A 55,157-nucleotide genomic window follows, 5' to 3' on the forward strand; every position below is an offset into this window, starting at 1 on the left:
TGCGGGGGCCCCCCCCCGGGGTGGGGGGGGGGGGGGGGGGGGGGGGTTGGGGGGGTTGGGGGCCAACACCCCCCCCCCCACCCCCCCACCCCCCACCCGCAACCGTGCAAACCACCCAAGTCGGACAGCCTTCTTCGGGAAGGTGTCCCTTGAGGACACTGGGGCGCGGCCCGGCTTCCGTCAGTCGGCCCGGTCCCGCGCGTACGCCGTGATCACCGAAGCACCCCGAACAGCGACACCCCGATCTTGCGGCCACGCACCATTCGCTGACTGCTCGTCCGTGTCATCGGAATGTCATGTGCCCCGCGCGAAGCTTTCGGTACACAGGAACGAAAGCGAGGGATTTCATGCTCGGCAACAAGGTGTACATGATCGCCGGGGCCGTGTTCAGCGTCCTCTTCGTCGCGCTCGCGATGATCGAGTTCTCGACCGGTTACCCCGAGGACGGTCTGCAGGACCTGTTCTTCGCCGCCCTGAGCGCCGGCGCCGGCACGCTGCTGTACGTCCTCGACCGTCGTCAGCGTGAGCGCCGCGCGGCCGCCGAAGCGCAGCGTGATGCCCGATGAGGAACATCGACGGCGGTTTTCTCGCCGCCCCGGACCAGGCCGCGCTCGAACAGCGGGAGCGCGACATCCGCAAGGGCAAGCTCGCACTGGCCTTGACCGTCGTCGGCGGCTTCGTCACGCTGATCGCCGGTTACCAGCTCTTCGTGGACTTCTCCCCGGGTGCGCTGGTGGTGACGATGCTCGCGCTTGCCGTCGCCGTCGGCGGCGGGATGCTCACCAAACAGCTGAACCGCAACGTGCGGTTCCGGGTGCACAAGCCGAACGCGGGGCTGGTCGCCGCCGCGAAGCTCACCGGGATCCTGGTGGTCTTCTTCGCGATCGCCGCCCTGCTCGGCTCGATCGACGCCCCTGGTCCGCTGCGCGTCATCCTGATCGCCGGTGTCTGCGGTGTCCTCGCCTACGTGCGGTCGCTGCACGACCAGCAGTGGGTGCTCTTCGAACTGGACGCGGTGGGCGTCCGGGTCGAGCGGACGGTCGTGCCGTGGCGTGACGTCACCCGGCTCACCATCGATCCGGTCGGCCCCGGCATGACCCGGCTCGGCGCCGTCCCGGTCAACGCGGAGCCGCTGTACGTCGCGGTGCAGGACAGTGAGCTGGACTCACGGTTCCTGACCGAGGCCGTCGCCCGGTTCGCGCCGACGGGTGTCCTGCTGACCGGCGTTCAAAATCCCGCCAGTTGAGCGGCGTTTCGCAGGCCGAGTCCCCGGCGGTAGGCCCGGTCGAAGTCGGCACCGAGCCGCTCCCGAACGGTCGTCCGGAGCAGGGCGGCGTCCAGATCGACGGCGAACGGGGTGCCCCTGACGGTCACCGCGGCGCCGATCAGGACCGCCGCCTGCTCGGGATCGTCCCGGAGCAGCGCGACCCCGGCGAGGCCTTCGACGGCGCAGGCAAGGGCGGTGCTGTCGTGCCACCGGTCCGCCGAGACGAGCGCCGCCCGGTGCAGTTCCTCGGCACCGTCCGCGTCGCCCTCGGCGGCCATGACCCAGCCCAGCGAGATCCTCGCCGCGGTGCGGACCCCTTCGGCAGCGAACGAGCCGCCAGGGCACTCCGAAAGAGCGAGTTCACTCAGCGCGCGAGCCGTCGCCAGGTCGCCTTCGTGCCGGGCGAGGAACGCGAGCCCGATGTACCCGGCCGCCCGGCTTTCCGGCATCCCGGAGCGACGCGCGATTTCGATGGCGAGTTCGAAATCCGCCCGCGCCCCCGCCGCGTCGCCGTACCGCAGTTTGCTGCCGCCGCGGCGGCACAGCAGATCCGCGTTGTCGTCCGCGGCCCCGAGTTCCCGCATCAGCCGGAGCGCTTCGTTCATCGTTTCGAGTGCTTCCGCCTGCCTGTCCGTCCAGATCAGGATCTGTGACAGGTGATCGAGCGCCATCGAGAGACCCCAGCGTTCCCCGAGCCGTCGGAACGCCGCGGCCCCTTGGCGCAGGAACTCTTCCGCCGGTTCGAGATCGCCCCGCATCAGCGCGCGGAGGCCGTATCCCGTCGGCGCGAGGGCGAGACTCCAGGCGTCGCTGTGCGCCAGCAGGGCCTGGCCGCGTTTGATCAGCGAGTCGTCGTCACCGGGCGGACCGGTCACGACCCCCATCAACAGCAGCAGCGCCGGATTCCTGGGCGCCTTGGCCATGGTGTGCACGAGGCCGTCCACCGCCGCTAAATGGTGGTCGAGGGCTTCGTGACCGCGGAGACCGGCGGCGGCGTTGAGCACGCACAGCTGGTACTCCTCTTCGAGCCCCTCCGGCGGTCGTGTGCCGAGCCGTTTGACCACTTCCAGGCACAGCGTCGAGCCTTCGAACCGGCGCCCGCGCATCCACCAGTACGTCACCATCGAGGCCGAAAGCCGCAGCGCGATCCGCGTGTCCGCCTCGGCCGACCACCGCAACGCGGCCAAGAGGTCGTCGTAGGCGTCGTCGAGGCGCTCCAGCCAGATCAGCTGATCACCGGTGCGGAGGAGCGGATCGGCCTTTTCGGCAAGGGCGAGGAAGTGCTCGGCGTGTGCGCGTCGCATCCGCTCGGTCTCGCCGGATTCGGTGAGCTTCTCCGCGAAAAAGGCTCGGATGGTTTCGAGCATCCGGTACCGGTTCCCGGCGCGCTCGACGAGTGATCTGTCCACAAGGGACGGAAGCAGCTCCTCGACGTCCGGCACCGCGCAGACCGCCTCGGCGTCGGCGAGGGTGGTGCCGCCCGCGAAAACGGTCAGCCGCCTGCCGAGCCGCCGTTCGTCCTCGCCGAGCAGATCCCAGCTCCACTCGACGACGCCGCGCAGCGTGCGATGCCGGGTCTCGGCGACGCGGCTCCCGCGGGAGAGCAGGGCGAAGCGGTCATCCAACCGGGTGGCGATCTCGCCGACCGGCAGGGCCCGGACGCGAGCCGCGGCGAGTTCGATGGCCAGTGGCAGCCCGTCGAGGGCGGCGCAGACGCGCTGGACATCGCCCGCGGTGGTGTCGTCGACGGCGAAGCCCGGGTCGCCGGCCCGCGCGCGATCGGCGAACAACCGGACGGCGGCGAACCCCAGCGAGCGCGCGGGTGGCGTCCCCGGCGGCGGTACGGCGAGCCGGGGCACGGGGGAGACGACTTCGCCGGTGATCCCGAGCGGTTCGCGGCTGGTGGCGAGCACGCGCAGTGCCGCGGCCGCGCCGAGCAGCCGCGCGATCAGTTTCGCGGCCGCGTCGACCAGATGCTCGCAGTTGTCGAACACCACCAGCAGTGCCCGGTCGGCCAAGGCGTCGATCAGCCGCTCGACGGGGTCGTTGTCCACCGGGGTGGTCGCCGCGCCGAGCGGGGTGGTCCGCAGGCCGAGCGCGGTCAGCACGGCATGGGCGACGTCGGCGTCCTCGGTGTAGGGAGCGAGCCCGACGAACACCACGGGCAGGTCCGCGACGGCCGCGACCTCGACGGCCAGCCGGGTTTTGCCGGTTCCGCCAGGGCCCGTCAGCGTCACCAGCCGGGAGCGGTCCAGCCGGCCGAGTACCTGCCGGAGGTCGTCTTCGCGTCCGATGAAGCTGGTGAGCTGTGCCGGGAGCGTCGTCGTGGCTTCTTTGACGGGAGGCGCCTCGCCACGCAGCACGGCCAGATGCGCGGCCGCGAGGTCCGGCCCCGGATCCGTGCCGAGTTCGTCGGCGAGGACACGGCGGGCGTCCTCGAACGCGGTGAGTGCGTCGGCATGGCGTCCGGCGGCGTGCAGCGCGCGGATCAGCAGCGCGCGTGGCCGTTCACGCAGCGGCTGGGCGGTGACGAGTTCGCGAAGGCCGGTGAGGACGTCTTCGTGTCGTCCCAGCTTCAGATCCGCTTCGGCGCGGTCCTCGATCGCCGACGTCTTCAGCTCGTCGAGCCGCGTGACCTGCGGCTCCCGGAACGGCGCGTCGGTGATGTCTGCGAAGGCCGGGCCACGCCAGAGACCGAGAGCGTCGCGAAGCAGTTCGGCCGCCTTCGTGGCGTCTCCCGCCGCGAGAGCGCGACGTCCTTCCGTGGCGAGCCGTTCGAAGCGGTGGACGTCGACGTCGGCGGGGTCCACGGCCAGCCGGTAACCCGCCGGAGTGAATTCGACCGGCGCGAGATCCTTCAGCGCGCCGCGCAGCCGGGAGACCTGCGATTGCAGTGCGTTCGCCACCCCTTCGGGTGGCTGTTCGCCGTAGAGACCGTCGATGAGCCGCTCGGCCGGGACGACCCGCCCGGCCTCCAGCGCGAGCAACGCGAACAACGTCCGCACCCGGGGGCCACCGACCGGGACGGCGGTGCCGTCGTCGCGGCGCACCTCCGTCGCCCCCAGAACGCCGAATCGCATGGTGTGCAGAGTAGGACGTCGTTGACCTGGGCGGATCCAGCCCGCCCGAACTACGCCGATCGGCGTCTATACACTTCGCCGGGTCCCCACGCAATGGGAGAGATATGTCTACGCAGGAACCTGTGGTCCTCGGTCAGCCGACCGTCGGCGACGAAGAGCTCGCCGCGGTGGCGGAGGTGTTCCGGTCCGGCTGGCTGGCCGGCGCCGGTCCCGCGTGCCGCCGTTTCGAGGAACGCTTCGCGAAGACCGTCGGCACCGCGCACGCACTGACCACCAGTAACTGTGGCTCGGCACTCTTCCTCGGGTTGCGTGTGCTCGGCGTGAAGCCGGGCGACGAGGTCATCGTCGGCGACTACACGTTCCCCGCCACCGGCCACGCCGTGCTCCAGGCGGGCGCGACGCCGGTGTTCGCGGACATCCGCCCGGACGTCTGGAGCGCCGACCCGGCGTCGATCGAAGCCCTGATCACCCCGCGCACCGTCGGCATCCTCGCCGTCGACGTCGCCGGGCAGCCGGGTGATTTCGACGAGTACCGCGCGATCGCCGACAAGCACGGCCTGTGGCTCTTCGAAGACGCCGCCTGTGCCGCGGGCGCGACCTACAAGACCCGTCCGGCCGGCAGCCTCGCCGACCTGGCCGCGTTCTCCTTCCACGGCCGCAAAGGCATCACCGCGGGCGAGGGCGGCGCGCTGGTCTCGGACCGCGAAGACCTCATCGCGCACGCGCGCAAGCTGCACACTTACGGCATCGAGCCCGCCATCACCCGCGAGGGTTCCGGCGCGCTGCCGATTCCGGAGTTCCACGAACTGGGCTACAACTTCCGGCTTTCCGACGTGCAGGCCGCGATCATGAACGTCCAGCTCGACCGGCTCCCGGAGCTGCTCTCGGCCCGCCGATCGGTGGCCAAGCGGTACCACGAGGCCTTCGAGAACCTGCCCGGCCTGGCCGTCCCGGTGGAACTGCCGGATCGCGAACACCCGTGGCAGGCCTACATCCTCACCGTGGCCCCGGAGATCGACCGCGACGCGCTCGCGCTGCGGATCCGCGAACAGGGCGTGCAGTGCAACTTCGGCACCTACGCCTCGCACCTCCAGCCCATCTACGGCAAGAAGCAGACCTTGCCGGTCTCTGCGGACCTCTTCGCCCGTCATCTCGCCATCCCGATGCACGCCAACCTCACCGATGACCAGGTCGACCGGGTCATCGGGACCGTCAGCGCCGCACTGCCGAGCTAGGAGAGAAATGCCCGACAAGAAGGTCCTCTTCACCGGGGGCGGCGGTTTCATCGCCGCGCACGTGATCCCGATGCTGATCGAAGGCGGCTACACCGTCCGCATCTTCGACAACATGACGCGCGGCGACCGCGCCAGGGTGAACGAGTTCATCGCCACCGGCAAGGTCGAACTCGTCGAGAAGGACGTGCGTTACGGCGGCGCCGTGCGCGAGGCCATGCGCGGCTGCACGCACGTGATCCACTTCGCCACCGTGTCGATCAACAAGTCGGTCGCGGACCCGCACGAGTCCATCGACATCAACATGGTCGGCAACCACAACGTCTTCGCGGCCGCGGCGGACGAAGGCGTCGAGCGTGTGGTGTTCGCTTCGACCGCGTCCGTCTACGGCGACCCGAAGCGGCTGCCGATGCACGAGGACGACGAGCTCAAGCCGCTCACGCCGTACTGCATCTCCAAGCGCGCGGGCGAAGACATGCTCGGCTTCTACGAGCGCACCAAGGGCCTGTCCTGGAACGCGCTGCGGTTCTTCAACGTGTACGGCCCCGGCCAGAAGATCGAGGCCTACTACACGTCGGTGATCAACCACTTCATCCAGCGCCTGCGCGCCGGTCAGCCGCCGGTCATCGACGGCCGCGGCGACCAGTCGATGGACTTCGTGCACGTCACCGACCTCGCCCGCGCCGTCGTCGCCGCGCTCGAATCGGAGCAGGCCAACCTGCCGATCAACATCGGCACCGGGATCGACACCTCGATCGCGACGCTGGCGAAGATCCTCATCGACGCCGTCGGCGTCAACGTCGAGCCGCTGTTCAACGAGCGCGACGTGCTGGTTTCGCGGCGTGCCGCCGACATCACGCGTGCCCGCGAAGTCCTCGGCTGGGAGCCGAAGATCTCGGTGGAAGAGGGCATGCACGAACTGGTGAAGGCTTCGGAGTGAGCGCCGGGCCAGGGGAGAGCCGTGCCATGCGCATCGCTGTCGTCAACAACTTCTTCCCGCCGAGGGTGGGCGGAAGCGCGCACATGGCGGCGTCCCTGGCCGAGCAGTACGCGGCACGCGGGCACGAGGTGCTCGCGATCACCGCGGCCTACGCCGACGCCCCGGCCGACGAGACGAAGGACGGCTACCGCGTCGTCCGCCTGCCCGCGGTGAAGATGCCGCAGCTGGGCCTGTCGATCGACTTCGACATGAGCTTCGCCTCGTTGCGGCCGGGGAACTGGCGGCGGCTGTGGAAGCTGCTGGACGAGTTCAAACCGGACGCGATCCACCTGCACGGGCAGTTCTTCGACCTGTCGTGGCTGGCCGGGTTGTACGCGCGGCGGCACAAGCTGCCGATGCTGCTGACCATCCACACCCTGCTGATCAGCGACAACAAGCTGTACGGCGGCGTGTTCCGGTTCCTGGACACCGTGCTGGTGAACCCGATCCTGCGTTACCTCAAGCCGCGGTACGTCATCCTCGACAAGCTCGGGGTCGACTACTGCGTCGAGCGCTACGGAACCAGCGACGCGAACTCGGACTACTTCCCGATCGCCGTCGACACCGGGAACTTCGAGAAGCCGCTCACACTCGACGTGCGTGCGGAGCACAAGCTGGGCGACGGTCCGGTGATCGTTTCGCTCGGGCACGTGATCCCGCTGCGGAACCGCCTGCCGCTCGTCGAGGCGCTTCCGTCCATTTTGGACAAGCACCCCGACGTGAAGGTCGTCGTCGTCGGCCGGGTCTACCACGACGTCTTCCTGAAGCGGGCCGAAGAACTCGGCGTCGCCGACGCCATCATCGTCACCGGTGCCGTGCCGAAGGCGGACGTGCCCGCGTACTTCGCCGCCGCCGACATCGTCACGCACGACCTCAACGGCGGCTGCGGCACCGCGTCGCTGGAGGCGATGCTTTCGGGCACCGCGACCATCGCGTCGGTCACCGAGGACAACTACCCCGGCATCGAGCTGCGCAACGGCGAGAACATCCTGCTGGTGCGGCCGGACGACAGCGAGGCGGTCGCGAACACCGTCATCGAACTGCTCGACGACCCGGAGAAGCGGGCTTTGGTGGCACAGCGGGAAAGCGCGATGGTGCGGGCCAACTTCGGCCTCGACGTCGTCGCCGAGGAACACCTGCGCACCTTCGAGAAACTGGTGACCGAGGCCGATGTTCTTCGATGACGAGCGCAGCAACCGGCTGCGTCCGCAGATCCTGACCGAACTCGTTTCGCAGTACATGAACGACGCCGAGCGCGCGAAGTTCTATGGGCTGCCCGAGACGACCCGGGTGCGTGAGCGGGTCAAGATCATCAGCCCGGAGAACCTGAAGATCGGCGAACACTGCTGGATCGGCGAAGGCGCCGCGCTCGACGCGAGCGGCGGGCTGGAGATCGGCGAGCACACCAGCATCGGCCTGAACACGCTGATCTTCACGCATTCCAGCTGGCTCGCGAACATGACGCTGCAGAACCACTCCGGCAGCGACCTCATCGAACGCAAGCCGGTGAAGATCGGCAAAGGCTGTTTCATCGGCGGCCTTGTCGTGATCATGGCGGGCGTCACGATCGGCGACTTCGCCACCGTGCAGCCGAATTCCGTGGTCGCCAAGGACGTCCCGCCGCGGACGCTCGTCGCGGGCAACCCCGCGCGCGTGTTCCAGAAGTACGACGACGAGTACATCCAGTCCGAAGTGGAGCGTGTGCGCGGCGAGAACGCGCGGCGGCGGGCGCTGGCGGAGGAACGCGGTGACACGCCGGGGTCTTGGGGCGCCCCGGCAGGCGACTTCACGGAGTGATCAGAGGCGCTGCGCGAGGAGTTTCGCGATCGTTTCGTAGGCGTCGGGCCGGATCTTGACGATGTCGAGGACGGCGAGCCGGACTTCTCCTCGACTGAGCTTGCCGACGAGCAGGACGGCCTTGGCCGGGTCCTTGCCCGATTCGCAGTACATCGTCTTGTCTCCGACACCGCCGACAAGGGTGACCGGTTCGCGGCAGCTCGCCTTCGCCGTTTCGTCCACGAACGCGACGCTGGTCGAATCGGGCTTCAGCGGAATGACGATCTGCAGATGTGGTGCGAGGGCGGCCGATTGATCGGCGTTTTCGTACAGGCAGCCGTACCGCTTCTCCACACGCCCACCCACGTGGGCCTCTTGTTCCAGCGGCTTGATCTCGGCGGAGATGCCAGTGAGCTGAGCGACCTCGGCGGCCGCTAGGAACGGGCAGGCGTCGAGAACGAGGGCGGGCGACGCGGGCAGCGGGGTCGTGGGAACGGTGGTCTCGTACGGGGCCGGCGACGGTGAACGGGCGGGCAACCTGATCGTGACGGTGCAGGCGGTGACCGAAAAGAGCAGGCCGATGGCCAGGAACCCCCAGGTTCTCTTCATCGCCACAATGTATCCGACCTGCGAAAACTTGCGTAGCCGCAACTTGACCCGACGGCCTTTCACTACCGTGTGTAGCGCTACCGTTTCGACGAAACCGTGGGAAGATGGTCTGGTGATCACCGGCGAAGGAGGAGTTCGATGAGTGTCGTGCAGTGGCCTCACCGCCTCCTGACCCTCGACGACTGGGCCGCGTTGCCGGAAGACCCGGAACACCGCGCAGAAGTCGTCGAAGGAGTCTTGGTCGTGGCCCCTCGGCCGATGTCGTTCCATCAGCTCGCGGTCACCCGCTTGGGATACCTGCTCAACGAGCAACTGCCTGAGTCGCTCATGGCTCTCTCGGAAGCCGAGCTCGTCGTCGCAGAACTCCCGTTGACGGTTCGCGTCCCGGATGTCCTCGTCGCGGCGACCGAGCTCGTGGAAGAGAATCCGGCTCGTTACGCCGCTCAAGATGTGCGGCTGGTGGTCGAGGTCCTTTCCGAGGGCACGGTTCGCACCGACCGGGTCACGAAATTCTCCGAGTACGCCGAAGCCGGAATCGAGCACTACTGGATCGTCGACCTCGACGACCCGCCGAGCATGATCACCTACCGTTTGGTCGACGGCGAGTACGAGAACTTCGGCGAGCACACCGGCAAGGTGTCACTCGACTTCGACGGCACCCCGATCACCCTCGACCTCGACGCCCTCACCACCCGCCACGCGCAGCGCCCCTGAGCACAGCCGTTCGCGCGGGGCGACTGAGAGCAAGGAAGGTCATCGCCCGTTCTTCAACAGAGAACGGGCCGGTGCCGCTGTGGTGCGTGTGGCCACATGTCCACTTGGCTCGCTGATGTTCGATTTCGTCAAGCCGTGAAGGACTTCTTCCCTACTCTCACGGCAGGGTCCAGGCAAAGTCGCGATCTTGCAGGTCAGTCGACTATTCCTGCACTGCGGCGGGGCCGCATGCACCGGTGGCGGAGCTTCAGTGTCCACAAGAACCTCATCGAGCGATTGAGCGCCCGATTGATGTCGCTATGTGCGGTTCTGCGTGGGGTCGTGAGTGGCAATGAGGGTTCTAACCCTATTCGCCACTCACGACCCCTTCGCGAAACCGTGCAACTTGCCCAAACCGGGCACATGTGTCCCGCAAAGTGTCCCTTATGGACAGTCAAGAGCCGGGTGAGGCCCCTTGCGCGAGCCCACTTCCTCCGGGGCCACACGACACGTTCGCCTTGTCCCGCTCTAGCGGCGGAGTCGACCAGCAGTTATACGACATTGCCGGGCCCCTGACTCTCACGGTAGGGAACCGCGAAGCGCGGGTGGCCGACTACTGTCGTGCCAGGCGACAGTAGAAGGGTGTCTGATGAGGTTCAAGCGGTTCGGCGCGTCCCTGCTGGTCGCCGGGGTGGCCCTGCTGGGTGCCGCGGCACCGGCGATGGCCCACTCGGAGCTGAAGAGCAGTGATCCGGAGAGGGGCGCTTCGCTCGCGACGCCGCCGACGCAGATCAAGCTGACGTTCTCCGGCCCGGTCACCCTCGCCGAGAACCCGATCCAGATCACCGGACCCGAGAACGCGTCATGGACGGTCGGCCGGGCGGAGGTCGCCGGAACCGTCGTCACCGCGCCGGTGCAGGCCGTCGGGCCCGCGGGCGAGTACACCTTGCGCTACAAGGTGACCTTCGAGGACACGCACGCCGCGAGCGGTTCGGTGAAGTTCAACCTCAGTGCCCCGGTCACGCCGCCGTCCTCCAGCAGTGCGGCGGCTCCGGCGAGCAGCGCGGCCCCCGCCACCAGCGCCACTCCGGCCCCGCAGGCGGATGAGACCACTCCCGAAGGCCTGTTGCCGGTCTGGGTGTGGATCGTGCTCGCGGCCGCCGTGGTGGTCGCCGGTCTCGTCGTCGCGTTGCGCCTCACCCGCCGCAAGAACTGAGATCAGCCGTGGCCGACGTCGGGGTTGCCCACGGGCAGCTTCTTGCCGGAGGCGTCGAAGGCCGCCAGCTTCAGCGGGTCGGTGGCGGAGTCGAACCAGAACACGACGATGTTCGGGTCCACGCTCCAGGCGGCTTGGTGTGCGGTGACGGTCTTGCCGTTCACCTTTGCGGTGATCTTCGCGGCCGGGCCCGCGTAGTAGCCGAAGGCCGGGATGCCGTTCAATCCGCCGGACACCGCGTGGAAACCAGGGGATTTGTCGGGGCCGGAGAACTCGTTGGTGACGGTGCCGGCGGTCACCTTGCCGTCGGCCGACCGGTGCCCGGCCATGATCCCGAAGGTCGTCTGCGGAAGCTGTTCGAGGTCGATCTTCACACCGTAGAACACCAGCTCACCGCCATCGCCCTGGACGCCGGTGCCGATGACGTCGCCCCATGGCGTGTTGTCCGGCTCTTCGGCCGTCCGCACCGGGGCGGCCACCTGCACGGCCTCCGCCGCGACGGGCGCGGGTGCCGGAGCGGGGGTCGCGTTCGCGGTCAAGGTGCTCGAAAGGACGACAGCGAGACCGGCGGCCGCGATCCCGCCGCCTGCGAGCATCGTCCGCTTCCCGGGTGATTTCATGTGCAGTGCCTCCCAGTGGTCGAAGATCGTGCGAAGACCTCTACGGGGGAGCGGCCGAAAAGGTTGAGGCAACCTTTCGGGTGGCCAACCGTCGAACGGAGATGAGGACCAGCGTGGCTCGCGGCGATGACGAGTTCGTCGAGTTCGTGCGGAACTCGTCGACGCGTCTGCAGCATGCCGCCTACCTGCTGACCAGCGATCGGCATCAGGCCGAGGACGCCGCGCAGACGGCGCTCGCCAAGACGTACGCGGCCTGGTCACGGGTACGCCGCAAGGACGCCTACGCCTACGCGAGGCAGGTCCTGGTCAACCACATCATCGACGGCTGGCGGCGCCCGATGCGCGAGAACGCCACCGAGGAGGTCCCCGAACGGCCGAGCGGCGCGGACGTCGCCGGGGCCGTTGTCCAGCGGAAATGGCTGCTTGACGCGTTGCGTACGCTCACAGATCGGGAAAGAGCGGTTGTGGTGCTCCGGCACTTCTTCGATTTGAAGGAGTCCGACGTGGCCGGCGAGCTGGGGGTCTCGGTGGGCACGGTGAAGAGCACCAACTCCCGCGCACTGACGAAGCTGCGGATCACCGCGGAGGACGGCACGGAACTGATCGGGGGGCTGGGACGATGACCGACCTCGAGACGCTGCGTTCGGCTCTTCGGGAACCGCCGGACGAGGAGTTCGCCGCACCCGACCTCGCCGCCATCATGACCAAGGGCAGGCGTATCCGCCGCCGTCGCCGTCTCGCGACCGGCGCGGGCGGGGTCGCCGCCGCCATGGTGACGGTGCTGGTCATCGTCGGCGCGGTGGCGCTGAAGGAACCGCCGTCCGACCGGCGGCCGATCCCACCCGCCGCGAGCGCGCCCGCCCCGCCGTCGCCGCAGCCGATTCCGGCGCCGATGTCACCGGCACCGTCGGCCCCCACCTCCACGGCGGCGGCGGACCTGCCCATGGGTGACGTGATCCCGCTCGGCATCCGCGGTGAGGGCGGCCGGGAGCTGGTGATCTACGCGGCCGCGCTCGACGAGCCGGTCCTGGGGGACATCCACTTCAGTCTCCAGGTCGCCTACCGGAACGACAACGGCACCTTCGAGACGCTCCAGAGCACCAACGAGTACAAGGGATCCGACCGGTCCTTCGGTTTCCACGCCACGGACGGCGGCGAGCTGGTCCAGAACACGTTCGTCCCGGTGTTCGGCTACTTCTCCGGTCCGGCGGCGCGGATCACCGGCACCGTGCGGGGAACGCCCGTCGAAGCGAAGACGGCCGTCTGGTCCGAAGACCCGGCGGTGGTGATCTTCTGGTTCGACCCGGCCGACGTGGAGTCGGCGAGCGTCCTGAGCCCGCTCGTCGCCTACAACGCGAAGGGCCAGCGCCTCACCAAATAACGCGAGAGAATCAGGCGGCGGCCTGGGTGAGCACCTGGTCGACGACGGCGTGCGACGGCAGGATCAGGTCACGCTCGGTGTCGGCGTCGACCTTGCCTTCGAGCAGTTCGAGGAAGCGGTCCAGCTGGGTCGCCAGCGGCTCGCGCGCGGTGACCAGCTCCGGGATCTCGATGACGGTCTGCTGCCGGTAGCCGAGGCCGTCCGGGGTGACCGAGTCGTGCGAGACGTGCCGGTAGATGGTGACGTCGCGGCGGAGCAGGTCGATCTCGATCATGCGGTCCAGTTCGGACACCCAGAGCGAGCGGACCTTGCGCTGGCCGAGGCGGGACGCGGAAACCGTGGCCAGCCCGGACTCGAACGACAGCACCGTCTCGATGGTGTCCTCGGCGCCCTCGACCGAATTCGGGTGGAAGTAGCCGGCACCGGAGGCGACCCGCGCCGGGGTCGCGCCGCCGAAGAACTGGATCGCCAGGTCGACGTCGTGCACCAGCAGATCCCACGCGACACCGGTCTTGATCCGCGGCGCGTACGGGCCGTGGCGGCGGGCCATCAGGTGGATCGGCTCGTTGATCAGCGCCCGCGCGGTCATCACGGCGGGGTTGTAGCGCTCCAGGAGCCCGCACATCAGCGGGACGTCCTTCTTCGCCGACAGCGCGACGATCTCCTGGGAGAATTCGAGGCTGTTGCAGACCGGCTTCTCGACCAGCAGCGGCTTGCCCTGGCCCAGGATCTCCTGCGCCAGCTCGTAATGCGCCTCGGTCGCGGAAGCGAGCACCACGGCGTCCACATCGGACAGTGAGCCGATTTCGGGCGTCCACTGGGTTTCGTAGCGTTCGGCGACCTTGCGGCCGGCCTCTTCGCGCGGGTCGATCACGCGGACGAGGTCCACGCGTTCGTTCGCGGCGAGCACACGGGCGTGCAGCGAACCCATGTTCCCGGTGCCGATGAGGGCGATCTTGTGGGTGGTCATGCGCCGAGTACCTCGCGAACCGTTTCGATGATGGTGTCCAGGTCGGACTCGGAAAGGTGCGGGTGCACCGGCAGGGAAAGCGCCTGCGCGGCGACGGAGGCGGCCACCGGGAAGTCCTCGACCTTGGCATCGGGGATCAGCGGGTTGTTCCGGTAGCAGTCGTAGTCGAAGACGATCTTCGGGTAGTAGATCCCGTTGCCGATGCCCCGCTCGGTGAGCGCGGCGGCGAGTTCGTCGCGGGAGAGGAAGGCGTGCGGGCCGACCAGCACGGTGTACTGGTGCCACACGTGTTCGCGGCCCGCCAGGACCTGCGGGAGGTCGAGCCCCGGGGTGCCGGCGAGGCCTTCGGTGAGGCGCTTCGCGTTGGCCTGCCGGGCGGCGGTGAGCTGGTCCAGCTTCTCCAGCTGCGGGATGCCGACCGCGGCGTGCAGATCGGTCATCCGGTAGTTGTGCCCGGCGACCTCGTACTGGTACCGGGCGCGCATGCCCTGGTTGCGCAGCACACGGAGCGCGTCCGCCAGCTTGTCGTCGTCCGTGGTGATGACGCCGCCCTCGGCGGTGGTGACGTTCTTGGTGGCGTACAAGGAGAAGCAGCCGATCCCGAAGGATCCCGACGGCTTGCCCTCGAACGACGCGCCGACGGCCTGCGCGGAGTCCTCGATGACCTGGAGACCGTGCTCGGCGGCCAGCGGCGCGAGCTTGCCCATGTCCGCGGTCTGCCCGTACAGGTGCACCGGCATGAGGACCTTGGTGCGGTCGGTGATCGCGGCGCCGACGGCGTCCGGGTCGATCGCGAAGTCGTCGCGCCGGATGTCGGCGAAGCGGACGGTCGCGCCGGCCTCCAGGATCGCGTTCAGCGTCGCCACGAAGGTGAACGGCGAGGTGATGACCTCGTCACCCGGCTGGAGGTCGAGCGCCTGGATGGCGGCGACCAGCGCGGTGGTGCCGTTGTTGACGGCGATCGCGTGCTTCGTGCCGGAAACGTTCGCGAACGCGTCCTCGAAGCGCTTGACCATCGGTCCCTGTGCGATGGCGCCGGATCGCAGCACCTCGACGACGAGGTCCTCCGCGTCACGGACGTCGACCACGGTAATGGGGATCATCAGCAAGTCTCTCTCGACTGGGCGTTCTGGTGCGTCCGGTACAGTGAGCCGCCGGTTCTGCGTCCGGCCGCCCTCTCTGGCGCGGGCCACACGTTACCGGGACCGCCGAAGCGCCCAATACCCCAGGCTGCCTCCCAGCCACAACGAACGGATCTCACGTGGTGAACCGCATCCACCCGACAGCAGTCATCGGCGAGGGTGTCGAGCTCGGTGACGACAACGTCATCGGACCGTTCACCGTCATCGTGGGCCCCACGCGGATCGGCGACGGCAACTGGATCGGCCCGCACGTGACCATCGGCACCCCGGGTGAGGATCGCGGCCGCGAGCACCCCGCCGCCTGGGAATCCGCGCCGAACGGTGATCCCGATCACGACGGTCATGGGGTCGTCATCGGCAGCCGCAACCGGATCCGCGAGTACGTCAGCGTCCACCAGGGCACCTGGCGCACGACCACCATCGGCGACGGCGGCTATTTCCTGCGCGGCTCCCACATCGCGCACGACTGCCTGGTCGAGGACGCCGTCACGGTCGCGTCGAACGTCATCACCGGTGGCCACTGCCACATCTGGTCCGGCGCGAATCTCGGCATGGGTGCGATCCTGCACCAGCGGGTCGTGGTCGGCCCCGGCGCGATGGTCGGGATGAGCTCCGCGGTCCGCAAGGAGGTGGGCGCGTTCACCATCGCGGTCGGCAACCCCGCCCGGGTGACCGGCGTCAACACCGTGGGCCTGTCGCGCCGAGGGCTGGACGAGGCCACCATCGAGGCGCTGGGGCCGTGGCTGAAGGGTAAGGCCGGTCTCCCTGAGGACGGGCTGGCCGACCGGCTGCCCGGCGACCTCTCTACCTTGGTGAAGGCGTGGGACGCCCGTCCGCGCGAGTGAGTACTAGGAGTCGAACGATGGCGGATGTCGCCGGCAAGCTGCGTGAGGTCTTCGTCGAGGCGCTGGACCTCGACGGCGAGGTCGACGTCGAAAACCTGAAGTACCGCGACATCGAGGCGTGGGACTCGGTCGGTCACATGGCGCTGGTCGCGGCCATCGAGGACGAGTTCGACGTCGAGTTCGACACCGACCAGGTGATCGACATGTCCAGCTTCAAGGTCGCCGTCGACATGGTCACGGACCTTCAGAACAAGTGATGCTCGAAGGCAGGATCGCCCTGGTCACCGGCGGAACGCGCGGGATCGGGCTCGCCACCGCGCGGGCGCTCGCCGAGGCGGGTGCCACCGTCGTGCTGACCGGCCGTGACGAGGCCAAGGCCAAGGAAGCGGCGGCCGCGGCGGGGGCCGCGAACGGGCTCGCGCTGGACGTCACCGACGCCAAGGCCGTGTCGACGCTGGTCCGCGGCGTGGCCAAGGAGCACGGCAAGCTCGACATCGTGGTCGCCAACGCCGGCATCATGGAGGACGCGCTCCTCGGCATGATCCGCGAGGAACTGGTCGACACCACGCTGAGCACGAACGTCGCCGGCACGCTGCACACCGTCCAGGCCGCGGCCAGGGCGATGATGCGCAAGAAGACTGGCGCCATCGTGGTGCTGGCTTCGATCGTCGGCGAGCACGGAAGCGCCGGTCAGACGGTGTACGCGGCCTCGAAGGCGGCGGTGGCGAACATCGCGCGTTCGGCCGCGAAGGAACTCGGCCGGTCCGGGATCCGGGTCAACGCGGTGGCGCCCGGCGTCATCGACACCGACCTGACCTCGGGCCTGAGCGAGGACGCGAAGGCCGAGAACATCGGCAAGACCCCGCTCGGGCGGCTCGGAACGCCCGAAGACGTGGCGAACGCGATCCGGTTCCTCGTCAGTGATGACGCTTCGTTCATCACCGGGCAGGTGCTGGGCATCGACGGAGGCTTGGTTCTCTGATGACCCTCTTGGGTGTGGGTGCACGACTCATCGACGTCACGAGCGGCAAGACGCTCGCGGGCGAGGAACTCGACGCCGAAGTCACCCGCGTGGGGACCGCGTTGTCGCTGCTGCCGCCGGGCGCGCTGTTCGCCCGGATGTCGGTGGACCTCGGCAGCGTGCTGAACTACCTCGGCGCCTTCGAGGCGGGCCGCGCGATCGCGCTGATCGACCCGGCGCTGGACGCCGACGTCCTGGCGGGGCTCATCGAGCGTTTCCGCCCGGCGGCCGTGCTGTCCGCGCCGGACGCGCCCGCACCCGAGGGTTACGGCGTCTCCGACGGACACTGGGTCCGCGAGGCAGGCGAGGGGGTCGAGCCGCATCCGCATCTCGCGGTCCTGCTGCCGACCAGCGGTTCCACCGGGAATCCCAAGCTGGTCCGGCTTTCGCGCGGCGCGGTGCTGTCCAACGCCGACGCGATCGCGCAGGTACTCGGCATCGACCGCGACGAGGTCGCGCCGACCAGTCTCCCGCTGCACTACAGCTACGGCCTGTCCGTGCTGAACTCCCACCTCGTCCGCGGGGCGACCGTGGTCATCGAACCGTCCGGCGTACTCGGGCGCGGGTTCTGGGACGCGGTCAACGAGCACAAGGTCACCTCGCTCGCGGGGGTCCCGTACCACTACGAGATGCTGCGGCGCCTCAAATTCGACCCGGCGAAATACCCGACGCTGCGCACGCTGACCCAGGCGGGCGGCAAGCTCCGCGACGATCTCGTCGCCCAGTTCAACGACAAGATCCGCGCGGTCGGCGGCCGGATGTTCGTGATGTACGGGCAGACCGAGGCCGCGCCGCGGATGACCACCGTCCCGGCGGAGCGGCTCGCGGAGAAGCTCGGTTCCGCCGGGCCCGCGCTGCCCGGCGGCTCGTTCGCCGTCCGGCGCGAGGACGGCTCCGAGACCCAGCATCCGAAGATCGTCGGCGAGGTCGTCTACCGGGGGCCCAACGTGATGATGGGCTACGCCGACGACGAGGCCGGGCTGGCCGCGGGCGACGAATGCGGCGGCGTGCTGCCCACCGGCGACCTCGGCTACCTCGACGAGGACGGGTTCCTCTACATCACCGGACGGCTCAAGCGGATCGGCAAGGTCTTCGGCAACCGGGTCAGCCTGGATGATCTCGAGCACGCCGTGCGTTCAGCCTCGGTGGGGATCGACGTCGTGGCCGCCGTCGCGGCCGGGGACAAGGTCGTCCTGTTCGCCGAGGCGGCCGACAAGGAGATCTGCAAGGACGCCGCCAAGGCGCTGTCCGAGCGGCTGCACCTGCACACCAGCGGGTTCGACGTCCGCCCCATCGACACCGTGCCGCTGCTGGCCAGCGGCAAGATCGACTACCGGTCGCTGGAGGCCCAGGTATGAGCGTCTTTACGTTGTCTCAGGCCGAGCGTGAGGCTTCTTTGTTGCCTCAGCTCGCCGAGCTGACCGCGCACCACCGCGAGAACTCCGAGGGCTACGAGCGCATCCTCTCCTCGCTCGGCATCGCGCGGGACGCGGAGTTCGCCTCGATCGCGGACCTGCCGTGGCTGCCGGTGCGGATGTTCAAGACCCACGACCTGCGCAGCATCCCCGAGTCCGAGATCTTCAAAACGCTGACGTCCTCGGGCACCACCGGCGCGGGCGCGTCGCGGATCTACCTGGACAAGGCCGCCGCGGGCGCGCAGACGAAGCAGCTTGGCGCGACGCTGCAGGAGGTCCTCGGCGGTGAGCGGCTGCCGATGCTGATGGTCGACACCATCGGCATCATCAAGAACCGCCGGTCCTTCTCCGCGCGCGGCGCGGGTGTGCTGGGTATGGCGAACTTCGGCCGCAAACACACCTACGTGCTCGACGAGAACGACCAGCCGGACGTCGAGGCGGTCAAGACCTTCCTCGCCACCTACGGCGACAAGCCGTTCCTGATCTTCGGCTTCACCTTCATGGTGTGGCAGTACCTCTACGAAGTCGCGCGTGAGCACAAGCTGGACCTGTCCAACGGGATCCTCATCCACTCCGGCGGCTGGAAGAAGCTGATCGACCGCGCGGTGGACAACACCGAGTTCCGCCGCCGGTTCAAAGAGGACACCGGCCTCACCCGGATCCACAACTACTACGGGATGATCGAGCAGATCGGCACCGTGTTCCTCGAAGGACCCTCCGGGAACTCCTTGTACTGCCCTGACTTCGCGGACGTCGTGATCCGGGACCCGGAGACCTGGGAAGAGCAGCCGGTCGGTGTCCCCGGGGTGATCGAGGTCGTGAGCACGCTGCCGCATTCGTATCCGGGTCACGTCCTGCTCACCGAGGATCTGGGCGTCTACAACGGGATCGACGACGGCGACTGGCCGGGCAAGCACTTCTCCGTGCACGGCAGGCTGCCCAAGGCCGAGGCCCGCGGCTGCTCGGACACCTTCCAGGGGGCGGCGGCATGAGCACACTGAACCAGCGTTTCCCGCTCGGCGACGGCATCGAGGTCTCCTCGTTGGTCGAAGAGCTGCGGGCCGAGCCCGTCGGCGGACGGCTTCGCGTCGGCGACCCGCGTGTCGTCGAGTTCCTGACGAAGTTCGCGCGCAAGCTCCTCTCGCCGGCCACCGCGCGCCGGTTCCCGGAACTGGCGTCACTCGGTTTCTTCTTGCGCAAGGGAGAGATCGCCAAAGCTCTGTCCACTTTGGATACCTCCGGGGAGACGCTGCGCTTCCCGCGCGGGCTGGTCTTCCACGTCCCGCCCGCCAACGTCGACACGATCTTCGTGTACTCGTGGGCGCTTTCCGCGCTGGCGGGCAACCACAACGTCGTCCGCGTGTCGTCGCGTTCGGCCGGTGCCGCGGAAACGGTGCTGGAGGCGCTGAACGCCGCACTGTCCGAAGTGGACGCCGACACGGCTGCCGCGATCACCGCGACGCAGCGTATGGTCACCTATGACCGCAGCGACGAGATCAGCGGCGCGCTTTCGGTCGCCGCCGACCTGCGGGTCATCTGGGGCGGCGACGCCTCGGTGGCGGCGCTGCGCAAGTACCCGCTGGCGCCGCACGCGCGCGACCTGACCTTCCCGGACCGGTCGTCGTTCGCGGTCGCGTCGGTGCGCGGCTGGCAGAACGCCTCCGAAGCCGAACGCCGCGGCGCGGCCGAAGGCTTCTACAACGACTCGTACTGGTTCGACCAGGCCGCCTGCTCGTCACCGCGCGCGGTGTTCTGGGTCGGCGACGAGGACGGCGCCCGCGAAGCAGGGCAGGAGTTCCGGAAGCTGCTCGCCGAGGTCCTGGCGACGAAACAGCACGTCACCGAGCCCGCCATGGCCGTCCAGAAGCGGGTTTCGGCCTACGGCGCGGCCGTCGACGGGCTCGTCAACGGCATCGAGTTCCAGGGCAACGGCATCGCGACGCTGGAGCTGGCCGATCCCGCGATCCTGCCACGCGAGTGGCTCGGCGCGGGCACCTTCGCCAACGCGCGGGTCGACACGCTTTCCGACCTCGTCCCGATCGTCCTCCGCAAAGATCAAACCGTCGGTCAATTCGGCTTCAGCAAAGAAGAATTGACGGAATTCGTGACGGAATTGGCGGGCCGCGGTGTCGACCGGGTCGTTCCCTTCGGATCGGCCCTGACGTTCTCCGCGATTTGGGACGGCTACGATCTGCTGACCGAGTTCAGCCGCTTGGTGACCGTACAGGTCTGACCTGCGGTGACGAGGTAGCAGCAGAGGAGGTTCAGTGACGACCGTCGAAACGCCCGAAGAGGAGTCTTCGGTTGCTGTAAAACAACCGAAATCCACGAAGGCGAAGATCCTCGACGTCGTCCGCTGGATCGCCATCCTCCTGGTCGTCACTTTCGCGGCGAAGACACTTGTCACCAATTGGGGTGAATTCTGGCGGACCTTGTCCGAGGTCGCCTGGGAATCCTCCACGTTGAGTCTGCTCGCGCTCGTCGCCGCCATCATGGTGTCGACCTACGGCTGGCAGGTCATGGTCGACGACCTCGGCAAGCCGATCGGCTACGCCCGCGGCGCGCAGATCTGCCTCGTCGGCTCGCTCGGCAAGTACGTGCCGGGGTCGGTGTGGGCGTACCTGCTGCAGATGGAACTGGGCCGCAAGGCCGGGCTCGCCAGGGCCCGGATCTTCACCGGTTCGCTGATCCAGCTCGGCGTCGGCGTGGTGTCGGCGCTGGTCGTCTCGCTGCTCGCGGCCCCCGCGGTGTTCAGCAACAGCCCGCGGGCGCTGTGGCTGTTCGTGCTGATCCCGGTCGGGCTGGCGATGCTGCATCCGCGCGTGCTCACCTGGGGCACGTCGCTCGTGCTGCGGATCCTGCGCCGCCCGCCGCTGGACCACCGGCTGAGCTGGTCGGTCGTCGGCAAGGTCTTCGGCTCGTCGACAGCGGCATGGGCGCTGCAAGGTGTGCACCTGTGGCTGCTGGCGAACTCGGTCGGCACGCCCGGCTTCAGCGGCTTCGTGTTGTGCGTCGGCGCGATGGCCGTCGCGATGACCGTGGGGACGTTCGCGTTCATCCTGCCCAGCGGGGTCGGCGTCCGCGAGGTCGCCCAGGTCGCCGTGCTCACCGCGTCGGGTCTCACCGTCGGCCAGGCGACGGCGTTCGCCATCGCTTCGCGCGTGATGTTCACCGTCGCCGACTTGATCACCGCCGGCGCCGCCGCGCTCTCCGCCCGCCTCGCCTCAGCCCGCGTTTAGTCCGCTGAATGCGGTACTTGCACGCGCAACTACCGCATTCCCGAGGGGTAAGGCGAACATGGCGTGCCCCGGCGCGGGACTGGGCTGACTGACGGACGCCGGGCCGCGTCCCAGTGTCCACAAGGGACATTTTTGGTCAAGCAAGTGTCCGACTTGGGCAGTATGCGCGTTTTCTCAAGGGGGTCGTGAGTGGCAATGAGGGTTCTAACCCTATTCGCCACTCACGACCCCCTGCGAAACCGTGCATAGCGTCATCAATCGGACACCGAGTCCCGAAAAGTATCCCTTGTGGACAGTCTCACGGCAACGAGCCGATCACGCCATATTTGCCTTACCCCTCAACACCTCTCAAGAGAGGACTAAACGCGTCAGGGGGTCAGGCGGTAGATGACGGCGTCGGCGTTGCGGTAGACCTCGGTCAGGAAGTTCAGGCCGTCCAGATCGCGCAGCCCGGCCTGGCGTGGAGCGCCCGGCGGGTAGCCGTACTGCCCGAGGATCACCCAGCGCACGTTCAGCCGCTGGACGGCCGCCCGCACGTCCGGGTTCGCCGGGTACTCGCGGAAGTGCCACTCCAGCAGCCGCGCGTCCGACGGCGACAGCGTCTCGTCGAAATGCCCGGAAGTGGTGCGGACGCCTGACAGCGCGTAGGTCCACACCGTCCCGTCCAGCCGGTCGTTCAACGCGCGCTCGCCGGGCTTCACGAACTCGGCGAGCTTCTCCATCGCCACGACCTCGTCCGGGCTCACCGGCAGCTTGTGCTGGTTGATGCCGGGGGTGTTCGCGTAGCCGGGGGCGACCATCGCCGCGTTTGACCGCGCGTAAAAGCCGTTGCTCAAGAACGCGAAGCCGGCGAAGACCACCACCGCGACGACGAACGCGGGCACCTTCCGGTGCACCACGGTGTCCCGCAGCCACGCCTGTGTCTCGGCGAGCCCGTGCGCCGCGATGATGGACAAGGGGATCGCCGCCATCGCCATGAACCGGTACGGGTCGTTCCACCATGGCCGGGACAGCGTCAGCACGATCGGCTGCTCCGACGACGTCACCACGATGTAGGCGAACCCGGTGAGCAACGCCGTCACGCCGATCCAGCGCAGCGCGCCCGCCCGCGCGAAGAAGATGAAGCCCAGCAGCAGGGCCGCCGAAAGCCAGATCTGCGGGTAAGGCGCTTGGTGCTGGAAGCCCAGCAACGCGCCGAGCGCCGTCGTCGCCCGCCATTCGACCGGCCAGCTGCGGTAGGGCACCTCCCCGTTCGCCAGCCCGAGCGCCCCGAACAGCTGCAGCCAGGCCACGACGATCGCGAGGACACCGACGATCGCCAGTGCGCGCAGGTCCCGCCCGATCCGCCGCCACCGCTCACCGGGCGCGATCCAGCGTTGCAGCAGCAGCGGACCGGCGAACAGGATCGCGCCGAACAGCGTCGACGAGTGCACGCACAGCAGCCCGACCGCGCCGGCCACCAGCACGAAACCGGTGTCGGGCGCGGGACGGTCGAGGTACCGCTTCACCGCGACGGCGGCCAACGGGGTCAGCGCGAGCCCGAGCAGGAACGGCAGCAGCGGTCCCCGGTTCATCGATTCGTACAGCCCCATCGACGGCGCGATGGAGACGAGCGCGACCGCGCCGGCGAAGACCGCCCGCCCTCGGAACATCCGCACCATCGTGACCAGCGACAACGCCAGCAACGCCGGGAGCAGCGCGGTGTTCACGTCCAGCGTCAGCGGGATGGTCGCCGGGCTGAGCAGGTACACCACGGACGCGAGCAGGTGGTAGGCGTTGGGGTAGAACACCGGCGCCGCGTCGCCGTACCAGTTGACCTCGCCGGTGCCGAACAGGCTGCCGTCCCCGGTTTCGGCGATCTCCCGGACGCCGTTCGCGTGATAGACCGCGTCGAAGCCCTGCGGAATGGCGTCCAACCTGCCCATCCCGCGTACCACCGCGTACATCCCGATGGCGGCCGCGAGCAGCAGGCAAGCCCCGACGGCGAGGTGTCCCGCCCGCCCCCACAGCGGCTCCTCCGGCGTGGGCGGCCATCGGCGCAGGGTGAGCCGTCGCAGACCGTAGGCGACGCCGGCGAACAAGGCCGTCGCCACCGCGTACGTCACCGGGTTGAACGGGATCCCGAGTGCGGCCGCCCACGGTCCGGCGAGACCACCGACGGCGTAGCTCAGCAGGGGCGCCATCCCGGCCAGCACCCAGCCGCGCAGTCCGGCGGCGAGGCCGGTGAGCACGCCGGGAAGGCCGATGACGAGCAAGGCGACGCAGATCGTGACGACGTCGGTCAGCGCGGAGGTCTGGGTGGGCACGAGCTTCCTCGGGGCTGGGGGGAATCCGCACAGAACCCCCGAGGTGCGGAACGGAATGGACAGCCAGATTAACCCGCGGGGACCGTTACTCGAACGGGTCACATCACCACGGGGAAATCGCCGCGCCAATCCCTACTCTTGGCAAACTCCGCTCGCCCATTCGTGTCAACTCACTGCGCCGAAAGAAACACCTTGGCGCGGTGATCGATACTTGACCGTAGTCTTTTCGTCAGGGGAGAGGCTCGGCCCGGGAGGGTGGGGATCAAGTGGTGGTCGCGGTCGTCGGCGCGTGGCTCGTGGTCGCCGCCTTCGTCCTCGTGGCCTGGCCCAAGATCAGTACCGACGAGAACTGGCGAGCCGCCGCGCTCGCGTTGACGCTCGGTTTCTCACTGGTGCACCAGCTGGCCTACTCGACCATCGGGGAAGACGCGTACATCACCTTCCGTTACGCGCAGAACATCGCCGACGGCAACGGTCCGGTGTTCAACACCGGCGAACGGATCGAGGGTTACGCGAATTTCCTCTGGATGATCGCGATCGCGTTGCCGAAGGCCGCTTTCGGGGCCGATATCGAGACGTCGGCGATCGTGCTCGGAATCCTCGCCACGCTCGGCGCCGTCCTGCTGGCGTACGTGACGGTGAACCGGGTGGTCGCGCGGGCGGCGGGCGAGCCGCGTCCGGCCTGTGGCGTGGCCGCCGCGGTGCTCGTCGCGGCCGCCGGAGGGCTCGCCGCGTACGGCGGATCCGGCACCGAGACGCCGTTGTTCGTCCTGCTCGTGCTCGGCGTCTTCGCGTCGCTCGCGGCACGGCGCCCGGTAGTCGCGGGCGTGCTCGTCGCCTTCGCGATGATGACGCGTCCGTCGGGAACGCTGCTCGCGGTGCTCGTCGGCTGCTGGCTGGTCATCGCCGCACTGCGCGGCCGGTACACCTGGTGGTCTCCGGTGGGCTGGCTGCTCGGCGGACTCGTCTTCGTCGCGCCGTGGACGGCGTGGCGGGCCACCTACTACGACCACGTCCTGCCGACCTCGATCCTCATCCCCTTCGACCTCGAAATCCCGGCGCGAATCGACAGCGGCTGGCAGTACCTGTCGGGATTCTCGGTGGTCCACCAGGGATTCCTGTTGCTCGGCCTGGTCGCGGCGGTGGCGCTGCCGCTGCGTCGCAACGGTCGTACGCCCCACGAAGCCGAGGCCAGAGCACTGATCTGGCTGATGCTCGCCACCGCCGTCGTGCTCACCGGGTTCGTGGTCTTCTTCGGCGGTGACGCCGCCCCGGCGTGGCGCCTGCTGGCGCCGATCCCGCCGCTGCTGGCGGTGGCCGCGGTGTCGGTCTACGGCGTGCTCACCGCGGCCCCGAAACCGAGCCCTCGGCCGAGGACGGCCGGCAGGCGGCTGCTGCCCGCCGCCGCGGTGACGTTGTCCGGGCTCGCGGTACTGGCTTCGGTGTTCAGCCCGGACATGCTGGCCGGCGTGCGCGCCTGGCACGACCACGGCGCGCAGATGGAGGAGATCGGCCGCTGGCTCGGCGTCTACCTGCCACCCGGTTCGGTCGTGAGCACGTCCGCGCCGGGGGCGCTGTCGTATCACGCCGGGACGCAGCTGCAGATCGTCGGTGTCCGCGGGCAGACCGAGGAAGCGGGCGAGGCCGTCGTCTCCCGGCGGCATCCGACGGTCGCCGTCATCACCGACAGCGGCTATTCGGCGACGCAGTCCTGCGCGATCGACCCGGCGTACGCGGCTAGGTACCGCGTCGTGACCTTCGTGCGTGAAGGCACCTCGTCGTGGATCGCCGTGTTCTTGCGGGCCGATGTCGAGCGGTCGGTCACGCCCGCCCTCGACTTCTCGCCCGAATTCCGCCACGTACCGTGCCCTTCGTGAGTGTCGACGAACGCGTTTCCCCCGGCCGTCCAGCAGCGCTCGAAGCGTCCTCGCGGCTGTTCGGCTTCGGCGTGTTCGCCGCGGCGCTCACCGTGCTGCTCGTCCGTTTCCTCGTGCCGAGGCCGGTCGCGATGTCCGACAACGGTGACGGTTTCCGTGTGCTGTGCGGCGCGGGCATCCCGTGGAAGGGGAAACCGGAGCCGTTCGTGCGGCTCGAGTACACCGTTCCGGCGGGCGAATGCGACGCGACGTACCTGCTGAGCCAAAGCTGGTTCGCGAGGATCGCCCGTTCACTCGGTGGCCTGCTCGGGCTGGATTCGACGCTCAGCCTGGTCGTGCTCGGCGTGCTCATGAGTGTCCTCGCCGCGGCGGCGGTCGCGCTGATCGTCGTCGGCCTGCCGTATTCGCGGCGCGTCCGCGTCTTCGCGACCGTGGGACTTCTGCTGGTCGTCGCGGACTCCGCGTTCTTCGGCTACTTCGCTTCCGTACTGGGCGAAGGCGCCGCGTTCCTCGGCCTTTTGCTCGCCGTCGGTGGCTTGCTGGTGGCCGCGCGGCCGGGTTGGTGGCGCTACGCGGGACTGGCCGTACTGCTGTTCGGCGGCGTCATCGCGGTCAACGCCAAGGTGCAGACGCTGATGATCCTGCCGTTGCTGGCGCTCGCCGTCCTGCTCGTCCGCCCGGCGGGCGTACGAGGTTTGAAGCGGTGGCTGCCCGTGGTCTTCGTCATCGGCGCGCTCGCCGGAGGAACGGCCTACGCGCAGCAGACCGTCGAACCGGCGAAGCTGCCCGACGGCTCGATCGCCGAACGCCCCGGCGACGATTCCCGCGAGATCAACATGTTCAACACGATCTTTCTGACCATTGTGGACGGTCAGCACGACACCGAGGCCGACCTCGCCGCGTTGGGGCTGCCCGCTTCGTTCGGTCAGTACGCGGGCAATGGCTGGTGGCATCCGCGGCCGGCCACGCTCGATCCCGAGTATCCGAAATACCGCGAGCAGATCAGCAGGCGCAACGTCGTCGAGTACTTCGCGACGCATCCCCTGCGCACCATCGGCGTCCTGCACCGTGCGGCGGGTGACCTGCTCACCGCGCGACCGCCCTACCTCGGCAGCTTCGACCGCTCGGCCGGATTCGCCCCCGAAGCACAGGAATACCGGGTCCCGGTGGCGTCGACCCTCACGAAACTCTTGGCGCCCTTGGGTTTCTTCGCGCTACTGCCGATCTGGTTCCTGCTCGCCGCGCGCGGCTGGAAGACCCGGCGCGACGCGGTGGGCGTCGCGCTCGGGTTCCTGCTCGCCGTCGCCGCCGGGCAGTTCGCGCTGGCGGCGCTGGCCGACGGCCTGGAGAACGTCAAGCACCAGGTGATCGCGCTGTACTGCACGCTGCTCGGCGTCGTCCTGGCACTGGTGACTTTCGCGCGTCAGACGGACTTGCCGTCCCCGACGTCCAAAGTCCCTTGATGCGGCCGGAAGCCGGTGAAGCCCTTGCCTCCCGCCCAGCGCGGCGTTGCCGGGAACGACACCAGCGCGGCGAAGATCAGTAGTGCGACGGCGTCGACCCAGAACACCGCGGCACCCGTGACGAGCCGCAGGTTCACCGCGACGTAGAGGAAGAACAGCGCGCCGACCCAGAGCCGCCGTCCTTCACCGCGCTGCTGGTCGAGCACGAGGGCGGTGAGCGCGACGATCAAGGGCGCCATCATCACGAACACCCGCGGGGTATCGGTCGCGACGAGCCGTCCGGCCAGACAGCAGGCGAACAGCCAGACACTGGAGATCAGCAGTTCCGCGCGCAGGCCATGGCGACGGTACTGCTGGTAGAGGCCGTAGCCGAAGATCAGCCAGAAGAAGTGGAACGTGGTGAACAGTTCGACCTGACCGGTGCCCTTGCTCGCGTTGAGCGCGAAGCGGATGTTGTCGAGCAGGCCGCTGTTGGACTGGCCCGCGCCGAAGCCGTAGTCGCCGCCGATGAGGTTCTGTGCCCAGATCCGGTAACCGACGTAGATGCCGGTGGCGACCACGAACACGCCGATACCCCCGAGGACGTCGCGATCCCGGAGGGAACGGCCGCGCGTCCACGCGATCAGCGGGTACAGCGGCGCCAGCAGGAGCGTCGTCTCCTTGTTGATCGCGCCGAGCACGATGACGATCGCGAACGGGATCAGCTTGCGCTTGAGGACGAACCAGATCGCGAGCAGGTAGAGCAGGTTGTTGAGCGGGTCCACCAGCCACGGGTTGCTGAAGGCGTACGGCGCGTACCAGAACGTGCAGGCCAGCGCGACGGCGGCGAGTACGGCGGTGAACAGCTGCAGCTTCAGGTATGAGCGCAGGAATTCGAAGAAGACGATGACCGCGGCGAGCGTGAGCACGAAGGTGAAGCCGACCCAGAGGACATCGAGGGAGAGCCCGGTCAGCAGGTTGCCGCGGTGGACGACCCAGGGGCTCAGCATCCGCAACGCGAACGGGTTCTCCACGGCCGCGCCGGTCTGTTCCGACATGCGGTAGTAGTTCACCGCGTCACCCCAGGCCTGTTCGTGCGGCTTGGGGAACTTGGGCATGAACGAGATCAGATTGATCAGGGAAATCGTGCCCAGCGCGAGATACGCCCAGAGGCGCTGGGCGCTGGTTCTGCCTCGCGGCAGGAGGGTGAGCTCAGTGGTCTCGTGCGTCACCGGGCTCAGTTTAGGGGCAGTGACCTGGGGTGATGACGAGAGTGCGGGCGTGTGACCTACGCGACCGTAGGTTGGTTACCCTACGGTAGCGTAACCTGAACGAATGGCTGAGCTCGTTTACCCGCCCGTCATCATGGCGGCGAAGTTGATGTTCCGGGTGCTGGACAACCGCATCCGGGTGGAGGGGACCGAGCACATCCCGGCCACCGGTGGGGCGGTCATCGCCTGCAACCACGTGAGCTACCTCGATTTCATCTTCTGCGGTCTCGGCGCGCAGCCGGCGAAACGCCTGGTCAGGTTCATGGCGAAGAAGGAGATCTTCAGCAACCGGATCGCCGGGCCGCTCATGCGCGGGATGCACCACATCTCCGTCGACCGCGGCGCGGGTCTCGCGTCGTACCGCGAAGCCGTCGAGCGGCTGAAGGCCGGAGAGGTCGTCGGGGTGTTCCCCGAGGCCACGATCAGCCGGTCGTTCACCGTGAAGGACATCAAATCCGGCGCCGTCCGGATGGCGGCCGAAGCCGGTGTCCCGGTCGTCCCGATGGCGCTGTGGGGCACGCAGCGGCTGTGGACCAAGGGACGGCCGAAGGACCTCACCAAACGCCACGTCCCGATCTCGATCCTGGTCGGCGAGCCGATCCATCCGAAGGCCGACGAAGACGCCGAGGTTCTCTCGAAGGACCTTCGCGTGCGGATGTCCGCGCTCGTCGACCGGGTCCAGGCGGACTACCCGGAGAAGCCGGGTTCCGACGACGAGCGCTGGTGGCTCCCCGCGCACCTCGGCGGCACCGCGCCGACGCCGGAAGAGGCCGCGAAGCTCGACCGCGAAGGCCGCTAAAACCAGCGTTCGAGTACCTGCGCCACACCGTCTTCGGAGTTCGGCGCGGTCACCTCGTCGGCGATGGCCAGCACTTGGCGATGTCCGTTGGCCATCGCCACGCCGTGCCCGGCCCAGCCGAGCATCTCGAGGTCGTTGGGCATGTCGCCGAACGCGATCACCCGCTCGGCCGGGACGCCCAGCCGGGCGGCGACCTCGGCCAGCCCGGTCGCCTTGGTGATGCCGTGCGCGGCGACCTCGATCAGACCGGAGTTCGTCGAGTAGGTGATGTCGACCGAACCGTCGAGCACCTCGCGGGCCGCCCGCGCCATCTCGTCGGAGCTCATCCCGCGCCTGCTGATCATCAGCTTGATCGCCGGATGCCCGAGCACCTCGGCACGCGGCGCCTCCGTGCCCTCGTGATTGCCCCAGGGATTGTGATAGTCCGGTTCGATCACGAAGTTGCGCATCTCCGGATCCCGCGCGGACTCGCCGATCCGCTCCGCGGCGAACCGGCAGCCGGGAAGAGCGTGATCAAGAGCACTCACCGTGTCGTGCAGCACCTGGGGTTCGAGCAGGCCGTGCACCGCCACGATCCGGTCCGTGCCGATCTCGTACAGCACCGCGCCGTTCGCGCAGACCGCGTAACCGGTCAGGTCGAGCGGCTCCGCGATCGGGGCGATCCAGCGCGGCGGACGGCCGCTGACCAGCACGAACGGAACCCCGGCCGCGGTGACGCGCCGGACGATGTCCACCGTGCGTTCGGTCAGGACCTCCATCGGGCCGAGCAGGGTGCCGTCGACGTCGGACGCGATCAAGAGCGGTTTCTCCACCGGCACATTGTCCCCGAAGATCCGCCCATCGGGCGAAGTGTCGGCGGAGACCGCTACCTTCCCGGGTGTGCGCGTAGGCATCGTGATCCTTCCGGAAGATCGTTGGTGGGCGGCCGAGCCGAAATGGCGGGCCGCCGAGGAGTACGGCTTCGACCACGCTTGGACGTACGACCACCTGGGCTGGCGATCCCTCGTCGACGGCCCCTGGTTCAGTGCGATGCCAACGTTGACGGCGGCCGCCATGGTCACGTCGCGGATCAGACTGGGCACCTTCGTCGCCTCGCCGGTCGCCCGGCACCCCGTGCCGTTCTCCCGTGAGCTGATCACCCTCGACGACGTCTCCGACGGCCGCTTCATCCTCGGGGTCGGCGCCGGTGTGCCGCACACCCACTACGACGCCACCGTCCTCGACGGCCCGGAACTGTCGGTGAAAGAGCGAACGAACCGCTTCACCGAGTTCGTCGAGGCGCTCGACGGGCTGCTCATGACCGACGGCTTCGACTTCGAGGGCGAGCACTACCGGGCCAAGGGCGCGCGGAACCTGCCCGGTTGCGTGCAGCGGCCGCGACTGCCGTTCCTGGTCGCCGCGAACGGGCCACGCACGATGACCCTCGCCGCACGGTTCGGCGCGGGCTGGGCCACCACCGGCATCAAGGCGGAGACCCAGGACGAATGGTGGAAGGGCATCGCGGAACTCGTGAAGACCTTCGACGAACGGGTCGAGGCCGTCGGCCGGGACAAGGCGAGCGTGCAACGGTTCCTGAGCCTCGACGCGGCCCCGGTCTTCTCGCTCTCCAGCGTCGGCGCGTTCACCGACGCGGCAGGGCGGGCCGAGGAACTCGGGTTCACCGACATCGTCACGCACTGGCCACGCTCCGGCGACTACTACGTCGGCCGCGAGTCGACACTCGAAGAGGTCGCCAGCGACGTACTCCCGGTACTCCAAGGAAGAAATTCTTAGGCCGAACGGGTGACGTTGACGGGCTGGGTAAACCGGTTCCGCCTAGTGATCGTCTGACAGAGGAGTACAGCGAGTGGGCGCGGCCGACGACGGCTGCCCCTCACGGGTCACCCCGGGGGTGAATGGGGGACGAAGGCTCGCGTGGTCGCGGCGGGGGCAGTCCGCGACCACGCGAGCCCTTTTCGTACCGGGGGCTCTCCCGCCTCGCCCGGCTCGCCGGCACCCGAGGCGGTTCGCGGTGCAGCCCGCCGCAATTAGTCGACTACTTGCGAGGTCAGGCCCCTCAGGACCCGTGGGGCAGGGGCTGAAGGACGCTTTCCCCGCATGCGATGCGAGGAAAGCGTCCTTCACCGCATGAGACGAGAGGAAAGGCCCCTTCGCTCAGCGCGTCAGGGTGTAGATCGAGGCGCCAGCGTTGGAGAAGTCCTTCCGCAGGAAGTCCAGCCCGTCCAGATCCCGCAGTCCCGGCGCCGGCGGCTCACCGATCTTGATCGGCGTGCTCCCGATCAGCACATGCTTGACGTTCAGCCGCCTGACCGCCGCCCGCACCTCGGGATCGGTGTCGTAGTCACGGAAGTGCAGCGCCAGGTACTTCGCGTCCGGCGGCGGCACGCCCGGGTCGTAATGCCCAGCCACCGGATGGATGCCGGTGATCGCGTACAGCCAGGCCGTCCCGTCGAAGCGCTCGTTGAGCACCTTCTCGTCCGGTCCGATGTTCATCTTGGCCAGCTGGTCCATCGCGGCGAGCTCGTCGGCGCTGACCGGCGGGGTGACCTCACCCTCGGGGCCGTTGTAGTACAGGAACGACACCGCGTGCGCGTTCGACTCGGTGTAGAAACCCTTGGTCAGCACCGCCGAGGCGGCCACCACGAAGACCGCGGTCGCCAGTCCGAGCCGGGCGGGCAAGGCGGGCCTGCTCTTCACCCAGGACCGGCCGCTCGCCCACTTCGCGAACCAGCGCTGCAGCTCCGCCATCCCGTGCCCGGCGAGCAGGCAGAGCGGGATCGCGGCGAGCGCCATCAGGCGGTAGCGGTCGTTCCACCACGGCCGCGACAGCGAGATCACCCACGGTTCGGCGCCGAACGAGGCGACCAGCACGAACAGCGCGGAGAAGCCCAGCGCCGAGAGCCCGATCCAGCGCATCCTGCCGAGCTTGAACAGACTCAGCACGCCGATGACCAGCAGCACCGTCAGCCACACTTGCGGGGCGCTCAGCACCTGCCGGAACGTCACCAGCAGCGCGAGCGACTTCTCCACCGGCAGCTGCGAGCCCCACGCGTAATAAGGGTATGAACCCGAAGTGAATTTCAGGGCGCCCAGGATGTGCGGCGCCGCCAGCAGCCCGCTGGCCACCATCACCGGCACCATCTTGACTGCGTCGCCGCCGATCACCCGCCAACCGCCGCGGCCCTCCGGCACGCCGTCGAGCGCTTTGTGCCGCAGCGCGCGGTACCAGCGCTGCACCACCACCGGGAAGGCGAACAGCAGCGCCCCGAACAACGCCGACGAGTGCGCCGCCAGCAGTCCGACAGCGGTCAGCGCGAGCACATAGCCGGTGTCGATGCCCGGTCGCGCGAGGAAACGGGCCAGCGCGACGACGGCCAGCGGGGTCAGCACGATGCCCAGCGCGAACGGCAGCAGCCCGCTGGACACCGACTCGTACGCGCCGGTCGTCGCGGCCGCGGCCACCAGAGCCGTGCAGCCCGCGAACACCGCCCGCCCGCCGAGCTGGCGGATCAGGGCGACCATCGACAGCGCGAAGATCCCGGCGACCGGCATCGTGATGGCGTTCAGCGTGACCGGGATCGTCGTACCCGAAATCGAGTACACGAGCGAGCCGACCAGGTGATACGCGTTCGGGTAGAACGAGCCGTCCGGGTACCAGTTGATGGTGCCCATGCCGGTCAGCGAGCCGTCGCCGGTCTCGGCGATGTAGCGGATGCCGTTCGCGTGGAACACGGTGTCCCAGCGCTGGAACACCGCCGTCGTCCCGCCGCGGGCCGAGAGCACCACGAGGATCGAGATCCCGACGGCCAGCACCACACAGGCCGCGACGGCGTAGTGCGCGCGCGGATGCCACTTCGTCGGCGGCTCCTCGGCGCCCGGCTTGATCCAGCCGCGGCTGGAGCCCAGCCGTCGCAGGCCGAACCCGGCACCGGCGAGCACGACCGTGACGGCCGCCACGGTCAGCGGGTTGTACGACACGCCAGCGAGTGCCAGCCACGGGCCGGCCAGTCCGGTTACCGTGTAGGACAGCAGCGGGGCCAGCCCCGCCAGGGCCCAGCCGCGCAGGCCGGCGGCCCGGCCGACGAGGCCACCGGGGATCGCCAGCACGGCCAGGTAGGTGACGGTCGCGCCGAAGTACGACCAGAAGGTGTCCGGAGTAGGCACTGCTTCCTAAGTGTGTGTGTCGAAGGTGAAAACCGGTGGCTCGGTGCAGGGCGCGGAGGTGACCTGCGTACCCTCGACGCCCGTGAGCGCGCACACGAACCCCGACAAGATTACTGAAGCCGATTTCACCGGCTACGACCTCATCGTGGTCGGGTCCGGTTTCTTCGGGCTGACCGTGGCCGAACGGGCCGCGGCCGAGCTCGGCAAGAAGGTCCTCGTGCTGGAGCGGCGCCACCATCTCGGTGGAAACGCCTACTCCGAGGCCGAGCCGGAGACCGGAATCGAGGTGCACCGCTACGGTGCGCACCTGTTCCACACGTCGAACAAGCGGGTGTGGGAGTACGTCAACCGCTTCACCGAGTTCACGAACTACCAGCACCGCGTGTTCGCACGGGTCAAGGACCAGGTCTACTCGTTCCCGATGAACCTGGCGCTCATCAACCAGTTCTTCGGCAAGTCGCACACGCCGGACGAGGCCCGCGAGCTGATCGCGAAGCAGGCGTCGGAGTTCGACACCGCGGACGCGCAGAACCTCGAAGAGAAGGCGATCTCGCTGGTCGGCCGTCCGCTGTACGAGGCGTTCATCCGCGGTTACACGGCCAAGCAGTGGGAGAACGACCCGAAGAACCTCGGCGCCGACATCATCACCCGGCTCCCGGTCCGCTACACCTTCGACAACCGGTACTTCAACGACACCTACGAGGGTCTGCCGGTCAACGGCTACACCGCGTGGCTCGAGAAGATGGCCGAGCACGAGAACATCGAGGTGCGGCTGAACGTCGACTACTTCGACGTCCGTGAGCACATCCCGGCAGGCACCCCGACCGTCTACACCGGACCGCTGGACCGCTACTTCGACTACTCCGCGGGCCGGTTCACCTGGCGCACGGTGGACTTCGAGTCCGAGGTCGTCGAGACGGGCGACTTCCAGGGCACCTCGGTGGTCAACTACAACGACGAAGAAGTGCCCTACACCCGGATCATCGAGTTCCGGCACTTCCACCCGGAGCGCAAGCACTACCCGAACGACAAGACCGTCGTGTTCCGCGAGTACTCCCGGTTCGCGGGCGAGGCCGACGAGCCGTACTACCCGATCAACACCCCGGACAACCGCGAGAAGCTCGAGGCCTACCGCGAGCTGGCCAAGAACGAGGCCAAGGAGCGCAACGTCCTGTTCGGCGGCCGTCTCGGTACCTACAAGTACCTCGACATGCACATGGCGATCGGCTCCGCGCTGACCGCGTTCGAGAACAAGATCGCGCCGCACCTCACCGATGGCGCGCCTATCGATGGGTCCCTCGATGCTTGAGAAGGGCGCTCCCACCGGCGAGGTGGCGGTCCTCGCGAAGGCGCAAGGCGTCCTTAAGAGTGACGTCACCGTCAAGGCGGCACGAGGTCTTTCGCACTTCGGCGAGCACAGCGCGGGATGGTTCGCGCTGGGGCTCGTCGGGGCGGCGGTGGACAAGAAGCGGCGCAAGGATTGGCTGGTCGCGGCGGTCGGCGTCGTCGGCGCGCACGCCGCGTCCATCGCGGTGAAACGCGTGGTCAGGCGGCCGCGGCCGGATCACCCGAGCGTCGAGGTCCTGGTCGGGACGCCGAGCAAGCTGAGCTTCCCGTCCTCGCACGCCACCTCCACTACGGCGGCGGCGGTGCTCTACTCCGGACTGACCGGGCGTAACCTGGTTCCGGCCCTGGTACCGCCGATGCTCGCCTCGCGGCTGGTGCTCGGCGTCCATTACCCGACCGACGTTCTGGCCGGAGCAGCCCTGGGGGGCCTCGTCGGTGGTCTCATACGACGAAAGCTGAAGAAACGACAATGAGCGAAACGACCGAGAAGGCCGATTCCAAGCCTGAAGACGTAGGACCCGTGGCCGAGGCCGCCGAACCGAAGAAGGTCGCCGGCGGTCTCGTCGGCGGCATCATCAAGACGGCACGCCCGCGCCAGTGGGTGAAGAACGTGCTCGTGTTCGCCGCACCGTTCTTCGCTTTCTCCAAGTCGACGGACCGGACCGGCCTGCTGATCGCCGCGCTGATCGCCTTCGCGGCGTTCTCGCTGGTGGCCTCCTCGGTCTATCTCATCAACGACGCGATCGACGTCGAGGCGGACAAGGCCCACCCGACCAAGCGGAACCGGCCGATCGCGGCCGGGATCGTGCCGGTCCCGGTGGCCTTCGTCGCGGCGGGCTTCTTCTTCGCCGCCGGCCTCGGCATCTCGTTCCTCGCCAGCTGGCAGCTCGCGGTCGTGCTCGCGGTCTACGAGGCCGTTCAGCTCGGCTACTGCTTCGGGCTCAAGCACCAGCCGGTGGTCGACCTCGCCATCGTCGGTTCGGGCTTCCTGATGCGGTCGATCGCCGGTGGTGTCGCCGCCGGTATCGCGCTTTCGCAGTGGTTCTTGCTGGTCACCGCGTTCGGCTCGCTGTTCATGGTGGCCGGTAAGCGCTACGCCGAGATCATGCTCTTCGAGCGGACAGGGGCGAAGATCCGGTCTTCGCTGAAGAAGTACTCCGCGAGTTACCTGCGGTTCGTGTGGGCGACGTCCGCGGCGATCCTGATCATGTCGTACTGCCTGTGGGCGTTCGAGATCCGCCAGGTCGAGCACAACTCGGTCTGGGCCGTCGTCTCGATGGTCCCGTTCGTGGTGGCCGTCCTGCGCTACGCCGTCGACGTCGACGGCGGCAACGCGGGCGAGCCGGAGGAGATCGCGCTCAAGGACCGGGTGCTGCAGGTCCTCGGCGCGGGCTGGGTCGTCACGCTGTTCCTGTCGTTCTATCTCTGATTCGACAGCCGGTACACAGCGCATCCACAGGATGCGCACGCATCCTCGGTGATGGGAGCGGGTGACACGCCCGCTCCCATCGACCAAGGAGCGAAAGATGAGCGACCCGCAGCGGCCGTCCGATGACGACGACAAGACCGTCGAGCAGCCCGAGGTAAGGGCGGACGAGACCGCGAAGAAGCCCGCCGAACCCGAGACCCCGGCCGCTGCCCACACCGGGCCGCCGCCGGTACCGCCGGTTCCTCCCGTACCGCAGGCTCCGCCCGCGAAGGGCGGTTTCCGCCGCTTCGCCGGGCACCGCGCGACGCAACTGGTGGCGGTCGGCGTCCTCGGATTCATCATCGGCGGTGGAGTCATCGGAACCGCCGTCGGCCTGGCCTCCCACCACGGCGACCGGCCCGGTTTCTCTCGTGAACACCGTGGTTCGGCCGGTCCCGGCGGGCACCGCGACTTCCGCGACGGCCACGGTGACCGTGGTTGGCGTGACGAGTACCACGGACGGTAGATAACGGAATCATCACGACACCGTGTACGGTGTTCGTGATGCGAAGCGCCCCCGCTGAATTGCCCAAGGTCCCCGGTGCGCTGCCGGTAGCCGCCGTCCTCGCTCGTCCCTGGGTGCTGCCCGCCGGGGCGGCGGTGGCATCGTCACTGGTGTTCGTCCTGGTCAGCGGGCATTTGATCGACGACACGTACATCACGCTGTCGTACGCGAAGAACCTCGCCTTCCACGGTCATTGGGGCCTGATCGAGGACGGCACCGCCAACACCGCGACGTCGCCGCTGAACGTCCTCGTGCTGGCGCTCCTCACGTTCATCGTCCGGGACGCCGTCTTCGCCGCCGGGATCGTCTTCGTCGCGAGCCAGGTGGTCCTCGTACTCGGCCTGCGTCGCATCGGCACCGCGACCGGCCTTCCCGGCGGGTTCGCCCCGCTGGCGCTGGGCCTGTTGCTGGTGAATCCGCTCCTGCTGTCGTCGGTCGGGCTCGAAGTCGCCCTCGGCGCGACGGCCGTCGTCTGGCTGATGGTGTTCCTGCACGAACGCCGCCCCGCCGCCGCGGGTGCGGTGATCGGCCTGATCGCGCTCATCCGGATCGACCTGCTGCTGATCGCCTTCGTGCTGTTCCTCGCGCGCCGCGAGTTCTGGGCGGGCATCTGGCGGATGACGTTCGCCGCGCTCGGGGTGATGCTGCCGTGGTTCGGGTTCAGCTGGCTCGTGCTGGGTTCGGCGGTGCCCGACACCCTGGTCATCAAGATCATGCAGCGGTCGTGGGGACCGTTCAGTTTCACCAACGGCCCGCTGCTGTACTGGCGCAACTTCCCCGTGGCGTCGACGCTCGCGTTCCTGCCGCTCGTGATCGGCGGCCTCGCCGGTCTACTGTGGACGTTCTACTTCCGGCGCGGTTCGGATCGCGCGAAACGGCTCGTGCCGTTCGCAACCCTCGCGATCGCCGGTGCGGCGCACTATCTGGCCTATTGCTGGCTGAACGTCCCGCCGTACCACTGGTATTACGCGCCGAGCATCATCGGCGCGACGATCTTCCTCGCCGCCGGTGCCTGCGCGGTGCCCGGCCGGGCCAGGCTCGGTGCGGGGATCCTCGCCGGCGCGTTCCTCCTCGTGAGTGTCGTCGCCTACGCGACGCCTGAGCTGCCGCGCCGGTTCGCGCCCATCACCAGCAACCACGCCGCGTCCGACGAGTACCGCAAGATCGGCTCGCAACTGGCCGGACTCACCAAGGGCCGCAAGGTGGAGAGCGCCGGTGAGGTCGGCGCGCTCGCCTACGCCTGCGACTGCGACATCGTCGACCAGTTCTCCGACCGCGGCTCGGTCGACCCGGCGATCGTCGAGACGAAGAACCGCAGTGGCGACCTCGGCAAGGCGCTGCTGGAAGCGAACTTCCGGTTCTTCGATCACAGCGTCCCGCCCGCGACCCCGGATCTGGTGCTGGCCACCACCCGGAAGGCGCCGCCGCCGAACGCGCTGGCCACCTGGACGATCAGCTCGCCGTGGATGGGCACGCAGCAGCTCTACCTTCTGTCCGCGCGCTGACCCCCCGCCCGAGGGTTATCGAGGGGTAAGGCAGACGTGGCGCCGGGCGAAGGGGTGTGTGGATTTTGTTTCATCTAACGCATCAAAATCCACACAGTGAAAGACACCGTCCACCGACGGGACTCGTCGAACCGACACTTTTGCCTTACCTCTCAATAGAACCCTCGTCGCCACTCGCGACCCCCGCCTCGAGCCGCACAAACCGCCCAAGTCAGACAACCTTCTTCAGAAAAGCGTCCCTTGTGGACAGTATTGGCACGCATCGGGAGGCTCCTTGCATGCACGCGCAACTACCGCATTCAGCGGACTGAAGGCGGGGGTCAGCGGCGTGAGTCGGCCCGTGCCGCTTTGTCGACCGCCAGCATGTCCCGTTGGTAGACCACGGAACCGTCGGCGAAGACGAACTGCAGCACCGGCCGCGGCGGAAAGCTCCGCCCCAGGTAGAGCGCGGCCACCGAACGCACGACGCTCGACGGCATCTCCTCGAACGTCCGGAACGGCTGGGCGGGGTCTTCGCCCTCCAACATCCGCGCCGGGTAGACCAGCGCCAGCCGCCGGTCGGACAACGTCAGCCGCGCCTCACCCTTGCCTCCGGCGAGATGGTCCGCGATCCGCGCGGCGATCTGGTCCGCCGACCGTGCGACGACCCAGTACGCGATCGTCGGATCGTCGGTCCAGTCGGCTTCGAGAACGCCCGAAGCGGGCAGTGGCCACCGCGGTTTGCCGGTCACCGAAGGGGTTTCCCGCGCCGCCTCGTAGGGCAGCGTGAGCTTGCCGTCCAGCAGCAGCCCGACGTAGCCGTGCGCGGGCGGGCAGCCGATGATCAGGCGTTCGCCGGGCGCGAGCCAGAATTGGTGCAGTTCCCGTTCGACGATCTCGTCGACGGTCTTCGCCATCGGAAGGGTGTTCTCCATCAGCGCACCGTCACCGCGTGGAGCCAGGCGAACTGTCGCGGATCGTCGCAGTCGAACAGGAAATCCATCCCCGATCCATCCATAAAGGACACCCGAAGGCACGGGCGGCGTTTCTTGCCGTGTTCCGCCACCGTGAACCCGCCGATCCGCTCGCGTGGCAGCTCGGCGGCCACGACCATCCGGTGCGTCGCGATCGGGACGCCCTCGGTGTTCTGGCCGTAGGTCTTCGTGGTCATGATCGCGGCGATCTCCTTGCCCGTCTTGACCACGCCCTTGCCGAACCCGATCGCCTTCGACATGAACGACTTCTCGGCGGCCTTCTCCGGCTCCGGCGGCGGGATGAACTTCTCCAGCACCAGCAGCCGCGCGCTGGTCAGCGCCCACAGCCGGGACAGCGAGCCGCTCGTGGACAGCTCACGCACCGCCGCATGCGCCACGCCGCCCTGTTCGCCGAACACGATGACCTGCGGTGACGGCGGATTCGACGCGCCGCCGTCGTCGTCCCCGCCCAGCGCGGCGCTGACCATGTCGCCCGCGAAGTTCGCCGCGCCCGAGCCGAGTTTGCTCAGGACGCTCTTCTTCGGCACCCCCCACGGATCGAGGCCGCGCACGTCGTAGTTCAGCGTCCGGCCGTACGCGGCCCACAGCAGCCGTTCACCCGGGTGCAGCGAAGGCAGGGCCTGCGACGCGGCCCCGAGCGGGTAGCCGAGATTCATTCTTCGATCGTGAACCCTCTGTCGGTCGCCGCGCGGCGCTCTTCCTCGGACGACGAGTCCTGCGACTCGTTGTAGCCCGCCTTGACGCCCTGCTCGACGCCCAGTTCGGCCAGATTACCGGCACTGCCCCGGAAGGCGGCCTTGCCGAGGCTGGTCGTCCCGCTCATGCCCATCGCGCGCAGCCCGGCCTCGGTGAGGTTCGTGGTGAGCGCGTCCGAGCCCTCGCCGCCGACGCCGTAGCGGTTCGCGAACTTGTTGGCGGTCTTGGAGGCCCCGGTCGTGGGGTTCGCCTTCGTGACGATCTTGGCCAGCGGGTTCTTGTCGATCTGGTCGGCGAGCCGCTTCTGCAGCCAGTTGCCGTCGCGCAGCCCTTCGGCCCGCTCGACGACCTTCTTCAAGGGCCCGTTGCGGAGCATCTTCAGGATGTCTTCGAGCTTCTCGATGAGCGGCTTGAGCTTGCCCAGCAGCTGCTTGACCTTCATCCCGAGCCGTCCGCCGGTCACCGCGACCTGACCGGCCGTCGCCGCGCCCGCCGCGCCGACCGACGCGCCCGCCGTGATCCACGAGGCGGCCAGCGCGGCCAGCCACTCGATGATCAGGCCCATCACCAGTTCTTGGATGATGTCGATGACGATTTCGACGAACGCGTCGAACAGGTCGGCGGCGATCTCCAGGATCTGCTGCAGCCCGCGGACGTCGTTCGCGAACGCCTTGGCGCCGCCCGAGAACTCGGTCATCTGGCCGCGGAACGCTTCGCCCGCCTCGCCCTTCCAGGCCTCTTTGGTGCCGTCGGCCCGCTTCTGCTCGTGTTCGGCGACGCCGTCGAGCCACTTCGCCGTCTGTTCCCAGCCCTTGGCGGTGCTGCGCATCTGCTCGGGGTCGCCGATCGCGGGTTCCAGCACGAGTTCGACCAGCGGGCTGATCACGATCCCGATCAGGAAGCCGAGTCCGTTGTCCAAAAAGGACTGACCGGGGCTCGTCACGAGCTGGAGCTGTTCCATCCGCGCGTGCACGGCCGCGATCGCGACGTCCGGCGGGCTGCTCGCCCGGGAGACGTCCGAAGACGTGCTGATCCACGAGCTGCCGTAGCCGCCGTTCTGCTCCCAGAACCCCTTGCGGCCCGAGTCGCCGGCGCTGTTGAGGTCACTGAGGCTGCCGGGGCCGCTACCGCCGTCGTCCAGGCCCGCGCCGAGGCCGGTGATGACCTCGGCGGTGCCCTGGTTGTGGTCGAGGTAGGTCTTCGCCGCGGTGGTGGTCTTGTCGGCGATCTGGTCGAGGAAGGACTTCGCCTGTTCGGCGAGATCCTGGCATTCCTGCAGACCCTCGAAGTACTTGAACGCCATCAGCTCGCCGAGCGGGCCGAAGCAGTCGTCGGAGACCCTGGCCTGTTCGAGCAGGCTCGCGAGGCTGCCGAAGTTCCCCGAAGCCTCTTTGGAGCCCGTCGCGTGCGCGGTGAGCGCTTCCGTCTGTACGCCGAAGCCGGTCAAAACGAGTCCCTCCGCAGGATGGGGCCGCCGAAGTCGTCGTCATCGGCAGGGGCCGGGCGAGCCGGACGCTGGGTACGGACGGGTTGCTGGGCGGCCGGGCCCGCGAGGGATTCCGCGGGCGGGGGAGCGCTCGGCCCGAGCGGTTCGACATGGGCGTTGAACGCCTCTTTGAACTGTTCCGCGCGGTCGCCGAGAATCGGCTGGACGGTCTGCTGCATCGCGGCCGCGGCCTGCTGCGTCGCTTCTCTGATCGCGGTGAGGATCTCTTGCTGAAGCGCGGTATGCGTGCGGTTCATCGCCTTGGGGGACAGCTGGAGTCCCAGCAACGCGCCCGACGGGGCGACGGTCACCGTCACCGAACCGTCGGCGTTGCGCGCGGAACCGCGCAGCCCGGCGATCTTGTCCTTCAGCTCCGCTGCTTTGGCGGCCTGCTCCTGAAACGACCGGATGGCCGCGTCGAGCCTGGCTTCCTGGTCAGCCATCGATTCCTCTCAACCCGGGGACGGAGGGATGTCCGTGCCCGGGTGAGACGAAGGGGGTGACGCGCTCGTTCCCTAGATCGGCAGTTTCCGGAAGATCGGGCGGGGCACATGCCGCAGCGCCGACATGACCAGGCGGAACGGCGCGGGAGCCCACACCAGTTCCTTACCGGCCCGCGAGGCGTTGACGGCGATCTCGGCGACCTGCTCGGCGGTCTGCGCCAGCGGGGCGTCCTTGAGTCCCTCGGTCATCTTGGTCTTCACGTGCCCGGGGCGGACGACGGTGACCTGCACGCCGGAAGGCGCCAGCGCCTCGCCGAGGCCCAGGTAGAAGCCGTCGAAACCGGCCTTCGTGGACCCGTAGACGAAGTTCGACCGGCGGACCCGCTCACCGGCGACCGACGACAGCGCGATGACCTTGCCGTGGCCCTGCTTCTTGAGCTTGTTCGACAGCGCGACCCCGACCGACACCGCGGCCGTGTAGTTCACTGTCGCCGCCTCGACGGCCTTCGCGTGGTCCTGCCACAGCTCTTCCTGGTCACCGAGCAGGCCGAACGCCACGACGGCGACGTCGATGTCGCCACCCTCGAACGCCTTGTCCAGCACTGCCGGGTGCGAGTCCGTGTCCTTGGCGTCGAAGTCCACAGTGGACACTTCGGCGCCCTTGTCCTTCAGGCGCTGAGCGGCGGCGTCGAGCCGAGGCGACCGCCGCCCGGCCAGCACGACCCGGAGGGGCTTCTCGGCCAGGTACTTCTCCGCGATCGCGAGCGCGATGTCGGAGGTGCCGCCGAGCAGCAGCAGGGATTGGGGGTTGCCAACAGCGTCGATCACAGTTCCAACCTTCGGGACATGTCAGAGGCGAAAACGCCTTCGGGGTCAACGGAAGCGCGGACCTTGCGCCATTCCTCGAGCCGGGGGTACATCTTCGCGAAGTTCTCCGCGGAGGTGCGGGAGTCCTTCGCCGTGTACAGACGGCCGCCGAGCGCGAGCACGTCCTCGTCGAGTTCCTGGCAGAACCGGCTCAGGCCGTCCTTGATCGGGAAGTCGAGGCAGATCATCCAGCCGGGGTGCGGGAACGACAGCGGTGCCGCGTTGCCCTCACCCATCCGCTTGAACACGTTGAGGAACGACACGTGCCCGGAGTCGGCGACCTTCTGGATGATCCGGCGCAGCGGCTCGTGCGCGTTCAGCGGCGTGCTGAACTGGTACTGCAGGAAACCCTTGGAGCCGTAGGCGCGGTTCCACTCGCCGAACAGGTCGAGCGGGTGATAGAAGGCGGTCAGGTTCTGGATCTTGTCGACGGCCTTCTTCGGCGTCTTGCGGTAGTAGAGCTCGCCGATGGAACCGAAGGTGAGCTTGTTCGCCAGCCCGTTCGGGAACACGTCGGGCAGCGTCACCAGCTGCGGCGCGTCGAACTTCAGCGGGTCGGCACGCAGCTTCGGGGGCAGTTCGTCGAGTTTCGCCAGCGAACCGCGGCCGAAGGCGGCGCGGCCCAGCTTCGAGCCGGTCGAGATCGTGTCGAACCACGCCGACGAGTAGGTGTAGTCGTCGTCGGAACCGTTGCTGACCAGTTCCAGCGTCTCGTCGAGGTTCGCGGTGCGCTCGAGGTCGGCCTTGAAGTAGGCCGTCTCCGTCTTCGTCATCCGGATCTTGGCGCGGACGATGATGCCGGTCAGGCCGATGCCGGCGACGGTCGCCCAGAACAGCTCCGACTCGGGGCCGTCCGGCGTGATCGTGCGCACCTGCCCGTCGGCGGTGATCAGGTCCATCGACACCACGTGGTTGCCGAAGCTGCCGGCCGAGTGGTGGTTCTTGCCGTGGATGTCGTTCGCGATCGCGCCGCCGATGGTGACCTGGCGGGTGCCCGGCAGCACCGGGACCCACAGGCCGTAGGGCAGGCCCTCGCGCATCAGCTTGTCGAGGCTGACACCCGCGTCGAGGTCGACGATGCCGGAATCCGGGTCGATCGAGTGAATGCGGTCCAGCGCGGTCATGTCGACGACCAGGCCACCGGCGTTCTGCGCCGGGTCGCCGTACGACCGGCCGAGGCCGCGCGCGATGACCCCGCGTGCCCCCGCTTGCGTCACCGCCCGCGCGATGGTTTCCACGTCGGGGGTGCTCAGGACGTCCGCGATGGTCGGCGACGTCCTTGCCCAGCCCATGAGCGACTGCCGCTGTGTCTTGGGTGCTTGGGTCACGCCGACCAGGGTAACCACGCCGAACACTGCCCGGAACGTGACCCTGAAGTGGCCGCTTCTACACTTTGGCCACCAGACCCAGCAGTTTATGAGGTAGAGCAGTGGTGGCGACCGACCCGCAAGCCGGCCCGAAGGCAGCAGCGCCGTCCTCTCCTGGGCTGCTCGGGCAGCTCATCCGCTTCGGCCTCATCGGTGGGTTCTGCGCCCTGGTCGATTTCGGTGTCTACCAGGGGCTGCGTGCCCTCGGCATGGACGCGACGCCGTGGGTGGACATCGCCCGCGCGCTCAGTTTCATCGTCGGCACCACGACCGCCTTCTTCCTGAACCGCAAGTTCACCTTCGCCGGTGGACGCCAGGAGGGCGCACGTCAGATCGGTAGCTTCGTACTCCTGTACGCCGTGACGTTCCTCGTCGCCGTGGGCGTCAACCGGACGATGCTGCACGTCCTGCCGGATTCGGCCTGGAAGGCCACACTCGGTTGGGTCGTGTCGCAGGCAACCGCGACCGTGATCAACTTCGTCATGCTCAAGTGGGTCGTCTTCCGTGAGCCCCGCGCCACCGCCACCAGCACAGAGGAGAACTGAGGATTCATGCCCGGTAAAGCCGCCGTCACCGGAGAGGCCCCGAGCGCCATGGTGAGCACTATCGACGACACCCGCTTCGCGGAACGCACCCCGCAGGGCCGTCTCACCGCGCAGCGAGGGCTCTACGCCGGCCCGGCCCCCATCGTCAGCAAGGACCTCTACGCCGAACTCGAATGGGGCTCCGCCGTGCGCGAACGCGCGGGCATCGCCATCGAGCCGGCGTCGAAGGTGTCCGGCAACACCTACTTCGGGCGCTTCCCCGCGAGCTACTGGCAGCGTTGGACCGACGTGACCGAGGTCGCGGTCGAGGCCGTCGTCACCGGTGACGGGCAGCTGTCCGTCGGCGCTTCCGACATCGAGGGTGACTCGCGTGTCGTCGCCGCCGAGGTCATCACGGGTGCGAAGCAGCAGAAGGTGACGCTGACCGCGAAGCTGGACAAGTTCTACGACGGCGGCGCGCTCTGGCTCGACCTCGAAACCGAGGGTGGCCAGTCGCTGCGCGTCGAGAACGTCCGCTGGACGGTCGAGGCGCCGGAGAAGATCCGTCCGACCGCGGTGACCATCTGCACGATGAACCGCGCCGACGACTGCCTGTCGAACCTGCAGGCGCTCGCCGCCGACGTCTCCTCGCTGGAGACGCTCGACGCGATCTACGTCGCCGACCAGGGCACCGACCTCGTCGAGTCGCGCGAAGGCTTCGAGCAGGTCGCGAAGGACCTCGGCGACAAGCTGCACTACATCAAGCAGCCGAACCTCGGCGGCGCGGGCGGCTTCACCCGCGGCCTGTACGAGGTCGCCGGGCACACCGAGACCGAGCACGCGAACGTCCTGTTCATGGACGACGACGTCCTGCTCGAGCCGGACCTGGTGATCCGGATGACCGCGTTCTCCAACCGCACGGTCAACCCGGTCATCGTCGGCGGCCAGATGCTGAACCTGCTGCACCCGAACCAGCTGCACGTCGGCGCCGAATACGCCCGGCTGAACACGCTGGAGCCCGGCCAGCCGGTGACGCACTCGCTCTCGACCGCCGACCTGCTCGGCGTCGACGAGGAGACCCTCAAGCCGAACCGCCAGGAACGCCGCCTCGACGCCGGGTACAACGGCTGGTGGTCGTGCCTGATCCCGTACGAGGTCGTCAAGGCCACGGGCTACCCGCTGCCGTTCTTCTTCCAGTGGGACGACGCGGAGTACAGCTACCGCGCCCGCGCGCACGGCTTCCCCACGGTCACCCTTCCGGGCGCCGGCGTCTGGCACGCCGACTTCCACTGGAAGGACTGGGACGAGTGGCACCGCTACTTCAACCTGCGGAACTCGATCATCACCGCCGCGCTGCACTCGCCGTTCAACCTGAACCTGCTCTCGCGTGTGCTCATCGCGCAGCTGGTCCGGTACCTGCTCGGCATGCAGTACGGCCTGTCCGCCACGCTGATCAAGGCCGTCGAGGACTTCCTCGAGGGGCCGGAGGTCCTGCGTGACGGCGGCGTCGCCGCGATGAAGGAGATCCGCCGCATCCGCGACGAGTACCCCGAGACCAAGCGGCACAAGGCCACCGACGTCCCGGGCATCGCGTCGAACGACATCGGCATCATCAACAGCGCGCCGCGGCCCAGCATGCAGCGCCTGGTGCTGATCAAGCGGATCCTCGACCGGGTGCTCGGCCGCAGCCGCCACTCGCTCGGCGCGATCCCGATCGACGAGGCCCACTGGTGGCACGTCGCCACCTTCGACACCGCCGTCGTCACCGACGCTTCGCAGGAAGGCGTGCGGGTCCGCTCGTACGACCGCGCGAAGATGTTCGACCTCGCTCGCCGCGGTGCCAAGGTGATCCAGCGGCTCCGCAAGGAAGGCGCCGCGGTGCAGGAGCAGTACAAGCGCGCCATGCCCGAGCTGTCGTCGCGGGACAACTGGAAGCGGCTTTACGAGCTGTAGGACCGCTTCGGCTCCAGAGAGTGCCATGAGGGTCCCCATCGGACGAAATTCGTCCGATGGGGACCCTCATGACGTTGGGGCCCTCGGCGAACGCGATGTCGGAAAACCGCCAGCAGACTCGCGGTCGGCCGGGCGAGTATCCGCTCATGACCGCAGAAGCACCGGGAATCCGGATCCGGCACCGCGGATGTGCACCGCAGGTCCATCCCACCGCCTACGTCGCCCCGACGGCCACGCTCGTCGGTGATGTCCGCGTCGGGCCGAGGGCACGGGTGATGTACGGCGCGGTGCTCGACGCCGAGGGGTCTCGGATCGAGGTCGGTGAAGCGGCGGTGATCTGCGAGAACGCGGTGTTGCGCGGTTCCGCGGTCGCCGGGGATCAGCCGGTGCTTGTCGGCGATCACGTCTTCGTGGGGCCGCATGCCACGTTGCTGGGCTGCGAGGTCGGCAGGTGCGGCTATGTGGCGACCGCCGCGACTGTCCTGCAGTGCGCACGGGTGGGGGCAGGCTCGGTCGTCGCCGTCGGCGCCCTCGTCCACGCGCGCACCGTTTTGCCGGACGAGTACTTCGTGCCGCCGCACACCGTGGCGCTGGACGCGCCGGTGCGGCTGCTGGCACCGGGCGATCCGGGCCTGGCCGAGGCCATCGGGCGGGTGGGCTTCGCGCAGGTGGCGTTCGGCGTCGACACGGAGTGGACCGACCGGATCAGCCGGTACGAGCACATCGCGGAGGTGCGCGTCGCCGAGTTCGGCACGCACACCGGCGATAAGGTCCTGAATCCCTAGTGGAGACCGAAGACCCGCGTCTTGCGGTTCAGGTCGTCGATGTAGGCCGCGGCGACGTGAGAGAAGTTGATCGCCACTTCGGAGTCGTCCTTCGTCTTGACCGTCTGCACCGAACCCGTGCGGACGAAATGCGAAAGGTCCTTGGTCAGCCGTTCGGTTTCGTCCGTCGTGAGCGCGAAGAGCAGCGGCTCCCCACCGGCGACGAGATGGAGTACGAGCGCGGGTTTCTGGTCTGCCATGCACCCATCGCACCAGCCGTGATCACGGCCGGGCAAGCGGGTTCGCTGCGGGCGTACCAGGTGAGTGGACTACGTTCATCCCGACGAACAAGACACCCGCGGGGGGAAAAGGCGATGCCGCATTCGTTCTCGCTGTCGCTGGCGGCGGTGGACATCCTGCTCGAACACGGGCGGCTCGGACCGGCTCCGGTTCCGTTCGAGGTCCCGCACATCGGCACCACGACCGACCAGCGCGCGATGGTGCGCGAGGCCGTCTTCCGTGATCTCGAAGGCCGTGGCCTGATGCGCGGCGGCAGGCTCGACGCCGACGTGGAACTCGCGCTCGCCACGTTCGTCAAGCCGCAGCTCGCCGTATGGGCGGTCGCGCAGATGGACAAGGACAAGCAGCTCTTCGCGAGGGCGGCGACGAACGGCCAGTTCGCGGTCCTCGCACGCCAGGACGAGAACCTGCTCGTGTTCGAAGAGACCAGGCCGACCGCGATCGTCGCGTCGATCGTCGACCTGCTGCCGCTCACCCCGCCCGGTCCCGGCCAGTCCGTCACCATCGCGAAGCCGGTGAGCGCGCCGAAGCGCCCTCGCAACGACGACGCCTACGACCCCTTCGCCGGTGTCAACGGTCCCCGTTCCCACGGGTCGAACCCGCAGCAGCGGCAGGTGGAACGGATGTTCGAGAAGCCGAAGACGCGGGTGGGCCAGTTCAGCGTGTTCATCCGCGGCGGCCAGGTGTTCCCCCCGCTGGCGTGGTTCGACACCGAAGCGGGCCGGTTCATGATGACCTCGCGCCAGGCGGCCGACGGGCAAAGCTGGCTGACCTACGCTCCCGCCGACAACGCGAGGATCGCGCAGCAGCTGTATGCCCAGCTCGAGGGCCAGTTCTGAGCGAGCCGGAACCAGGGTGGCGCCCGTTTCGTCACAGTTTTCGGAGCGGGCTTCGGTGATCGGAGAATCACCGTTGCGCAGAGTGCCCGGCTAGTAGACTGCCGGGCGGTACGCACGGGCGAGAAGACGATGCAGTGGGGCGGGCGATGGCTTTCGAAGCGGACGGCGGACAGGCGGCACCGAATTTCGCGATCGGCTCCGCGATCGGCTCCGCGGCAGGTTATGTCGCGAAGGGCGGGTTGAACGAGGCGGCGGTCGCCAAGGTCAGCGCCGAGACCCAGAAGCTGGTCGCCGCCGCCAAGAACGGCGGCTTCACGATCACCGAGAAGGGCGTGGAACCCCTGCGCAAGGCGCTGGCGGACATGTCCGAGCACCTCGACACGCTCAAGGCGAAGACGGTGCACCTTTCGCAGGCCCCGCAGCTGGGCGGGCATCCGTACGGCAAGGCCGTGGCGGCGCACGACCAGAAGGGCGCCTCCGAGGCGGCCGGATCCGCCGCCGTGGTGCTCGATCAGTTCGCCAAGGTGGTCAAGGACGCCGACGAGGCGCTGGCCAGGGCGGCCGGGCTGTACAAGGGCGTCGAAGACCGCGCGATCGACGCCACCAAGAAGATCCAGGCTTGAGGACGATGAAGAAGCTTTACGCCTTGCCGCTCGCCGCGGCCGCACTGGTACTCGCCGCCTGCTCCAGCGAGAAGCCCGGCACACCGACCGCCGCGCCGACCTCGGCGCCTGGGCAGTCGGCGTCGTCCGCCGCGCCGTCGTCCACCAGCGGCGGGAGCACCGCGTCGCTGGACCCGTGCTCGCTCGTCAGCGCGGCCGACCTGTCCTCGTACGGGACCTTCAAGGCACCGGAGAGCGGGGAAGACGGCGGAGCCCGCACCTGCACCCTCACGAAGGACAAGGCCACCGCCGGCGAGGAATCGCTGACCGTCAGCGTCGGTGTCCGTGACTCGCAGGGGCTCGACAGTGTCAACGACGCGGGCAACGGCAAGACCAACGGCAACGTGCAGGGCCGCAAGGCGGTCCTGGTCCCGACGCCGCCGACGAACTGCCTGATGGCGCTCGAAGCGGGCGCCGGCTCACGGGTGGACGTCGTCACGGTGTCGACCGATCCCGAGAAGGCCTGCGGGATCGCGGAGAAGGTCGCGGACATCGTCGCACCGAAGCTTCCGAAGAGCTAAGGGGGAATCAGGGATGACCACGAAGACACCGAACCTGAGCGAGAAGCAGGTCTCCGACCTTTCGCCCGCGGCACGTGACGCCTACTTTCAGCAGAAGGCGAACGAAGGCGTCGACCCGAGCGACGGCTGGCTCTTCGGCGCCGTCAAGCAGTTCATCGCCACCGGGCAGGCGCATCAGCAGGCGCAGGAGGTCGGCGACAAGAACGTCGATCAGCTGACCAAGAACGGCGATGTCCAGTACGTCGAGGGGCTGGAGCCGTCGAACGCGGATTACCAGGGTTACGACCACGAGAAGCTCAAGCAGTTCGTCAGCAGCGACTTGAACGTCGAGCAGGTCACCCAGGTCTCCACCGCGTACCACGACATCCACAAGGCTTTCGAAAGCTTCGCGACCACGATGACCGAAGCGGTCAACGCGTCGCAGGGCACTTGGGACGGCGAGGCTGCCTCCAGCGCGAAGGGCTACTTCCAGAGCCTCAGCAAGTGGTCCGAGGCGAACTCGCAGAACGCGAAACTCGCGTCCGAGACGATCTACGACCAGGGCACCGCGGCTTCCAACGTGAAGAACGTGATGCCGGAGCCGATCCCGTTCAGCTGGAAGGACGAGGTCGGCGGCTGGATGACGTCGAACCCCTTCAACCTCGGCGAGAACATCGACAAGTCCATCCAGAAGCAGCAGGACAGCCAGGAGGCGCACACCCAGGCCGCCGCCGCCATGCACGAGTACGACAAGTCGTTGTACGAGGCGGCGTCGAAGCAGCCGGTGTTCGCCGAGCCGCCGAAGTTCGGCACCGGCGGCAGTGACGGGACAGGTGACCGCAGCGACATCTACCAGGTGCCTCCCGGGTCGAACCCGCCCGGCTCCAACCCGCCCGGCAACACCTACATCCCGCCCGGCAGCGGCGGTGGTGGGGGTGGAGGCGGCGGTGGTGGCGGCACCGGCATCCCGACGGGCACGGGCCACATCCCCGGACCCGGGTCCACCACGGGCTCCGGCAGCATTCCCTCGGGCACGACGCCTTCGGGCTTCCAGAACACCCCGCCCCCGATCAGCACGCCCGGGCTCAACAACACCATGAACCCGATGCCGATGAGCCCCATGCCGATGTCGCCCATGATGGGCGGCGGGATGGGTGACTCCGAATTCAACAGCCGGACCGGCCGTGGCGGTGGCGGCAGCGGGTTCGGTCCCGGTAGCGGCGCGAGTTCCACGCCCGGTTCGGGTTCCGCCTCCGGCGCGGCCCGCCCCGGTGGGGTCGGAGCGGCCGAAGCGGCGGCCGGTCGCGGTATGGGCGGCCTCGGCGGTGGCGCCGGCGGCCGTGGCGGCCCGGGGATGGGCGGCGGCATGGGCGGTCGCGGACAGAACGCCGAGGGGGACGAGGACACCGAGCACCAGCGTCCGACGTACCTCGTCGAGGGCGACCCGGACGAGGTCTTCGGGACCGACATGCGGACCGCGCCGCCGGTCATCGGCGAGTAGGCGGCTCAGCCGGAAATGCCATGAAAGGTCCTTTCCTTGCAAAATTTGCGAGGAAAGGACCTTTCATGGCGTTTGAAGCCCGGTCTCAGTAGCGGAAGAACTTCTCCTTGCGGCCCTGGCGCACCAGTTTGAGCCACTGCAGGAACGCCTTCGGATCCCGCTTCACGCCGATGAAGTACAGCCCGAACCGCGCCACTTCGAGCGCGCCGATCTTGCGCATTCCCGGCTGCGAGAGCAGATACCCGCGGTTGCGGTAGGTGTAGTAGCGCTTGACCTCGTTCTCCGGGTCCTGCGCGTGGAACCGGCCGCCCAGCATCGGCTTGAACTCGTCCGAGCCGTCCGGGTGCAGGTACGCGGTCTTGAGCGAGGTGCCGAACGGCAGCCCCGAGCGCACCAGGCGCCGGTGCAGCTCGACCTCGTCGCCGCGGAAGAACAGCCGCAGATCCGGCACGCCGACGACGTCCAAAGTGGACGCACGGAACAACGCGCCGTTCATCAGCGAGGCGATACCGGGCAGGAAGTCGACGCCCAGTTCCGAAGACGAACGCTTCCAGGTCAGCCCGCGCCGCAACGGGAACGCGAGTTTCTCCGGTGAGTCGATGTTCGTGACCACCGGGGAGATCTCGGCCAGATCCCGTTTTTCGGCCTCTTCCAACAGGATCGCGAGGACGTTCTCGTCGGCGGGGCGGCCGTCGTCGTCGGCCAGCCAGATCCAGTCCGCGCCCAGCGACAGCGCGTGCAGCATGCCGAGCGCGAACCCGCCCGCCCCACCGAGGTTGCGGTGCGAGGGCAGGTAGGTGAAGGGAAGCGGGTAGTTCTCGACGATGTCGCGCGCCGACTGGTCCGGCCCGTTGTCGACCACGACCAGGTGGTCGACCGGCCGGGTCTGGGTGGCGATGACCTTCAGCGATTCCGCGAGCAGCTCCCGCCGATGGCGCGTGACGACGACGCCGACGACGGCGCCTTCGGGCAACTGCCGGGTCTCGCTGGTCATCCTTGACCGCCGTTCGTCGTCGCAATCGGCTCGGGCTCGACGCCGAATCGCTCCAGCGTCTCCTGGCTCATGTTCTCGAACGGGTCGCGACCCTTGTAGCCGGTGAGTACCTCGCGCAGCGAACCGCGCTGCTTCACGTGCCCCTCGTCCATCCAGATGGCGGAATCGCAGAGCTCGAAGAGGAACTCGTCCGAGTGGCTGGCGAACACCAGGATGCCCGAACGCTTCACCAGGGCCTTGAGCCGATCCCTCGCCTTGTTGAGGAACGCCGCGTCGACCGCGCCGATACCCTCGTCGAGGATCAGGATCTCCGGGTCGATCGAGGTGACCACGCCCAGTGCGAGGCGCACGCGCATACCGGTCGAGTAGGTCCGCAGCGGCATCTGCAGGTAGTCGCCGAGTTCGGTGAACTCCGCGATGTCGTCGACGCGGGCTTCCATCTGCTTCGCGGTCATCCCGAGGAACAGGCCGCGGATGATGATGTTCTCGAGCCCGGAGATCTCCGGGTCCATGCCGATGCCGAGGTCGAAGACCGGTGCGATCTTGCCGGAGATCTTCGCCGAACCGCGGGTGGGCTCGTAGATGCCGGACAGCAGCCGCAGCAGCGTCGACTTCCCGGCGCCGTTGTGGCCGACGAGGCCGACCCGGTCGCCTTCCCGCAGCTGGAGCGTCACGTCGTGGAGGGCTTCGATGATCGGCACCTTGGTTTCGGTGCCGATCTTGCCGCCGACCTTGCCCAGCACCTTCTTCTTCATGGAGCGGGTCTTCGCGTCGAAAATGGGAAAGTCGACGTAGGCGTTGTGCACATCAATGCTGACCATCTGTCACACCCAATAAGAGACGCGGGAACGGTAATTACGCATCGCGACCAGCGCGAGGATCCAGCCGACGACGGTGAAGCCGAGCACCACGTACCAGCTGTTGATGCTGACTTGCTGTCCGATCAGCGGTGCGCGCACGATCTGGATGAAGTGGAACAACGGGTTCCCGTGGACGAACGGCAGTGCCCACGAGGAGTCGACCCGCGCGCCGCCCGCCATGAGCTGGTCGATCGGCCACACGATCGGCGTCAGGTAGAACAGCAGCTGGATGATCGAGCTGATCACCTGCGGGATGTCGCGGTAGCGCGTCGAAATGATGCCCAGCAGCAGGGTGACCCAACCGGCGTTCAAGGCGAGCATGAAGAAGCCGGGGATCGCGGTGAGCGAGTACCAGCCGATGCCGGGGTGGCAGATGCCGGAATAGCCCGGATCGCAGTTGCCGGTGTTCAGCGAGTAGTCGTGGTTGAGCGAGGTGAAGAAGATCGCGATGACGATCACGTAGACGATCAGGTTGTGCACCAGCATCAGGGTCTGGCGCCATACCGTGCGCAGTACGTACACCGAAAGTGGCGCGGGGAGCTGTTTGATCAGCCCCTCGTTGGAGATGAAGGTCTCCATGCCCTCGGACAGACAGCCGCTGATGAAGCCCCAGATGATGAAGCCGGTGCTGATGTAGGGCAGGAACGTCGCCGTCGGCATGTGGAACAACTGCGAGTACAGGAGTCCGAGGCCGAGCGCGATGACACCCTGGCTGATGGTGATCCAGAACGGGCCGATCACCGAGCGGCGATAGCGCTGCTTGATGTCCTGCCAGCCGAGGTGTCCCCACAGCTCTTTGGCGGCGAAACCGGTCTTGATGTCGGCGAACGCGCGCGAAAAGGTCTTGCTGTCCGAAATCGGCGGAACCGAGGTCGGCGCAGCACCGTCGGCGGCGTGAACCGTGCTGGTGGCATGCACGGGAACGAGGGTACCGATGGAGCGTACGGTGCCTGGGCCACCCCGGGCGGACGAGGTTTCGTGCGCCCGCTCCGGTAACGGTGTGTGCGGCGTTACGATGCACGAATGCCGGTCCCCGACAGTACGGCTCCGGTCTCGGAGCCTGCCCGGCGCGCGTTGTACTACCTCGTCGCGCCGGTCGGTCACCCCAATTACGGTGACGAGCTCATTGCCGCGAGTTGGCTCCGGCATCTGGCTGAAGTGGCTCCGGACGCGGATGTGTGGGTGGACACCCACTCGCCCGGTCCGGCCGCCGTGCTGCTCGACGGGCTGCATCCGCGCGCGAAGTTCACCGACACCCTTTGGCGGCTCTGCTGGGAGGTCGCTTCCGAGGATCCTTGGCAGGCCGCCGCGTGGGTCCGGGAGGCCATCCACAACCCCGGGATGATGCCGAGGCTGCACCATGGCATCGAGCTGCTGGCCGAGGTGGACGTCGTCCATGTCGTCGGCGGTGGCTACATCAACAAGCTCTGGCCGAAACAGATCGGTCTTCTGGCGGGCGCCGCCGCGGCCGTCGAGCGGTCCGGCGGCCGGGCGGCCATGACGGGGCAGGGCCTGCTGCCCGCCTGCGACGACGTCGCGCCGTTGCTGCGCGCGCTGGCCGACCGGTTCGAGATCGTGGAAGTCCGTGACGACGCCTCGGCGGAGCTGCTGGACGTGCCGGTGGGGCTCGACGACGCCTTCATCGGCATCGGCCCGCACCTCTACGAGGCCACCGAAGACGTCCCCGAGGTCATGCTCTGCCTCCAGTCCGACCTCGTCGAGGTGGGGATCGGCAAGCTGGCGGGAGCGGTGCTCTCGATGCTGCGCTCGTGGAAGATCCCGCCGGAGAAGGTCGGCGTCGTCGAAGGGGTCCCTCGCGTCGACCGTGAGGTGTTCGCACTTCTCGAGCGAGAACTGCCCGGCGCCCGGTTTTACCCGTTTTCGCACATCTGGACCCACGGGCTCCCGGTCGCGCCCCACCAGACCTGGATCTCCACCAGGTTCCACCTGCACATGCTGGCGTCCGCCGCGGGCGCGTCGGGGGTCGCGGTGTCGATCCATCCCGACTACTACGCGACGAAACACCGTTCCCTGGCCGCGCTCGGCTCCAACTGGACCCTGCTGGAAGACCTGAGCCAGGTGCCGGATCGCCCGGAGGCGGGCGGTTACGCACCCGAGGTGCTCGCGAACTTCAAAAAGGCGAAGGTGGAGCTGGCGAAGTCCATCTACGCCCCCGTGATCCGCCCCGAGCCGGAGCCCGAGCCACCCGCGGAGGAACCGCCGGTGGCGCCTCCACGACGTCGGCGATGGTCTCGAAT

General features: G+C 68.3%; 53 protein-coding genes (1 of these 53 cut by a window edge). 34 read left to right on the top strand and 19 right to left on the bottom strand.

Features of this window, described 5'->3' with window-relative positions; all coding sequences use genetic code 11:
- Nucleotides 1-347: 347 nt before the first annotated feature.
- Together ACZ5ZX_RS03185 and ACZ5ZX_RS03190 are read left to right on the top strand one after the other, a co-directional pair.
- Nucleotides 348-566: a hypothetical protein gene (locus ACZ5ZX_RS03185; protein WP_465500415.1), complete on the top strand. Its 219-nt coding sequence runs from the start codon at nt 348-350 to the stop codon at nt 564-566.
- The gene (locus tag ACZ5ZX_RS03190; RefSeq protein ID WP_465500416.1) at nt 563-1,246 is read left to right on the top strand and encodes a hypothetical protein; all 684 of its coding nucleotides are present in this window, start codon (nt 563-565) and stop codon (nt 1,244-1,246) included. Before ACZ5ZX_RS03185 ends, ACZ5ZX_RS03190 begins: the two co-directional genes overlap by 4 nt.
- On the opposite strand, the gene ACZ5ZX_RS03195 is transcribed toward ACZ5ZX_RS03190, so the two are convergent.
- Complete coding sequence (locus ACZ5ZX_RS03195; RefSeq protein WP_465500417.1) at nt 1,228-4,347, bottom strand: AfsR/SARP family transcriptional regulator; 3,120 nt, start codon at nt 4,345-4,347, stop codon at nt 1,228-1,230. The two genes, ACZ5ZX_RS03190 and ACZ5ZX_RS03195, sit on opposite strands and share 19 nt — an antisense overlap.
- Nucleotides 4,348-4,451: 104 nt before the next feature.
- Between ACZ5ZX_RS03195 and ACZ5ZX_RS03200 the strand changes: the two genes are divergently transcribed.
- Genes ACZ5ZX_RS03200 through ACZ5ZX_RS03215 form a run of 4 tightly spaced genes read left to right on the top strand, consistent with a single transcriptional unit; the run spans nt 4,452 to nt 8,355 of the window.
- Entirely contained in the window at nt 4,452-5,582 is a 1,131-nt protein-coding gene (locus tag ACZ5ZX_RS03200; protein ID WP_465500418.1) for a DegT/DnrJ/EryC1/StrS family aminotransferase, read from the top strand.
- 7 nt (nt 5,583-5,589) lie between these two features.
- On the top strand, nt 5,590-6,519 hold the full coding sequence (locus ACZ5ZX_RS03205) for an NAD-dependent epimerase/dehydratase family protein (RefSeq protein ID WP_465500419.1): 930 nt from the start codon (nt 5,590-5,592) through the stop codon (nt 6,517-6,519).
- Between the two features lie 26 nt (nt 6,520-6,545).
- The gene (locus tag ACZ5ZX_RS03210) at nt 6,546-7,742 is read left to right on the top strand and encodes a glycosyltransferase family 4 protein (RefSeq protein WP_465500420.1); all 1,197 of its coding nucleotides are present in this window, start codon (nt 6,546-6,548) and stop codon (nt 7,740-7,742) included.
- A complete protein-coding gene (locus ACZ5ZX_RS03215; protein WP_465500421.1) occupies nt 7,729-8,355 on the top strand; it encodes an acyltransferase in 627 nt (208 codons plus the stop codon). The genes ACZ5ZX_RS03210 and ACZ5ZX_RS03215 overlap by 14 nt, the downstream gene beginning before the upstream one ends.
- On the opposite strand, the gene ACZ5ZX_RS03220 is transcribed toward ACZ5ZX_RS03215, so the two are convergent.
- The gene (locus ACZ5ZX_RS03220; RefSeq protein WP_465500422.1) at nt 8,356-8,943 is read right to left on the bottom strand and encodes a DUF3558 domain-containing protein; all 588 of its coding nucleotides are present in this window, start codon (nt 8,941-8,943) and stop codon (nt 8,356-8,358) included.
- 138 nt (nt 8,944-9,081) lie between these two features.
- Between ACZ5ZX_RS03220 and ACZ5ZX_RS03225 the strand changes: the two genes are divergently transcribed.
- A complete protein-coding gene (locus tag ACZ5ZX_RS03225; protein WP_465500423.1) occupies nt 9,082-9,657 on the top strand; it encodes a Uma2 family endonuclease in 576 nt (191 codons plus the stop codon).
- Nucleotides 9,658-10,285: 628 nt separating this feature from the next.
- Complete coding sequence (locus tag ACZ5ZX_RS03230) at nt 10,286-10,852, top strand: copper resistance CopC family protein (protein ID WP_465500424.1); 567 nt, start codon at nt 10,286-10,288, stop codon at nt 10,850-10,852.
- A gap of 2 nt (nt 10,853-10,854) precedes the next feature.
- Here the strand turns inward: ACZ5ZX_RS03230 and ACZ5ZX_RS03235 are convergent, their stop codons facing one another.
- Nucleotides 10,855-11,472 carry a hypothetical protein gene (locus ACZ5ZX_RS03235; protein WP_465500425.1) on the bottom strand — a complete coding sequence of 206 codons (618 nt, stop codon included), beginning with the start codon at nt 11,470-11,472 and terminating at the stop codon, nt 10,855-10,857.
- Nucleotides 11,473-11,585: 113 nt separating this feature from the next.
- Here ACZ5ZX_RS03235 and ACZ5ZX_RS03240 point away from each other — a divergent pair, with 113 nt between their 5' ends.
- Together ACZ5ZX_RS03240 and ACZ5ZX_RS03245 are read left to right on the top strand one after the other, a co-directional pair.
- Nucleotides 11,586-12,095, top strand: a complete 510-nt coding sequence (locus ACZ5ZX_RS03240; protein ID WP_465460194.1) for a SigE family RNA polymerase sigma factor — start codon at nt 11,586-11,588, stop codon at nt 12,093-12,095.
- Nucleotides 12,092-12,853, top strand: coding sequence for a hypothetical protein (locus ACZ5ZX_RS03245; protein ID WP_465500426.1), 762 nt, complete (start codon nt 12,092-12,094; stop codon nt 12,851-12,853). Before ACZ5ZX_RS03240 ends, ACZ5ZX_RS03245 begins: the two co-directional genes overlap by 4 nt.
- Before the next feature lie 10 nt (nt 12,854-12,863).
- On the opposite strand, the gene ACZ5ZX_RS03250 is transcribed toward ACZ5ZX_RS03245, so the two are convergent.
- Nucleotides 12,864-13,823 (bottom strand): Gfo/Idh/MocA family protein, encoded by a 960-nt coding sequence (locus ACZ5ZX_RS03250; RefSeq protein WP_465500427.1) that lies wholly within the window; start codon nt 13,821-13,823, stop codon nt 12,864-12,866.
- Complete coding sequence (locus ACZ5ZX_RS03255) at nt 13,820-14,926, bottom strand: DegT/DnrJ/EryC1/StrS family aminotransferase (protein ID WP_465500428.1); 1,107 nt, start codon at nt 14,924-14,926, stop codon at nt 13,820-13,822. Before ACZ5ZX_RS03255 ends, ACZ5ZX_RS03250 begins: the two co-directional genes overlap by 4 nt.
- Nucleotides 14,927-15,084: 158 nt before the next feature.
- Here ACZ5ZX_RS03255 and ACZ5ZX_RS03260 point away from each other — a divergent pair, with 158 nt between their 5' ends.
- Genes ACZ5ZX_RS03260 through ACZ5ZX_RS03290 form a run of 7 tightly spaced genes read left to right on the top strand, consistent with a single transcriptional unit; the run spans nt 15,085 to nt 21,485 of the window.
- Nucleotides 15,085-15,810 (top strand): UDP-N-acetylglucosamine acyltransferase, encoded by a 726-nt coding sequence (locus ACZ5ZX_RS03260; RefSeq protein WP_465500429.1) that lies wholly within the window; start codon nt 15,085-15,087, stop codon nt 15,808-15,810.
- Between the two features lie 17 nt (nt 15,811-15,827).
- Nucleotides 15,828-16,067 (top strand): acyl carrier protein, encoded by a 240-nt coding sequence (locus ACZ5ZX_RS03265; protein ID WP_044849675.1) that lies wholly within the window; start codon nt 15,828-15,830, stop codon nt 16,065-16,067.
- A complete protein-coding gene (locus ACZ5ZX_RS03270; protein WP_465500430.1) occupies nt 16,067-16,792 on the top strand; it encodes an SDR family NAD(P)-dependent oxidoreductase in 726 nt (241 codons plus the stop codon). The genes ACZ5ZX_RS03265 and ACZ5ZX_RS03270 overlap by 1 nt, the downstream gene beginning before the upstream one ends.
- Nucleotides 16,792-18,189 carry an AMP-binding protein gene (locus ACZ5ZX_RS03275; RefSeq protein ID WP_465500431.1) on the top strand — a complete coding sequence of 466 codons (1,398 nt, stop codon included), beginning with the start codon at nt 16,792-16,794 and terminating at the stop codon, nt 18,187-18,189. Before ACZ5ZX_RS03270 ends, ACZ5ZX_RS03275 begins: the two co-directional genes overlap by 1 nt.
- The gene (locus ACZ5ZX_RS03280) at nt 18,186-19,238 is read left to right on the top strand and encodes a LuxE/PaaK family acyltransferase (RefSeq protein ID WP_465500432.1); all 1,053 of its coding nucleotides are present in this window, start codon (nt 18,186-18,188) and stop codon (nt 19,236-19,238) included. The genes ACZ5ZX_RS03275 and ACZ5ZX_RS03280 overlap by 4 nt, the downstream gene beginning before the upstream one ends.
- On the top strand, nt 19,235-20,479 hold the full coding sequence (locus ACZ5ZX_RS03285; RefSeq protein WP_465500433.1) for an acyl-CoA reductase: 1,245 nt from the start codon (nt 19,235-19,237) through the stop codon (nt 20,477-20,479). Before ACZ5ZX_RS03280 ends, ACZ5ZX_RS03285 begins: the two co-directional genes overlap by 4 nt.
- Before the next feature lie 34 nt (nt 20,480-20,513).
- Entirely contained in the window at nt 20,514-21,485 is a 972-nt protein-coding gene (locus tag ACZ5ZX_RS03290) for a lysylphosphatidylglycerol synthase transmembrane domain-containing protein (protein WP_465500434.1), read from the top strand.
- Nucleotides 21,486-21,853: 368 nt separating this feature from the next.
- Here the strand turns inward: ACZ5ZX_RS03290 and ACZ5ZX_RS03295 are convergent, their stop codons facing one another.
- Nucleotides 21,854-23,791: a DUF6541 family protein gene (locus ACZ5ZX_RS03295; protein ID WP_465500435.1), complete on the bottom strand. Its 1,938-nt coding sequence runs from the start codon at nt 23,789-23,791 to the stop codon at nt 21,854-21,856.
- Between the two features lie 266 nt (nt 23,792-24,057).
- Between ACZ5ZX_RS03295 and ACZ5ZX_RS03300 the strand changes: the two genes are divergently transcribed.
- Both ACZ5ZX_RS03300 and wsfD read left to right on the top strand, forming a co-directional pair.
- Entirely contained in the window at nt 24,058-25,668 is a 1,611-nt protein-coding gene (locus tag ACZ5ZX_RS03300) for a hypothetical protein (RefSeq protein WP_465500436.1), read from the top strand.
- On the top strand, nt 25,665-27,131 hold the full coding sequence (wsfD, locus tag ACZ5ZX_RS03305; protein ID WP_465500437.1) for a glycan biosynthesis hexose transferase WsfD: 1,467 nt from the start codon (nt 25,665-25,667) through the stop codon (nt 27,129-27,131). Before ACZ5ZX_RS03300 ends, wsfD begins: the two co-directional genes overlap by 4 nt.
- Here the strand turns inward: wsfD and ACZ5ZX_RS03310 are convergent.
- The gene (locus tag ACZ5ZX_RS03310) at nt 27,092-28,342 is read right to left on the bottom strand and encodes a hypothetical protein (protein WP_465500438.1); all 1,251 of its coding nucleotides are present in this window, start codon (nt 28,340-28,342) and stop codon (nt 27,092-27,094) included. The two genes, wsfD and ACZ5ZX_RS03310, sit on opposite strands and share 40 nt — an antisense overlap.
- A gap of 103 nt (nt 28,343-28,445) precedes the next feature.
- On the opposite strand from ACZ5ZX_RS03310, the gene ACZ5ZX_RS03315 reads away from it, so the two are divergent.
- Complete coding sequence (locus ACZ5ZX_RS03315; protein ID WP_061980339.1) at nt 28,446-29,180, top strand: lysophospholipid acyltransferase family protein; 735 nt, start codon at nt 28,446-28,448, stop codon at nt 29,178-29,180.
- Here the strand turns inward: ACZ5ZX_RS03315 and ACZ5ZX_RS03320 are convergent.
- On the bottom strand, nt 29,177-29,977 hold the full coding sequence (locus tag ACZ5ZX_RS03320; protein WP_465501023.1) for an HAD family hydrolase: 801 nt from the start codon (nt 29,975-29,977) through the stop codon (nt 29,177-29,179). The two genes, ACZ5ZX_RS03315 and ACZ5ZX_RS03320, sit on opposite strands and share 4 nt — an antisense overlap.
- Before the next feature lie 82 nt (nt 29,978-30,059).
- Here ACZ5ZX_RS03320 and ACZ5ZX_RS03325 point away from each other — a divergent pair, with 82 nt between their 5' ends.
- Complete coding sequence (locus ACZ5ZX_RS03325) at nt 30,060-30,953, top strand: LLM class flavin-dependent oxidoreductase (protein ID WP_465500439.1); 894 nt, start codon at nt 30,060-30,062, stop codon at nt 30,951-30,953.
- Nucleotides 30,954-31,334: 381 nt separating this feature from the next.
- Here ACZ5ZX_RS03325 and ACZ5ZX_RS03330 read toward each other — a convergent pair whose 3' ends face one another.
- Nucleotides 31,335-33,344: a DUF6541 family protein gene (locus ACZ5ZX_RS03330; protein ID WP_465500440.1), complete on the bottom strand. Its 2,010-nt coding sequence runs from the start codon at nt 33,342-33,344 to the stop codon at nt 31,335-31,337.
- Between the two features lie 82 nt (nt 33,345-33,426).
- Here ACZ5ZX_RS03330 and glf point away from each other — a divergent pair, with 82 nt between their 5' ends.
- The 5 genes from glf (at nt 33,427) to ACZ5ZX_RS03355 (ending at nt 38,169) form a co-directional block, all read left to right on the top strand.
- The gene (gene glf / locus ACZ5ZX_RS03335; protein WP_465495804.1) at nt 33,427-34,653 is read left to right on the top strand and encodes a UDP-galactopyranose mutase; all 1,227 of its coding nucleotides are present in this window, start codon (nt 33,427-33,429) and stop codon (nt 34,651-34,653) included.
- A complete protein-coding gene (locus ACZ5ZX_RS03340; RefSeq protein WP_061980615.1) occupies nt 34,646-35,164 on the top strand; it encodes a phosphatase PAP2 family protein in 519 nt (172 codons plus the stop codon). Before glf ends, ACZ5ZX_RS03340 begins: the two co-directional genes overlap by 8 nt.
- A complete protein-coding gene (locus tag ACZ5ZX_RS03345; protein ID WP_465500441.1) occupies nt 35,161-36,120 on the top strand; it encodes a decaprenyl-phosphate phosphoribosyltransferase in 960 nt (319 codons plus the stop codon). The genes ACZ5ZX_RS03340 and ACZ5ZX_RS03345 overlap by 4 nt, the downstream gene beginning before the upstream one ends.
- A 97-nt stretch (nt 36,121-36,217) precedes the next feature.
- Nucleotides 36,218-36,625 (top strand): hypothetical protein, encoded by a 408-nt coding sequence (locus tag ACZ5ZX_RS03350; protein ID WP_465500442.1) that lies wholly within the window; start codon nt 36,218-36,220, stop codon nt 36,623-36,625.
- 38 nt (nt 36,626-36,663) lie between these two features.
- The gene (locus ACZ5ZX_RS03355; RefSeq protein WP_465500443.1) at nt 36,664-38,169 is read left to right on the top strand and encodes a hypothetical protein; all 1,506 of its coding nucleotides are present in this window, start codon (nt 36,664-36,666) and stop codon (nt 38,167-38,169) included.
- Nucleotides 38,170-38,489: 320 nt separating this feature from the next.
- Here ACZ5ZX_RS03355 and ACZ5ZX_RS03360 read toward each other — a convergent pair whose 3' ends face one another.
- From ACZ5ZX_RS03360 to ACZ5ZX_RS03385, 6 genes are all read right to left on the bottom strand, one after another.
- On the bottom strand, nt 38,490-39,083 hold the full coding sequence (locus tag ACZ5ZX_RS03360) for a hypothetical protein (RefSeq protein WP_465500444.1): 594 nt from the start codon (nt 39,081-39,083) through the stop codon (nt 38,490-38,492).
- On the bottom strand, nt 39,083-39,799 hold the full coding sequence (locus ACZ5ZX_RS03365) for a hypothetical protein (RefSeq protein WP_465500445.1): 717 nt from the start codon (nt 39,797-39,799) through the stop codon (nt 39,083-39,085). Before ACZ5ZX_RS03365 ends, ACZ5ZX_RS03360 begins: the two co-directional genes overlap by 1 nt.
- Entirely contained in the window at nt 39,796-41,286 is a 1,491-nt protein-coding gene (locus ACZ5ZX_RS03370) for a WXG100 family type VII secretion target (protein WP_465500446.1), read from the bottom strand. Before ACZ5ZX_RS03370 ends, ACZ5ZX_RS03365 begins: the two co-directional genes overlap by 4 nt.
- Nucleotides 41,283-41,768 (bottom strand): YbaB/EbfC family nucleoid-associated protein, encoded by a 486-nt coding sequence (locus tag ACZ5ZX_RS03375; protein ID WP_465500447.1) that lies wholly within the window; start codon nt 41,766-41,768, stop codon nt 41,283-41,285. Before ACZ5ZX_RS03375 ends, ACZ5ZX_RS03370 begins: the two co-directional genes overlap by 4 nt.
- 72 nt (nt 41,769-41,840) lie before the next feature.
- On the bottom strand, nt 41,841-42,596 hold the full coding sequence (locus tag ACZ5ZX_RS03380; protein ID WP_465500448.1) for a decaprenylphospho-beta-D-erythro-pentofuranosid-2-ulose 2-reductase: 756 nt from the start codon (nt 42,594-42,596) through the stop codon (nt 41,841-41,843).
- Nucleotides 42,593-43,927, bottom strand: coding sequence for an FAD-binding oxidoreductase (locus ACZ5ZX_RS03385; protein ID WP_465501024.1), 1,335 nt, complete (start codon nt 43,925-43,927; stop codon nt 42,593-42,595). The genes ACZ5ZX_RS03380 and ACZ5ZX_RS03385 overlap by 4 nt, the downstream gene beginning before the upstream one ends.
- A gap of 137 nt (nt 43,928-44,064) precedes the next feature.
- Between ACZ5ZX_RS03385 and ACZ5ZX_RS03390 the strand changes: the two genes are divergently transcribed.
- From ACZ5ZX_RS03390 to ACZ5ZX_RS03400, 3 genes are all read left to right on the top strand, one after another.
- On the top strand, nt 44,065-44,547 hold the full coding sequence (locus tag ACZ5ZX_RS03390; protein ID WP_465500449.1) for a GtrA family protein: 483 nt from the start codon (nt 44,065-44,067) through the stop codon (nt 44,545-44,547).
- Between the two features lie 6 nt (nt 44,548-44,553).
- Nucleotides 44,554-46,479, top strand: a complete 1,926-nt coding sequence (locus tag ACZ5ZX_RS03395) for a glycosyltransferase (protein ID WP_465500450.1) — start codon at nt 44,554-44,556, stop codon at nt 46,477-46,479.
- Nucleotides 46,480-46,625: 146 nt separating this feature from the next.
- Complete coding sequence (locus ACZ5ZX_RS03400; RefSeq protein WP_465500451.1) at nt 46,626-47,264, top strand: gamma carbonic anhydrase family protein; 639 nt, start codon at nt 46,626-46,628, stop codon at nt 47,262-47,264.
- Here ACZ5ZX_RS03400 and ACZ5ZX_RS03405 read toward each other — a convergent pair.
- The gene (locus ACZ5ZX_RS03405; RefSeq protein WP_465459447.1) at nt 47,261-47,503 is read right to left on the bottom strand and encodes a hypothetical protein; all 243 of its coding nucleotides are present in this window, start codon (nt 47,501-47,503) and stop codon (nt 47,261-47,263) included. The two genes, ACZ5ZX_RS03400 and ACZ5ZX_RS03405, sit on opposite strands and share 4 nt — an antisense overlap.
- Nucleotides 47,504-47,617: 114 nt before the next feature.
- Between ACZ5ZX_RS03405 and ACZ5ZX_RS03410 the strand changes: the two genes are divergently transcribed.
- The 4 genes from ACZ5ZX_RS03410 to ACZ5ZX_RS03425 all read left to right on the top strand — a co-directional run bounded on the left by ACZ5ZX_RS03410 (nt 47,618) and on the right by ACZ5ZX_RS03425 (nt 51,045).
- Complete coding sequence (locus tag ACZ5ZX_RS03410; RefSeq protein ID WP_465500452.1) at nt 47,618-48,382, top strand: ESX secretion-associated protein EspG; 765 nt, start codon at nt 47,618-47,620, stop codon at nt 48,380-48,382.
- A 146-nt stretch (nt 48,383-48,528) separates the two neighbouring features.
- Entirely contained in the window at nt 48,529-49,005 is a 477-nt protein-coding gene (locus ACZ5ZX_RS03415) for a hypothetical protein (RefSeq protein ID WP_465500453.1), read from the top strand.
- Nucleotides 49,006-49,010: 5 nt separating this feature from the next.
- Entirely contained in the window at nt 49,011-49,565 is a 555-nt protein-coding gene (locus ACZ5ZX_RS03420) for a DUF3558 domain-containing protein (RefSeq protein WP_465500454.1), read from the top strand.
- Between the two features lie 13 nt (nt 49,566-49,578).
- The gene (locus tag ACZ5ZX_RS03425; protein WP_465500455.1) at nt 49,579-51,045 is read left to right on the top strand and encodes a hypothetical protein; all 1,467 of its coding nucleotides are present in this window, start codon (nt 49,579-49,581) and stop codon (nt 51,043-51,045) included.
- 85 nt (nt 51,046-51,130) lie between these two features.
- Here ACZ5ZX_RS03425 and glfT1 read toward each other — a convergent pair whose 3' ends face one another.
- Genes glfT1 through wzm form a run of 3 tightly spaced genes read right to left on the bottom strand, consistent with a single transcriptional unit; the run spans nt 51,131 to nt 53,817 of the window.
- Nucleotides 51,131-52,039: a galactofuranosyltransferase GlfT1 gene (gene glfT1, locus ACZ5ZX_RS03430; RefSeq protein ID WP_465500456.1), complete on the bottom strand. Its 909-nt coding sequence runs from the start codon at nt 52,037-52,039 to the stop codon at nt 51,131-51,133.
- A complete protein-coding gene (wzt, locus tag ACZ5ZX_RS03435) occupies nt 52,036-52,860 on the bottom strand; it encodes a galactan export ABC transporter ATP-binding subunit Wzt/RfbE (RefSeq protein ID WP_465500457.1) in 825 nt (274 codons plus the stop codon). Before wzt ends, glfT1 begins: the two co-directional genes overlap by 4 nt.
- Before the next feature lie 3 nt (nt 52,861-52,863).
- Nucleotides 52,864-53,817 (bottom strand): galactan export ABC transporter permease subunit Wzm/RfbD, encoded by a 954-nt coding sequence (gene wzm / locus ACZ5ZX_RS03440; protein ID WP_465500458.1) that lies wholly within the window; start codon nt 53,815-53,817, stop codon nt 52,864-52,866.
- Between the two features lie 105 nt (nt 53,818-53,922).
- Between wzm and ACZ5ZX_RS03445 the strand changes: the two genes are divergently transcribed.
- A protein-coding gene (locus ACZ5ZX_RS03445; RefSeq protein WP_465500459.1) for a polysaccharide pyruvyl transferase family protein crosses the window boundary here: on the top strand, nt 53,923-55,157 show its 5' portion. 13 nt of this gene lie beyond the right edge of the window; the window shows 1,235 of its 1,248 coding nt (coding positions 1-1,235); its start codon is at nt 53,923-53,925; the stop codon falls past the right edge of the window.

The sequence above is a fragment of the Amycolatopsis sp. NPDC033938 genome (genome assembly GCF_055575975.1).

Bases quoted from the DNA above. Each gene is read 5' to 3' on its own strand.
- ACZ5ZX_RS03365 (WP_465500445.1), bottom strand. From the start codon at position 39,799: ATGAATCTCGGCTACCCGCTCGGGGCCGCGTCGCAGGCCCTGCCTTCG.
- ACZ5ZX_RS03185 (WP_465500415.1), top strand. From the start codon at position 348: ATGCTCGGCAACAAGGTGTACATGATCGCCGGGGCCGTGTTCAGCGTC.
- ACZ5ZX_RS03395 (WP_465500450.1), top strand. From the start codon at position 44,554: ATGCCCGGTAAAGCCGCCGTCACCGGAGAGGCCCCGAGCGCCATGGTG.
- ACZ5ZX_RS03255 (WP_465500428.1), bottom strand. From the start codon at position 14,926: ATGATCCCCATTACCGTGGTCGACGTCCGTGACGCGGAGGACCTCGTC.
- ACZ5ZX_RS03385 (WP_465501024.1), bottom strand. From the start codon at position 43,927: ATGGGCTGGGCAAGGACGTCGCCGACCATCGCGGACGTCCTGAGCACC.
- ACZ5ZX_RS03345 (WP_465500441.1), top strand. From the start codon at position 35,161: ATGAGCGAAACGACCGAGAAGGCCGATTCCAAGCCTGAAGACGTAGGA.
- ACZ5ZX_RS03360 (WP_465500444.1), bottom strand. From the start codon at position 39,083: ATGGAGAACACCCTTCCGATGGCGAAGACCGTCGACGAGATCGTCGAA.
- ACZ5ZX_RS03285 (WP_465500433.1), top strand. From the start codon at position 19,235: ATGAGCACACTGAACCAGCGTTTCCCGCTCGGCGACGGCATCGAGGTC.
- ACZ5ZX_RS03190 (WP_465500416.1), top strand. From the start codon at position 563: ATGAGGAACATCGACGGCGGTTTTCTCGCCGCCCCGGACCAGGCCGCG.
- ACZ5ZX_RS03215 (WP_465500421.1), top strand. From the start codon at position 7,729: ATGTTCTTCGATGACGAGCGCAGCAACCGGCTGCGTCCGCAGATCCTG.
- ACZ5ZX_RS03265 (WP_044849675.1), top strand. From the start codon at position 15,828: ATGGCGGATGTCGCCGGCAAGCTGCGTGAGGTCTTCGTCGAGGCGCTG.
- ACZ5ZX_RS03350 (WP_465500442.1), top strand. From the start codon at position 36,218: ATGAGCGACCCGCAGCGGCCGTCCGATGACGACGACAAGACCGTCGAG.
- ACZ5ZX_RS03280 (WP_465500432.1), top strand. From the start codon at position 18,186: ATGAGCGTCTTTACGTTGTCTCAGGCCGAGCGTGAGGCTTCTTTGTTG.
- ACZ5ZX_RS03400 (WP_465500451.1), top strand. From the start codon at position 46,626: ATGACCGCAGAAGCACCGGGAATCCGGATCCGGCACCGCGGATGTGCA.
- ACZ5ZX_RS03405 (WP_465459447.1), bottom strand. From the start codon at position 47,503: ATGGCAGACCAGAAACCCGCGCTCGTACTCCATCTCGTCGCCGGTGGG.
- ACZ5ZX_RS03315 (WP_061980339.1), top strand. From the start codon at position 28,446: ATGGCTGAGCTCGTTTACCCGCCCGTCATCATGGCGGCGAAGTTGATG.
- ACZ5ZX_RS03420 (WP_465500454.1), top strand. From the start codon at position 49,011: ATGAAGAAGCTTTACGCCTTGCCGCTCGCCGCGGCCGCACTGGTACTC.
- ACZ5ZX_RS03355 (WP_465500443.1), top strand. From the start codon at position 36,664: ATGCGAAGCGCCCCCGCTGAATTGCCCAAGGTCCCCGGTGCGCTGCCG.
- wzt (WP_465500457.1), bottom strand. From the start codon at position 52,860: ATGGTCAGCATTGATGTGCACAACGCCTACGTCGACTTTCCCATTTTC.
- ACZ5ZX_RS03270 (WP_465500430.1), top strand. From the start codon at position 16,067: ATGCTCGAAGGCAGGATCGCCCTGGTCACCGGCGGAACGCGCGGGATC.
- ACZ5ZX_RS03195 (WP_465500417.1), bottom strand. From the start codon at position 4,347: ATGCGATTCGGCGTTCTGGGGGCGACGGAGGTGCGCCGCGACGACGGC.
- ACZ5ZX_RS03340 (WP_061980615.1), top strand. From the start codon at position 34,646: ATGCTTGAGAAGGGCGCTCCCACCGGCGAGGTGGCGGTCCTCGCGAAG.
- ACZ5ZX_RS03415 (WP_465500453.1), top strand. From the start codon at position 48,529: ATGGCTTTCGAAGCGGACGGCGGACAGGCGGCACCGAATTTCGCGATC.
- ACZ5ZX_RS03200 (WP_465500418.1), top strand. From the start codon at position 4,452: ATGTCTACGCAGGAACCTGTGGTCCTCGGTCAGCCGACCGTCGGCGAC.
- ACZ5ZX_RS03230 (WP_465500424.1), top strand. From the start codon at position 10,286: ATGAGGTTCAAGCGGTTCGGCGCGTCCCTGCTGGTCGCCGGGGTGGCC.
- ACZ5ZX_RS03205 (WP_465500419.1), top strand. From the start codon at position 5,590: ATGCCCGACAAGAAGGTCCTCTTCACCGGGGGCGGCGGTTTCATCGCC.
- ACZ5ZX_RS03275 (WP_465500431.1), top strand. From the start codon at position 16,792: ATGACCCTCTTGGGTGTGGGTGCACGACTCATCGACGTCACGAGCGGC.
- glfT1 (WP_465500456.1), bottom strand. From the start codon at position 52,039: ATGACCAGCGAGACCCGGCAGTTGCCCGAAGGCGCCGTCGTCGGCGTC.
- ACZ5ZX_RS03235 (WP_465500425.1), bottom strand. From the start codon at position 11,472: ATGAAATCACCCGGGAAGCGGACGATGCTCGCAGGCGGCGGGATCGCG.
- ACZ5ZX_RS03250 (WP_465500427.1), bottom strand. From the start codon at position 13,823: ATGACCACCCACAAGATCGCCCTCATCGGCACCGGGAACATGGGTTCG.
- ACZ5ZX_RS03210 (WP_465500420.1), top strand. From the start codon at position 6,546: ATGCGCATCGCTGTCGTCAACAACTTCTTCCCGCCGAGGGTGGGCGGA.
- ACZ5ZX_RS03375 (WP_465500447.1), bottom strand. From the start codon at position 41,768: ATGGCTGACCAGGAAGCCAGGCTCGACGCGGCCATCCGGTCGTTTCAG.
- ACZ5ZX_RS03245 (WP_465500426.1), top strand. From the start codon at position 12,092: ATGACCGACCTCGAGACGCTGCGTTCGGCTCTTCGGGAACCGCCGGAC.
- ACZ5ZX_RS03220 (WP_465500422.1), bottom strand. From the start codon at position 8,943: ATGAAGAGAACCTGGGGGTTCCTGGCCATCGGCCTGCTCTTTTCGGTC.
- ACZ5ZX_RS03425 (WP_465500455.1), top strand. From the start codon at position 49,579: ATGACCACGAAGACACCGAACCTGAGCGAGAAGCAGGTCTCCGACCTT.
- ACZ5ZX_RS03410 (WP_465500452.1), top strand. From the start codon at position 47,618: ATGCCGCATTCGTTCTCGCTGTCGCTGGCGGCGGTGGACATCCTGCTC.
- ACZ5ZX_RS03225 (WP_465500423.1), top strand. From the start codon at position 9,082: ATGAGTGTCGTGCAGTGGCCTCACCGCCTCCTGACCCTCGACGACTGG.